Origin of the sequence: Klebsiella sp. GG_Kp173, assembly GCF_040062415.1 — a bacterium.
GTDB lineage: Bacteria > Pseudomonadota > Gammaproteobacteria > Enterobacterales > Enterobacteriaceae > Klebsiella > Klebsiella quasipneumoniae.
On sequence record NZ_JBEAFZ010000006.1, the window covers coordinates 55,605 to 109,395 of the forward strand.

Here is a 53,791-nt window from a genome sequence, read left to right on the forward strand (position 1 = left end):
GTCTGCGCCAGCGAGGAGGCCATGCGCAACATGCAGGAGCAGGGCTATATCCGCCAGCCCTGAGCGCGGATACCTGGCAACGCCTGGCTTAAGCGGTTAAACCAGGCGCAGGCGCCGTCAGAGGGGCCGTTCAAGCACAAACAGATACGCTTCCCGCGACCAGAACAGGGCGGTACGGCGTCGCTCCACCGACATGGTTTTTACCTCCCAGCCTTCGCGGGTATAGCTACTGAGAAACTGGCTCATTTTGTCAGGGTCGGCTTTGGCTTCGCCAAAAAACAGGCTGCCCAGCAGGCCCTCTTTATAGATTACTACCCGACACTCTTTCTTCATCATCGACCATCCTGGCGACCGGTTTACTGTGGCCGTCTATTGTCCGTGGCTGGGACGATTTTGCAATCGGAGAAGTTGCAAACTGTTTACGGTACTGCAGTGGGCTTAGCGCGAAGCGCTGGCGAAAATGGTGGCGCAGGGTGCCAGCGCTGGCAAAGCCGCAGCGCTCAGCGATCTGGTCGATGCCCATCGTGCTCTCCGTCAGGTGCTGACGGGCGCGCAGCAGACGCTCCTCCAGCAGCCAGCGGGCGGGGGTTTTACCAGTGGCCTCTTCAAAGCGGCGCAAAAAGGTGCGCGTCCCCATGCCGGCGCGCTGTGCTAGGGAGGCGACGGTGTGGCTGGCGGCGAGATGCTGGTGCAGATAATCAAACAGCTGGCCAAGGCGCAGACTCTCCCGGCTGCGGGCTACCGGACGCAAGACCTGCTGCGCCTGACCGCCGTCGCGATGGGGAGAGACCACCAGGCGGCGGGCGACCACATTCGCTGCCTCGCTGCCGAAATCCTCGCGCACCAGATGCAGACAGAGGTCGATCCCCGCCGCGCTGCCGGCGGAGGTCATCAGCAAATCATCGCCCACGTACAGGACATCCTCCACCACCTGGATCTGCGGAAAACGGGACTGCAGCGCGGCGGTGTAGCGCCAGTGGGTTGTCGCCTGGCGGCCATTGAGCAACCCGGCGGCGGCGAGAACGAACACCCCGGAACAGATGGAAATAATCCGGCACCCGCGGGCGTGAGCGGCGGCCAGGGCGGCGCACAGCGCCTCGGGGACCGGGGCGTCGATGCCGCGCCAGCCGGGGACCACGATGGTCTGCGCCTGGGCGAGAAGCTCAGGGCCGCCGTCGGTCATCAGCCGGACTCCGCCGGTGGCTCTCAGAGGCCCTTCATCGACGGCGGCGACGGCGAACTGGTACCAGCGCTCGCCCATTTCCGGGCGCGGCAGGCCGAAGATCTCCACGGCCACGCCAAACTCAAACGTGCACAGGCCATCGTAGGCGAGGGCCACCACGCGGTGAGGTGACAGTGTCACCGAAGGGGTTGTCAGGATGTTAGCGTTTTCTGTCATGGTTGCCGGCAGATAAGGGTGATGGGCGTCAGTAAAGTAGTGTTATCACAGACAAGGAGAAGACGCCATGAGTGTAGTAACCCAATTTACCCCCGCCACCTCCGCCGAGGCTATCCGCTGGTTCCGCCATAAGCTGCATCTCGAGACCGACTGCGCCGATGTGCACAGCGCCCAGCGTGCCGGCGAGGTCGACTTTGTCCTGCTGCACGTGGTCGGCAGCGAGGAGGCCTTCGCCAGGCGCCACCTGCCCGGCGCGCTGCATCTCCCGCACAGCCAGATCAGCGCCGAGAGAATGGCGGCCTGGCCGGCGGAGACCCTGTTTGTGGTCTATTGCGCCGGGCCGCACTGCAACGGTGCCGACGTTGCCGCGCTAAAGCTGGCCGAACTGGGGCGGCCGGTGAAAATGATGCTCGGCGGGATCACCGGCTGGGAAGATGAGGGCTATGCGTTTGTCGCCGGTAAATGAATATTTTTCATGTCCCATGAAATATTCTCGTTTGCGGCCCGCCGGCCTGCATGCCAGTATCTGGACATATAGCCATCCAGAAGTCTAAAAATTCAAATAATGAACTATCACGGTGGGCAACTAACGCGCCCACCGCTAAGGAGACAGCATGCAACGTCAACAGGCCCCGTTCCGCGCAGACATCGTCGGCAGTTTTTTGCGCCCGGACAGCATCAAACAGGCGCGTCAGCAGCTGGCTGAGGGGCTCATCGACGCCGGTCAGCTGCGCGACATTGAGAATAACGCTATCCGTCACCTGGTCCAGCAGCAGTGCGACTGCGGCCTGCACGTGGTTACCGACGGCGAGTTTCGTCGCGCATGGTGGCATTTTGATTTCTTCGACGGCCTGCAAGGCGTTGAGCGTTACGATGCCGAGCAGGGGATCCAGTTCAACGGCGTGCAGACCAAAGCGCACGGCGTGCGCGTTACCGGCAAGCTGGCGTTTGGCGACCACCCAATGCTGGAGGATTTCCGCTATCTGAAAAGCATCAGCGGCGACGCGCAGCCGAAGATGACCATTCCCAGCCCGAGCGTGCTCCACTTCCGCGGCGGTCGGAAAGATATTGATGCCACCGTTTACCCGGATCTCAGCGACTACTTCGACGACCTGGCCACCACCTGGCGCGACGCGATCCGTGCGTTTTATGACGCCGGCTGCCGCTATCTGCAGCTGGACGATACCGTCTGGGCCTATCTGTGCTCCGATGCCCAGCGTCAGCAGGTGCGCGAGCGCGGCGACGATCCGGATGCGCTGGCGCGCATTTATGCCCGGGTGCTGAACCAGGCGCTGGAGGGCAAGCCGGCCGATCTGACGGTGGGCCTGCACGTCTGCCGAGGCAACTTCCGCTCAACCTGGATCTCGGAGGGCGGTTACGAGCCGGTGGCTGAGGTGCTGTTTGGCGGCGTCAATGTCGATGCCTTCTTCCTCGAGTATGACAACGACCGCTCCGGGGATTTCGCGCCGCTGCGCTTTATTCGTCCCGGCCATCAGCAGGTGGTCCTCGGGCTTATCACCACCAAAAACGGCGAGCTGGAGAACCCGCAGGGGGTAAAAGCGCGCCTCGCCGAGGCGGCGCAATATGTTCCGCTCGAGCAGATCTGCCTGAGTCCGCAGTGCGGTTTCGCCTCGACGGAAGAGGGTAACGCCCTCAGCGAAGACCAGCAGTGGCAAAAAGTCCGTCTGGTGACGTCTATCGCCGCCAACGTCTGGTAATTGCTTTCTTAGCGCAGCGTTGCACCGTGATGAGGCAACGCTGCCATCTCCTTCGCCTCCGCCGTCCGCCTGCGCCGCATCCCACTGTTCTCACAACCTGGCACCGTTTTTGCCTTATCACCTCTGGTTAGCTGTTAATTCTTTATTTTTGCGCTACTCAGGAGTGAATCATGCAACGAAGAACGTTATTAAAAGCTTTTGCACTCTCCGCCTCTGTTATGGCTATGGGTCTCTCATTCCATGCCTATGCCGCCGACACTATTAAAGTCGGGATCATGCATTCGCTCTCCGGGACGATGGCGATTTCCGAAACGCCGCTGAAGGACGTCGCCCTGATGGCCATCGACGACATCAACGCCAAAGGCGGGGTGTTGGGCAAGAAGCTGGAGCCGGTGGTGGTCGACCCGGCCTCCAACTGGCCGCTGTTCGCCGAGAAGGCACGCCAGCTGCTGGCCCAGGACAAGGTGGCGGTGGTGTTTGGCTGCTGGACCTCGGTCTCGCGTAAATCGGTGCTACCGGTGTTTGAGGAGCTGAACGGCCTGCTGTTCTACCCGGTACAGTACGAAGGGGAAGAGATGTCCCCCAACGTCTTCTATACCGGCGCGGCGCCTAACCAGCAGGCCATCCCGGCGGTGGAATACCTGCTGAGCGAGGACGGCGGCGGCGCCAAACGCTTCTTCCTGCTGGGAACCGACTACGTTTATCCGCGCACCACCAACAAGATCCTTCGCGCCTTCCTGCATGCCAAAGGGATCCAGGACAAAGATATCGAAGAAGTCTACACCCCGTTCGGCTATAGCGATTACCAGACCATCGTCGCCAATATCAAAAAATTCTCCGCCGGCGGCAAAACGGCGGTGGTCTCTACCATCAACGGCGATTCCAACGTGCCGTTCTACAAAGAGCTGGCTAACCAGGGGCTGAAAGCGACCGATGTGCCGGTGGTGGCCTTCTCGGTGGGGGAAGAGGAGCTGCGCGGCATCGATACCAAACCGCTGGTCGGCAACCTCGCGGCATGGAACTACTTTGAGTCGGTCGATAACCCGACCAACAAAGCCTTTGTCGCCGATTATCGCGCTTACGCCAAAGCGCACAAGCTGCCGAATGCCGATACGGTGGTGACCAACGATCCGATGGAAGCGACCTGGGTGGGTCTGCATATGTGGGCGCAGGCGGTGACCAAAGCCGGCACCACCGACGTGGACAAAGTGCGCGACGCTATGGCCGGACAAACCTTCAAAGCGCCGTCCGGTTTCACCCTGACGATGGATGCCACCAACCACCATCTGCATAAGCCGGTGATGATCGGTGAAATTGAAGGCAACGGCCAGTTCAACGTGGTCTGGCAGACCGATGAGCCCGTCCGCGCGCAGCCATGGAGCCCGTGGATCCCCGGTAATGATAAGAAACCTGACCATCCGGTGAAAACCGTCAGCCAGTAAGCGCCAGGGCCGACGGAGCGGGAACGTCGCGTCCGTCGGCCGCTGACCAGAGGAGAACGACATGAACGCATTGCGTCTCATGAGTGTGTTGACGCTACTGCTGATCCTGCTGCCATGGCGGGCACAGGCCGCGGAGGCGGACGACTTCGTTGCCGCCAGCCGCAGCCAGCAGGCGCAGCTGTTGACCCAGTGGGCGGCAGCGCCGCAGGCGGATCGTCTGCCGCTGCTGCGGGCGTTGACCACGGAGAGCCTGGTGATGGACGACGGAAAACATGCTTTCCGCACCCGACAGGGCGGATTACAGCCATTGGGTGCCGTCGCCGCGCCCCAGGGCGAAACCCGACCGGTGCGTCTGACCAACCGGCTGCGCAATCTGGCTGCCGGCGCGCTGGCCAGCCATCTTATTTTAAGTGACAACGTCACGGAGAGAGCTTCCGCCGCACGAACGCTACAGCGGGAAGCGACCCCGGCCATGGCCGCGCTGCTGCAGCAGCGGCTGAAGGCGGAAAGCGATGATAATGTGCGGGGCCTGCTGGAGGTGGCGCTGGCGCGGCTGCAGTTGACTCGGCCTGAGGCCAGCGCGCGGCTGGCCGCCGTGACGCTGCTCGGCCATTCCGCGGACCCGGAAACCCAGGCGCTGCTGATCCCCTTTACCGATGCCCAGCATGAGTCGGATGCGGCGGTGCGCGAGGCGGCCAGCGACAGCCTGCAAAAGATCAAACATCGTCTGCTGCTCGGCGATCTGCTGGGCCAGGCCTTTATGGGACTGTCGCTGGGATCGGTGCTGCTGCTGGCCGCGCTGGGGCTGGCGATCACCTACGGCCTGCTGGGGGTGATTAACATGGCCCATGGCGAGATGCTGATGATTGGCGCCTACAGCTGCTGGCTGGTTCAGCAGGCGCTGGCGCAGCTCGCGCCGCAGTGGCTGGCCTTTTATCCGCTGGTTGCGCTGCCGGTGGCGTTTCTGGTGACCGCCGGGATCGGCATGGCGCTGGAGCGCACCATTATTCGTCATCTGTATGGTCGGCCGCTTGAGACGCTGCTCGCCACCTGGGGGATCAGCCTGATGCTTATCCAGCTGGTGCGCATGCTGTTTGGCGCACAGAACGTCGAGGTGGCGAACCCCGCCTGGCTCTCCGGCGGCGTGCAGGTCCTGCCGAACCTGATCCTGCCGTGGAACCGGCTGGCGGTGCTGGCGTTCGTCCTGCTGGTTCTGTGCTTTACCTGGCTCATCCTGAACCGCACCCGTCTGGGGATGAACGTCCGCGCCGTGACGCAGAACCGGGCGATGGCCGCCTGCTGCGGCGTGCCTACCGGGCGGGTGGATATGCTGGCCTTTGGCCTCGGCTCCGGTATTGCCGGGCTGGGCGGCGTGGCGCTGTCGCAGCTTGGCAACGTCGGGCCTGAACTGGGTCAGGGATACATCATCGACTCGTTTCTGGTGGTGGTCCTGGGCGGCGTCGGCCAGCTGGCCGGCAGCGTGGCGGCGGCCTTTGGGCTGGGCATTTTCAACAAAATTCTCGAACCACAAATGGGCGCTGTGCTGGGCAAAATCCTGATCCTGGTGATGATTATTCTGTTTATTCAGAAACGCCCGCAGGGTCTGTTCGCGCTGAAAGGGAGGGTGATTGACTGATGAGCCAACCTGTTACCTTAACGCTGGCGCAGCGCGCGCCGCGGCCTCTGCGCTGGCTGGGGATCCTGCTGGTGCTGGGGCTGCTGAGCATGCCATTTCTGGCGCTGCTGCCGGCCTCCCATCCGCTGGCGGTGCCGAGCTGGCTGCTGACCCTGAGCGGTAAAATCCTCTGCTACGCCATTGTGGCGGTGGCGCTGGATCTGGTTTGGGGCTACGCGGGTATGCTGTCGCTGGGGCACGGGATTTTCTTTGCCCTCGGCGGGTACGCTATGGGCATGTACCTGATGCGCCAGGCGGCGGGCGACGGTCTGCCGGCGTTTATGTCTTTTCTCTCCTGGAGCGAACTGCCCTGGTTCTGGTGGGGCACGCAGCATTTCGCCTGGGCGATGGCGCTGGTGGTGCTGGTTCCCGGTCTACTGGCCCTGGTTTTCGGCTGGTTTGCCTTTCGCTCGAAGATCAAAGGGGTCTATTTCTCGATCATGACCCAGGCCCTGACCTATGCCGGTATGCTGCTGTTCTTTCGCAACGAGACCGGGTTTGGCGGCAATAACGGTTTCACCGGTTTTACCACGCTGCTGGGTTTTCCGGTCACCGCCACCGGCACCCGCGCCACCCTGTTTATGGCCACGGTTTTGCTGCTGTTGCTGACCCTGTGGCTGGGCTCGGCGCTGGCGCAGAGTAAGTTTGGCCGGATCCTCACCGCGGTGCGGGATGCCGAGAACCGCCTGATGTTCTGCGGGTACGACCCGCGCGGCTTCAAGCTGCTGGTGTGGACGCTGTCGGCGGTACTCTGCGGCCTGGCGGGGGCGTTATATGTCCCGCAGGTGGGGATCATCAACCCCAGCGAGATGTCGCCGACCAACTCCATCGAGGCCGCCATCTGGGTGGCGCTCGGCGGGCGCGGCACCCTGATTGGCCCGGTGCTTGGCGCCGGGCTGGTCAACGGCGCGAAGAGCATTTTCACCGTGGCGATGCCGGAGTACTGGCAGCTGTTTCTCGGCCTCATCTTTATCATCGTGACCCTGTTTTTACCCCGCGGGGTGATGGGCCTGCTGCGTCGAGGAGACCGCTAATGCAACCGGATGAAGGACTGTTTACCCGCCAGCTGCCCGGCGATCGCTTTCGTGCGCAAACCGACCCGGTACTGCAGCTGGAGAACATTAACGTTAGCTTTGACGGTTTCCGGGCGCTGACGGACCTGTCGCTGGCGATTGGCGTCGGCGAGCTGCGCTGTGTGATCGGCCCCAACGGCGCGGGCAAGACCACCCTGATGGACGTGATCACCGGCAAAACCCGGCCGCAGAGCGGCAAAGCGATCTATGACCAGTCGGTGGATCTGACCACCCTCGAACCGGTGGCCATCGCCCGCCAGGGCATCGGGCGCAAGTTTCAGAAGCCGACGGTCTTCGAAGCGCTGACGGTGGCGGAAAATCTCGCCCTGGCGATGAAGGGAGATAAATCGGTGTGGGCCAGCCTGCGCGCCCGGCTGAGCAGCGAACAGGACGATCGGCTGAATGAGGTGCTGCGCCTGCTGCGTCTTGACGGCGAACGCTACCGCCAGGCGGGGCTGCTTTCCCATGGCCAGAAACAGTTCCTTGAGATCGGCATGCTGCTGGTGCAGGAGCCGCATCTGCTGCTGCTTGATGAGCCAGCGGCCGGCATGACCGATGCGGAAACCGAATATACAGCGGAGCTGTTTCGTACGCTGGCCGGACAGCACTCCCTGATGGTGGTGGAGCACGACATGGGATTTGTCGAGACTATCGCCGACCGGGTGACGGTCCTGCATCAGGGCCAGGTGCTGGCGGAGGGATCGCTGCGGGAGGTGCAGGCCAATGAGCAGGTCATTGAAGTTTATCTGGGACGTTAAGGAGCGCCAATGTTACAGGTGAGTCAGCTACATCAATACTACGGCGGCAGCCATATTTTGCGTGGGGTGGATTTTTCCGCCCGCCAGGGCGAAGTCACCTGCCTGCTGGGGCGCAACGGCGTCGGCAAGACCACCCTGCTGAAATGTCTGATGGGGCTGATCCCGGCGCGCAGCGGTGAGGTACGCTGGCAGGATCAGAACATTACCCACCGTAAACCGCACCAGCGGGTACAGGCCGGGGTGGCCTACGTCCCTCAGGGACGCGAGATTTTTCCGCGCCTGACGGTGGAGGAAAACCTGCTGATGGGGCTATCGCGCTTTCCCGCCCGCGAGGCGCAGCAGGTGCCGGAGGAGATTTACCAGCTTTTCCCGGTGCTCAAGACCATGAAGCAGCGGCGGGGCGGTGACTTATCCGGCGGCCAGCAGCAGCAGCTGGCGATCGGCCGGGCGCTGGCCAGCCGTCCGCAGCTGCTGATCCTCGATGAGCCCACCGAGGGGATCCAGCCCTCGGTCATCAAAGAGATTGGCGAGGTGATCCGTCAGCTGGCGAGCCGCGGGGATATGGCCATCCTGCTGGTGGAACAATTCTATGACTTTGCCGCCGGGCTGGCGGACCACTACCTGGTGATGTCGCGCGGCGCCATCGTCCAGCAGGGCAAGGGCGGAGATATGGAAACCGACGGCGTACGCGCCCTGGTGACTATCTGAACGGACCGGCGGCGTTCGAGTCGCCGGTTTCCTTGCTATTTACGCAGCAGCCGCTGCAGGCGCGCCTGGCGCCAGTTTTTGATCCATTCGCCGAACACGAACAGGCGTAATCCTCTCACCGCCAGCAGAGCGCCCCAGATCAGGGCGACCCAGCCGGACCAGGTGTACTGCGGGTTAGTGTACCGGTTGAGCAGCGCCAGCAGCACGCAGACCACCAGCGCCACCGACAGCGAACGAAAAAAGCGGCTCTCCTGTTGCACCCGCGCTTTCGCTTCCTCTATACGCAGATCCAGCGAGGCTTCCGGGCCCGGCGCGCCCTCCCGCGAGGCTTCGCCGCCGATCTCGGCCACCGTGACTTCAAAGACCGCGGCGAGGGCGCTGAGGGTCTCCAGTCCCGGGCGTTCGCCATTCTCAATGCGCTGGATCGTGCGGACGCTGAGCCCCGCCATTTCGGCCAGCTGTTCCTGGGACCAGGCGCGCTGCAGCCGTAATTGTTTGACCTGATTGTTGCTGTTCATATTTGTATGCTCCATAACGTTCTGCGGATGTAAACCTGTGATGGAGTATGGAAAAGCGGGCCGCCAGCCACCACGACAGCGACCCGACAACGGCCCGACAGCAACCTGACAGCCGCATGCCAGCTGGCGTCAGGCGTTGGCCAGCGGAGAATCCGGTTGCCAGGGGCGGGCATTGATCCCGCGGAAAATCATCAGCCAGGCGGCGACAATGGCCCCGATAAGAATGACAAAAAGCGACCAGTGCGGCAGATGGGTGAGGATCAACCCCGTCAGCATCGGGTTGAATGCCGCGCCCAGCCATCCCAGCGATTGAGCGGAGAAGTAGCTGGCCTTCATCCCTGGCGGGGCGATATGGTCAATCAGCATATACTCGCCGGGGGCATAAATCACCTCGCCAAGGGTGAAGACTGCCGCCGAGATCCCCCATGCCCACAGGCTGGCGCCGGAGAACATAAAGCCCACGAGGCCGATCACAAAGCAGACGGTGCCGAAGGTCATCAGCGGGCGGATATTTCTGGCGCTCAGTCGCCGGCCAACCGCGTACTGCAGAGCGACGACCACCGCGGCGTTAACCGGCAGCACCACGGCCACCACTTTTTCGGCGAAGTCGCTGCTGGCGACCACCAGTACGTACTGCGAGATACAGGAGGCGAAAGCGCCGCCGACGAAGGAGGCCAGCAGCCCTGAACAGGTAAACCACAGCAGTGCGCGGTCGCGCAACAGCACCGAAGGCGTCCAGACGGCAGCCCCTGGCTGGGCGGCGGCGGCGCCATCTCGCTGCAGAAACAGCTGAATAAACACTAACGGGAAGGCGGCGCAGGCTGCCGCCAGCCAGAATGGCAGATTAATGCTGTGCATCACCAGCAGCGTGCCGATGGGCGGTCCGACGGTCCAGCCGATGTTGAGGATGGTATAGTTCAGCGAGAAAATGCGCGCTTTTTTCTCCGCCGTCAGCCGGTCGGCGAACCAGGCTTTCAGCACGGTGGAAAAGACCGAGTAGGCGCAGTTGATCAGCGCAAAGAAGATCACCACCAGGATAGCGTTATTGACCAGCGGTATCGCGCTGAAACCAAGGATAAACACCAGCACTGACCACACCATATAGCGCTTTTTGTCGAACTTGTCCGCGAGGATGCCAAAGCCCATGCTAAACAGCACGCCCACCACGAGGGCCAGCGACAGGGCGTAGCCAATCACATCCACCTCCAGCTGATAGCGTCGGGTGAGGTAGATGGTCATAAACGGCAGTGTGGCCCCGCGGCCGATAGTCAACAGTAGCGACGATGCCAGCAGCGCGATGGTGGAGCGCCGGAGTGTGGTGATCATGATTTCCTTGCCTGTCATGTTGTTATAATTTTATGTCTTCGATCACAAATAACACGGCCATCACGCCTTGTACAGGTCGCCCCGGTGGCGATAGGCACTTCCGAACCTGCCAAAAATAATGATCTATCCTGGCGACCGCTTTTTCGCTACTTTGATTTTGTTCACAAAAATTCTAATAACGACAGAGGCAGGGTATGACGAGGAAAGATGGACTGCTGGCGCTGCTGGTAGTGGTGGTGTGGGGGCTTAACTTCGTGGTGATTAAGCTGGGATTGCACAATATGCCGCCGCTGATGCTGGCGGGCCTGCGCTTTATGCTGGTCGCCTTCCCGGCGCTGCTGTTTGTCGCCCGGCCGGCCATTCCGCTGCGCCTGCTGCTGGGCTATGGCCTGACCATTAGCTTTGGCCAGTTTGCCTTTTTGTTCTGCGCTATCGGCCTGGGCATGCCGGCGGGGCTGGCGTCGCTGGTGCTGCAGGCGCAAGCCTTTTTTACCATCATTCTTGGCGCCTTCGTCTTTGGCGAACGCTTACAGGGCAAGCAGCTGGCGGGGATCGCGCTGGCGATCTTCGGCGTGCTGGTGCTGGTGGAGGGGAGCCTCGGCGGGGAGCATGTCCCGCTGGTGGGCTTTATGCTGACCCTGGCGGCGGCGCTCAGCTGGGCCTGCGGCAATATTTTCAACAAAAAAATCATGTCCCAGGCGACCCGCCCGCCAATCATGTCGCTGGTGGTGTGGAGCGCATTGATCCCGGTGCTGCCGTTTATGTTTGCCTCGTGGCTGATCGATGGCCCGCAGCTCATGCTGGCGAGTCTACGCCAGATCGATATGCTGACGGTTCTCTCGCTGCTTTACCTGGCGTTTATCGCCACCCTCGTCGGCTATGGTATCTGGGGCTCGCTGCTGGGGCGCTATGAAACCTGGCGGGTGGCGCCGCTGTCGCTGCTGGTGCCGGTAGTGGGGATGGCCAGCGCCGCGCTGCTGCTGGGGGAGACGCTGAGCGGACTGCAGCTCGCCGGGGCGGCGCTGATCATGGCCGGGCTCTATATCAACGTTTTCGGTCTGCGTCTGGTGCGGCCGGGCATGGCGCGCGGGTAAAAAAAAGCCCCGGAGACGGGGCTATACACAAGTATGCGTGTAATGGCATCACAGGTCGTGCTGCTGGTAGTACGGCACGCCTAGTTCGTCAGATTTATCATTGCCGGCCGCCATATGATTGAAATCAAACGGCGAGTCGTTATGGTCCGAAGGGAGAATCATTGTGTCACGCTGGTTTTGCCGCACCGGCGTGGTGGTTTGCTCCGCAAAGCTGAAGCTGGATGCCAGCGACAGAAGGACGATAGCTGCGGCAGCGAATAGTTTCATGATTTCCTCAATACGTCTTTGATATTACAGGCGATTAACATCAGTTATTTAGCGGATGCAGATAGCGGGATTCGCCAGGTACATTCGTTATGCGATATTTGTGGGGCGGAACATCAAAATAGTTTTTAAATGTTCGCGTCAAGGTCTGCTGCGATTCGAAACCGTAGCGTTCCGCCAGGTACAGGATTGGCTCATTGCTCTGCTTGAGCTTTTGCGCAATCTCCGTCAGCTTACGGCTGCGGATGTACTGGCCGAGGGAATGGCCAGTCTCTTTCTTAAACATACGTTGCAGGTGCCACTTGGAGTAACCTGAGCGCTCAGACACTTTTTCCAGCGACAGGGGCGATTCCAGGTTATCCTCGATCCACGACAAAATACTATGGATAGTGATGGCGTCATTATTACGTCTGGACATCATCTTACCTCTTCTTATTTTTACGGCAGGACCTTCTTGAGGAGTTGCTCAAGCATGGCGACTTCGTCCGCCGACAGATTTTTTGTTAACTCCTGGTGTAACTTCTGACCCACAACCTGATGACACTGCTCGCAAAGGGCTGCGCCGTCTGGCGTCAACTGCACCAGCACACCGCGCTTGTCAGCGGGGTTGGGTAACCGTTCAATCCAGCCTTTACACGCCAGGCGGTCGAGCATACGCGTCATCGCGCCCGGGTCGACGGAAAGCACGGTTTTCAGCTCAACGGGGGTAATACATACCTCGCAACGAATGGAACAGAGCACCCGAAACTGGGTCGCGGTAATATCCATCGGTGAGAGGTAGTCGTTGAGCAGGCGATCTTTTTTCTGGTTAACCATCTGGATCAAGCGGCCCAGCGGGATCATCTCGTTGAACAGGTCGCTGGTATTTTTCATGATGGTTGCCCAGGCAATGATTTAGTTGCGAGTGATACTATTGCCCAGGCAATCATAAGTCAACATTATGAATTAGCCGATGCCACGATTTGCTAAAACAAAAAAATTCGACGCGTGTCACTGTTTGTGAATTTTCTAACGCTTGTTAATTTTTGGCGAAAGTGATTTATCAGCTGGCTGGCGTTGGAATTGTTGAAGCCGGTATACTCACGGACTGAAACCATCTTTAAAAAATGAATATTTACGGGACTTTATTTAACTATGTTCGATTTGTTTAAAGCGATAGGGCTCGGCCTGGCGGTGCTTTTACCGCTGGCGAATCCGCTGACTACCGTGGCGCTGTTCCTCGGCCTCGCGGGCAATATGAACAACGCCGAGCGTAACAAGCAGGCGTTGATGGCCTCGGTGTATGTCTTCGCCATCCTGATGGTGTCATGGTATGCCGGCCAGGTGGTGATGAATACATTCGGCATATCAATACCTGGGCTGCGAATCGCCGGGGGGTTGATTGTGGCCTTTATCGGTTTCCGTATGCTGTTCCCCCAGCAAAAAGCCCACGATTCGATGGAAGCGAAGATCAAATCGGAAGAACTACAGGATGAGCCGACCGCCAATATCGCCTTTGTGCCGCTGGCGATGCCAAGCACCGCCGGTCCGGGCACCATCGCGATGATCATTAGTTCCGCCTCGACCGTTAAGCACGGGGTGGACTTTCCGGAGTGGGTGGTACTGGCGGCGCCGCCGATTATCTTTGCCCTGTTGGCGATTATTCTCTGGGGTTGCCTGCGCAGTTCGGGGGCGATTATGCGTCTGGTAGGCAAAGGCGGCATTGAGGCCATCTCACGACTGATGGGTTTCCTGCTGGTCTGCATGGGCGTGCAATTTATTATTAATGGCGTGCTGGAGATCATTTCGACCTGGCATCCCTGACCGCGGTGATGCGCAGATAGACAACAGCCCGCAGGAGCGATACCGGCGGGCTTTTTTTGCGGCTAAATTAAGAGTGGTGCGGCTGGTGTTCTTCCAGCGATACCGGCCAGCGGCGGAAGATCAATAGGGCCCAGATGAGGCCTGCCAGCGCCGGGATAGCGCCGATATAGCCGATGGAGGCCATAGAGAGATGCAGACTCACCTGGCTGCCCACCAGCGCGCCGGCGCCAATGCCGATATTAAAGATGCCCGAGAACAGCGACATGGCGACGTCGGTGGCGTCCGGGGCGGAGGCCAGCACTTTCACCTGCATGCCGAGACCGATAATCATAATCGCCACCCCCCAGAAGATGCTGAGCAGCATCAGGTGGTGCGGGTTATGCGAGGCCGGCAGAAGCAGCAGCAGACAGGCCAGCAGCAGGCCGATGGCGAGGCTTATCAGCCCCGAAGCGTGCTGGTTACCGAGCTTGCCGAACAGAATGCTGCCGATAATCCCGGCCCCGCCGAGGATTAGCAGCAGCACGGTGGCAAAATTGCCGCTCAGACCCGCCACCGTCTGGACGAAGGGTTCGATATAGCTGTAGGCGGTATAATGTGCGGTCACCACCACCACGGTCAGAATGTATACGCTGACCAGCGCCGGGCGACGGAACAGCACCGGCAGGCTCTTCAGCGAGCCTGAGTGTTCGCTCGGCAGAGTCGGCAGCAGTTTCACCAGGCAGACCAGGGTGGCTAACGCGCCCAGGCCGATCGCCAGGAAGGTCATTCGCCAGCCAAAATACTGGCCGATGATGCGGCCGATCGGAATCCCAAACACCATCGCCAGCGCGGTACCGGTGGCGATCAGACTGAGCGCCTGCGCCCGTTTGCCCGGGGGCGCCATGCGGATGGCTAGCGCCGACGTTATCGACCAGAACACCGCATGGGCGAAGGCGATGCCGATGCGGCTGATGACCAGCACGTCAAAATTCCATGCAAAGAACGACAGCACATGGCTGGCGATAAACAGAATAAACAGGCCGATGAGCAACCGCCGGCGCTCCACTTTGCTGGTCAGCAGCATAAACGGCAGCGACATTAACGCCACCACCCATGCGTAGATGGTCAGCATCATGCCCACCTGGGCAGTTTCCATGCCGAAGCTGTCGGCAATATCCGACAGCAGACCGACCGGGGCGAATTCTGTGGTGTTAAAAATAAACGCGGCGATGGCCAACGTCACGACACGTAGCCACGCTACCTTGCGTGAGACCGTATTCGTAGTCATAAGCTCTGGACTGGTGATTCAGGGGAAGATGTGACGCCGATCATAAAACGTTTGCTGGCGAAAAGACAATCATTATGTGATCTGCCTCTCATTTCACTGCAAGCAGCCAGGCGCGGTTAAGCAATTAATTTTGCTATGGATAGTGTCAGAGGGGCGCTTTTATGTCATGTTGAAGGAAAGTAAAAAAAGTAAGGACAGTGTATGCAGGAAATTCAATTTTATCTGGTCGATGCTTTCAGCGATAAAAACTTCGGTGGCAATGCCGCGGCCGTCTGCCCCCTCAGCGAGTGGTTAGCCGACGATGTGCTGCTGAAAATGGCCCAACAGCATAATCAGTCCGAAACGGCGTTCTTCGTCCGCACCGACGAAGGCTATGAGCTGCGCTGGTTTACCACGCTGCACGAGATCAACCTCTGCGGTCATGCCACCCTGGCCGCGGCGCACGTTATTTTTGAATATCTCGACCATCCCTCGGCGACCATCACCTTCAGCACCCGCTTCGTTGGCGACCTGCGAGTCACCCGCAGCGGCGACTGGCTGACGCTCGACTTCCCGGCGTGGACGACCACCCCGGTGGCCAACCCGCCGGCGGACCTGCTGGCCGGACTAGGCCTCGAGGCGGCCGTCGAGGTACGTGAAGGGCGCGATTATCTGGTGCTGCTGGCGGATCGTCAGCAGGTTGAAGCGGTGCGGCCGGACATGGCGCGCCTGCAGACGCTTGGCAAAATGATCTGCGTCAGCGCGCCGGATGAGGAGTATGACTTTGTCAGCCGCTTCTTCTGCCCGGGTGAAGGGGTGCCGGAGGATCCGGTGACCGGCTCCGCCCATAGCATGCTGATCCCCTGGTGGGGCGAAAAACTGGGGAAAACCACCATGATGGCGCGCCAGGGCTCCGCCCGCGGCGGCGACCTGCGCTGCCAGTGGCAGGGCGACAGGGTGCTGATCGGCGGCCAGGCCACCATCTATCTGCGCGGGACTGTCTATTTGCGTTAATCATCACCGCCGCGTCGTTCCGCTGTCCGGGGACGGCGCGGCGTGCGTCATCAGGCGAGGGAGGCGCCACCGCACATCACCAGCTCCTGTCCGGTCATCGCCGATGCGCCCTCACTCAATAACCAGCTTATCAGCGAGACCACCTCTTGCGGGGTAATGAGCCGCCCCAGCGGCGGCAGCTGCGGCGGGGAGCTTTCCCTGCCGGGCTGACGGAGCATCGGCGTATCGGTTGCCCCGGGCGCCACCACGTTGACCGTCACCCCAGCGGGCGCCAGCTCTGCCGCCCAGCTTCTGGCAAGGGCGACCAGCGCGGCTTTGGTGGCCGTATACTGTGAACGACCCGCTGCGCCACGTGATGTACGGCTTCCCAGCAGAACAATCCGCCCACCCGGCCTCATGGCCGGGGCGAAGTGATTGACCAGCGTCTGGGCCGCGTCGACATGTAAACGCCACAGCGACTCGCCGTGCAGTGGATCCAGATTGCCCAGGGTTGCGGCGGTCATCGAGCCCGCGGCGTGGATGATGGCCTGAGGAGGCTCAATCTGCTCCAGCGCCGCCAGCAGCGCGCTGCGTTGGCTGACGTCGACCGTCAGATGGCGAAAGTTCGGCTGTGAGAAGGGCGGCAGCGAACGGCTCATGCCGACCACCTGCCAGCCGTCCTCCAGCAACTGCCTCACCACCGCGGCGCCGATCCCGGAACTGGCCCCGGTTACAATTGCCTGCTTCATCGCGCCTCCAGCATCGCCGCCGGGATCTTGAATACCGCCTTTCTGACCGGCGCTGGCGTCGAAACCGCACACAGCGCCTGGTGCGGTTCGCCGGGGTAAAAGACCGCGAAGTCGCCGGGACGCAGCAGAATAGAGACACTCTCCGGGGCCGGCTGACAGATATAGAGGTCGGGCTTAATCTCATTATCTTCCGGGCGCATCGCGGGAGCCATGCCCGCCTGGATCCGCTCCTCGCCGGCCAGGATGACCTGAATATCCGCCCACTGGCGATGATATTCCGTATGCCGCTCGGCCGCGGGCTGGGTTTGCACCACGCTGAGGGTGCAGAACCACGGCGCGCCGTCGGGCTGGAACCGGCCATCCTCTCTGGCGCTCAGGGCGGCCAGCGAGCAGACCTCGCTGCTCAAAAGCTGGTTTAACGCCGGCGGCAGGCCAGCCTGCTGCAGCGCCTGCAGATTACCGATAATCATGCGCTTTCTCCTTTCACCCACTGTGGCGAAACGCGAACATACTTGATCGCCTGGCGGTACCAGGTGTAGGCGATATGCAAATTACCGTCTGCTCCCTGTTTGATGCTGGGGTAGGAGAACTCCCGGTTCAGCTTCTGCTCCGAATTATTGGTCATGCAGTAGCCGTCACCCTCGTCAAGATTGCGCAACCACGGCCAGCTTTTGCCGCCATCGGGTGAAATCGCCACCGTCATCGGCGCGCGTGGCGCGCCCCAGAAGGCGCTTTTCCCGGTTGTTTCCGGCTCCTTACGGCCATCGTCATCCGCAATTTCATCGTACAGCGAGGCACGACGTTCAGTGGCTCCGGCGGCGCTCATATTATTGAACACCAGCACCAGTTCGCCATTGTCGAGAGTTGTCGCCTGAATGGACGAGTTATTGTTCGGCAGCGTCGTGGGCGCCGGCGCAGACCAGCTTTCACCCTGGTCGCTGGAGTGGCTGAACCAGATATGATCCGCCCAGCGACTGCGAAAGAAGGCCGCCAGTCCGCCGTCGGGATGCGGGGTGATGCTCATATGGACGCAGCCAAGGCTCTCCGGGACTGCCACGTCACGCCAGCTTATGCCGCCGTCTGAGGAGATTTTCACCGCGCTGACGTCATTGTTACCCACCCATTTCTCGCCTGGTTCGGTGCGGCAGTAAAACACTGGCAACAGCCAGCTGCCGTCAGGCATGACGCTAATCGGCTGGCGAATAAAGGTACCGGGCTGATCCAACAGGGTGTCGATGGGACCCCAGCTTTGCCCGCCGTCATGTGACTGGCGGTAGCGGACAATGGCGGTATCCTGGTTGCCGGCGTATTGCGCCGTCCATAACAGCCACACTACCTGGTCAGGCGCCTGAAACAGCACCGGATTTTGTTCCGAGCGGTCAGGATCGTCAGAGAGCTTAACCGCTTCGCTCCAGCGATCGCTGTCGGTGGCTAACCGCGATCCCCAGATCGAAATGTCGGCTTTCCCTTCCTGCGAGCCGCCGAACCAGACGCACATCAGGCTGCCATCTTTCAGCTGAAGCAGGTTGGCGGCATGATTTTGCGGGCAGGCGCAGGGGAGCATCGCCCATGCGATATGTTCATCTTGTGGGTGCTGGCGAATGACGCCGTCGAAAGAAGGTATTGCGGTCATGTTTTAGACTCCACGTTGCTCAACAGGGGCAGGAGATGATTGTGATTTATTCGGGATCAAGCGATCGAGGACCATAATGATCGCCGGGGTCGCCAGGGCGACATACATGTTATTGATGCCGAACGGATCGCCAAGTAAATACCAAACGGAGGTCACCACGCAGGCGCCGATCAGACCGGCATTGGCGCCGCGGGTGCTCCGGAAAAACGGTGCGTAGAAGGCGATAACCGCCACCACGGTAATGGACAGGCGTATGGCGCGGGTGAAGAAGGAGAGTTTCAGCACTTCCGGCACCAGCAGCACAAAGACCAGCGGCAGGAAGCCGATAATTAACGATGCCCAGCGCGTGGCTCTGAACTCCTGGTCCGGGGTCGGGTTACGCCATGGCACGTAGAAATCTTTCACCACCAGCTAGGCAATGGCTAGGGCAACGGTACTAACGCTGACGAATATCGAGGCCACAAGTGACGTTGTCACGAGTCCCGCCAGCCACGGGTTCATGTCCTGCAGAAATACCGGCAGGGCGTACAGGCTGTTGATTTCCGGATGCAGATATTTCGCCGCCACGCCGATGATAGCGATGGCAAGGGCGATGGGCAGGCAGAAAAAGAAGGCGATCCAGGTGGAACGCTTTGCTGACCGGACATCTTTGGTGGAGCTGATCGCCTGGATAACAAACTGGGTGCAGAAGATGGAGCCGATGGTGCCGATAAGCCAGGCGAAGATGGTGCCAGCGCCAATGTTGCCATCCCACGTCCAGTAGTAATCCGGCATATTCTCAATCATCGGCGTGAAGCCGCCGGTTTTGGACAGAGCAAAACCCAGAATGATCAGCAGTCCGGCGTATTTTAACGCGCTGTGTAACATGGTGACCCAGGCGACGCCTTTCATGCCGCCGAAAGCGAAATAGAAGGTACTGACGATGGCGGTAATAAAGGCGGCCACGGGTAAGTTGACTTTTAAGACGGTGGAGATAGCCGCGGCGCCGCTGACGTAGTTGCCCACGTTAACCAGCAACAGCGCATAAATCATGATCAGGGAGATGATATTTTTGGTACTGGTGCCATATTTCTCAGCGATAGCGCCGGAGATGGTGATTTTCCCGGTGTTATAGATGCGTTTTACCAGAATCAAACCGAACAGCGGGAAACCGATGGCTGCCCCCAGCACGGACCATGAAGCGGCAATGCCGCTCTCAAAGGCGGCCTGAGCGGTACCGATGGTTGATTTGGCGCCAATATATTCCGACATCAGTAATATACCGACAATTAAGGCCGGCATGGCGCGCGAGCCTTCCATAAAATCCCCGGAATTTTTACTACGAATACGGAATGTCAGCCAGGTGGTAAACAGAATATAGGCAATGACAATGCCGACAATAATAAAGGTATCTTCAGCGGTAAAATGATTCATCTTAGCCTCTCTCTGGGCGTACGAATCCTGGGTACGACGGTACCCGGTCTGTTTTATTTACGAAACGCAGCGGGTATCACGCTAAATAACGGGCAATGATGCCGCGAATTTCCTGCAGCTGCTGGTCACTGAACTGCACCGCGTAGCGGCTGTCGCCCACCTCATGACCCATTAGCTGCAGAGCTTTCTTCACCGCCGCAGGCGAGAACGCCACTTTATACAGATCGGTGCGCAGGCCCGTTACCTGCTCCTGGGCCTGGCGCGATCCGACGATATCCCCGGCGTGAAAGCGCGACCAGATGGCGTTAATTTCCGCGGGCGCGACGTTGGCAAGCCCCGAGATGCACGCCGAACAGCCGTCGACAAATCCCTGATGGATAAGCGAGTCCGGTCCGTTGAGAACGTCGAAACCGTCGATATCGCGCACCGCGTCGAGAAAACCTTTCAGGCTGTCGTAGCTGCCGGCGCTATCCTTAATGCCGACAATATTCTCGTGCCTGGCCAGCTGACGCGCGGTCTCCGGGGCAATGGTGTTCCCGGTGCGGGCGGGAATGTTGTAAAGAAAAAGCGGGACATTCAGCGCGTCGGCGATCGCCGTATAGTGGTTAATCAGTTCTTCCTGCTTCAAGGGCACGAACCACGGGGTAATGGCCGATACCGCATCAACCCCGAGGCGGGCGATCTGCTGGCCCAGCCGGAGAGTCTCGCGGGTAGAAACCTCCCCGATATGGGCCACCACCGGGACGCGACCGGCCGCTTCTTCCACACAGGTTCTGGCGACGGCGATCTTCTCTTCCTCATTGAGGACAAAAAACTCGCCGTTGGTGCCGCCGCAGAAAATACCGTTGCCCGCGGCGATCTGGCGCTGCACCTGCTGGCGTAGCGCTGGCAGGTTAAGCGCGCCCTCGACGGTAAAGGGGGTGACGATGGCGGTCAGTACGCCGCTGATAGCTTTCCTCATTTTACTTTCTCCTGTTAGGCATGTTCTGGAAACAGCGTCTGGTAGATGGCCGCGATCTCTTCGCGGCTGACGCTGCAGGGGGCATTGTTCATCAGGCGTTTAACGTTTTGCGCCGCCGCGCTGAGGGCGGGGATGCTGTCTGCGGGAACGCCGAGCGCGGCGAGGTTATCGGGCAGCGGTAAGCGTTTGACCAGCGCCGCCAGCCACGCCACCAGCGCATGAGATTTCTCTTCCTCACTGAGGCTGAGATCCGCGTCGGGGATCAGATTCCAGACCTGAGCGAACTTCGCCACCGCGTGGGGGCGGACCACCCGCATGCAGGGTGCCAGCAGAATGGCGTTGGCCACCCCGTGCGGCAGGTGCCAGGTGCCGCCGAGCGGATAGGAGAGCGCATGCACCAGGTGGGTGCCGGCATGGTTGATCGCCGCGCCGCCGTACCACGACGCCCAGAGCATCTCCAGCTTCGCCGTCAGATCCTGCGGCTGATTCACCGAGCGTTCGATATGGCGCACCAGCTTGTGTAAACCGATTAACGCCGCGTTGTCGCTCACCGGATTGGCCACGGTGGAGGTAAAGCACTCCAGCAGATGACACAGGGCATCGATGCCGGTCGACGCCGCGATGCTGGCCGGCATGCTGGTGGTCAGCTCCGGTAGCAGGGCGACATAGTCCGGCAGGAGCACCGGGGAGATGATCCCCACTTTGGTCTGCTGCTCGGGGATTGCCAGAATGGCGTTCGGCGTCGCTTCGGAGCCGGTCCCGGCGGTGGCCGGGATTAACAATGAGCCGATCCGTCGTTGCGGCTGCTCGCCTGCCAGCAGGGCCGTCAGAGCGGGCGCCTCAGGGTGCAGAAGTACGGACAGCAATTTTGCTACATCCAGCACGCTTCCCCCGCCGATGCCAACAACTAACTGTGGCTGGCTGGCGTCGAGCTGGCTGACGATCTGCGCCACATCGTGATGGCTGGGCTCGGCCGGTACCGTGTCAATGACCTCAACTACACGCCCCTTAGCCGCCAGCAGACGATGGATCGCCTGGGTTGCTTCCAGCGCCCCGACGTTCTTGTCGGTCACCAGCAGGATAGAGGTTTTACCGGCCAATAACGGGAGCAGAGCCGATGAGGCACCCGCCCCGCTGATAATCGTGCTGTGTATCGTCGCCACGCGTTTCTCCTTGGTAGCAATTGATTATTTTCAATCATTCGTGAGTTATGGAACTCGTCTGATGGGGAAAAGTTATAATTTATACGGCGGGTTAATAACTTGAGCTTGCTCACATTTAATCAATTATGATTGAATATAATCAATTCATAATTTCATCGACCACAAGGCAGGACAATGAACGACGGCAATAACAACGTGCTGGTGTTGGCGGATGACTTTACCGGGGCCAATGACGCCGGGGTCAGCCTCGCAGAGGCGGGAATGGCGGTGGAAGTGGCATTCACCGCCGGGCAGACGTCCTCCGTGCGGTCATTAATTCTCAACAGCGACAGCCGGGCGATGACCGCCGCCGAGGCGGCGGATAAGGTCACCGCTCTGCTGCGCGACGCAGCGACATTCGTCCCACACTGGCAGGTAAAGAAGATCGACTCCACGCTGCGCGGGAACCCCGGTGCCGAGCTGGAGGCCATGATGGCGGTGCAGAACTGCCGGGTGGCGGTGGTGGCGCCGGCGTATCCGGCGGCCGGGCGGCATACCCGTGACGGACGCTGCTATGTGTATGGGGTGGCCCTCGATCAGACCGAATTTGCCAGCGACCCGAAAACGCCGGTGAGCCGGGCGGAGATTAGCGAAATTATCGCCATGCAGAGCCGTCTTCCCTGTCTGACCTTGAACGCTAGCCAGCTCCCGGCGGCATTAGCGATGGCGGGCGAGGAGAAGCGAGTATTGATTGTCGACGCCTGGGAAGACAGCCAACTGGATCAGGTGATCGACGCCGTCGCGCCCCATGCGCGAGAGACGCTGCTGGTCGGCTCGGCGGGACTTTGCGAGGCGCTGGCCCGCCGCCTTCGCCGCAGCGAGCAGGGGCCTCTGCTGGCGGTGGTTGGTTCGATGAGCGAGATGGCGCAGCGCCAGGTCGCTGCGCTGCAGGCTCACTCCCGAGTGAGGAAGATTGAAATTGATGTCGAACAGGCCTTTAGCGGATCACCGAAGGAGGAAGCCTCGCGGATCGCCGAGGTGCTGCGTGAGGGGCAGCACTGCGTGGTGACCACCCGCCCGAATCACGCCGCCCGGCACGGGATTGAAGCCCAGTGTCGCGAACATGGCCTCAGCCGCGCGGCCTACGGGGAGCGCATCTGCGCCTGGCTTGCCGACGTCACGGCGCAGGCGGTGGCGCAGTGCCCTCCGGGCGCGCTGTATCTTTCCGGTGGTGATGTAGCCATCGCCGTCGCGCACGCGCTGGGTGCCAGCGGTTTCCAGATCCGTGGCCGGGTGGCGGCCTGCGTTCCTTACGGACATTTTCTCGGTGGCCGCTGGTCGCGGCCGGTGATGACCAAAGCCGGAGGATTCGGCACCGACACCACGCTGTTACATGTTGTGAATTTTATTGAGGAGAAACTGAGTGTCTAAAATGATTGCAGTCACAATGGGCGACCCGGCAGGTATTGGTCCGGAGATTATTATTAAATCCCTCGCCGAGGGGGCGCTGAGCGGCGCGCCGGTGGTGGTGGTAGGCTGCGCGCAGACGCTGCGGCGGATCCTGGCGCTGAATATCACGCCGCGGGTGGAGCTGCGCATCATCGACAATCCCGCCGAAGCAGTATTTACCCCGGCGACGATTAACGTTATCGATGAACCGCTCAGCGATCCGCAGGGGCTGCGTCCTGGCGAAGTCCAGGCTCAGGCGGGCGATCTGGCATTTCGTTGCATCAGACGGGCGACCGCCCTCGCACTGGAGGGCGCGGTCGCGGCCATCGCTACCGCACCGCTAAATAAAGAGGCGCTGCATCTCGCCGGGCACGCTTATCCCGGCCATACCGAACTGCTGGCCCACCTGACGCAGACTACAGATTACGCCATGGTGCTGTATACCGAGAAACTTAAAGTTATCCATATCACTACCCATATTTCCTTGCGCCAGTTCCTCGATACCCTCAACCAGCCGCGGATTGAGACGGTGATTGGCGTGGCGGATCGGTTTTTGCGCCGCGTCGGCTATCCGCGTCCGCGTATTGCGGTCGCAGGCGTCAACCCGCACGCCGGGGAGAACGGCCTGTTTGGCGATGAAGAGATCCGCATCGTCGCCCCCGCAGTGGCCGCCATGCGGGCGCAGGGCGTGGAGGTGACCGGCCCCTGTCCGCCGGATACGGTGTTTATGCAGTGTCATGAGGGGATGTACGACATGGTGGTGGCGATGTATCACGACCAGGGGCACATCCCGCTGAAGCTGCTGGGATTCTATGATGGGGTGAATATCACCGCCGGGCTGCCGTTTATCCGCACCTCTGCGGATCATGGCACCGCGTTTGATATTGCCTGGACAGGTAAAGCGAAGTCTGAGAGCATGGCAACCTCCATTGAGCTCGCCATGCACATCGCGCAGGAATAACATGAAGGGATATAACCGGTTAGAGCAGATTATGGACTTCCTGAAAAGCCATAATCTGGTGACAGTCGACCAGCTGGTGGCGGCGACCAACGCCTCGCCGGCCACCATTCGCCGTGACCTGATCAAACTCGATCAGGAAGGGGTGATCAGCCGCACGCATGGCGGGGTGACGTTAAACCGGTTTATTCCTGCCCAGCCGACGACGCTGGAGAAAGCCCAGCGCAGCCCGCTGGAAAAGCAGGCGATCGCCAGCGCGGCGGCAGCGCTGGTGAAAGCCGGCGACGCCATTGTGCTTGATGCCGGCACCACCATGATTGAACTGGCGCGGCAGATCACCCATCTGCCGCTGCGGGTGATCACCAGCGATTTACATATCGCCCTGTTTTTGTCGGAGTTTAAGCAGATTGAAGTGACGATTATCGGCGGCCGCATCGATGACAGCAGCCAGTCGTGCATTGGCGATCACGGCCGCCGCCTGCTGCAGGCCATCTGGCCCGATCTCGCCTTCGTCAGTTGCAACGGCTGGGACCTTGAGAAAGGGATCACCGCCCCGACGGAAGAGAAGGCCGCCCTGAAGCGCGATCTGATGGCCAATGCTCGCCGGCGCATCCTGCTGGCGGACAGCTCGAAATACGGTGCCTGGTCACTGTTCAATATTGCCCCGCTGGAGTCGTTGACCGATATCGTTACCGACAGCCACCTGCCGGAAGCGACCCGCGAGGCGCTGGTGACCCTTTCCCCACAGCTGATCATTGCCGACTGAACCAGACGTCGCCGTCTGCCATCAGGGCAGACGCGCGATATTGGCTTTGATTACCGCAATCGACTGGCTGAACTTCGCCTGCTCTTCGTCGGCCAGCCGCAGTTCGATAATCTGCTCCACGCCCCCCTGGGCCAGCACCGCCGGCACCCCAGCCGCCGCGCCGCAGACCCCGTACTCACCGTCAAGAATGCAGGAGACCGCCAGCGCGCGGTGGCTGCCGGTAAAAATATTACGGCAGATCTCGGCGATGGTGCCTGCCACACCATATTCCGTACAGCCTTTACCGGCGTAGATCTCAAACCCCAGCTTACGCACTTTGTCGGCCATCGCCTCGCGGTCGAGCGGCCGGCCGGTGCGCTGCTGGTAGAGGTCGGCTATCGGCGAGCCATATACCGAGGAGTGCGACCAAACCGGAAACTGAGTGTCGCCGTGCTCGCCGAGGATAAAAGCGTCGATGCTCTGGGCGCCAATGTTCAGCTCCTGCGCCAGCAGACGGCGCAGGCGGGTGGTATCCAGCCAGACGCCGGTGCCCAGCACCTGGCTGCGCGGCAGGCCGGATAGCTGCCATACCTGCCAGGTGATGATGTCGCAGGGGTTCGTGGCCACCAGAAAGATGCCGTTAAACCCATTGGCCATCATCGTTGGCACGATGCGCTTCACTATCTTCGCGGTGGTGGTCAGTTCATCCAGTCGGCTCTGGCCTGGACGCAGCGCGCCGCCGGAGACGGTGATCACCGCGATGTCGACATCAGCGCAGTCGCTGGCCTCGCGGGTAGAGATGGTCATCATCCCCGGCCGATAGGCCGCGGCATCGCTCAGGTCCTGAGCGTGGGCCTCGGCGCGCTGTTGGTTAATGTCGACGAGGATCAGCTCCTCGCAGATACTCTGATTGAGCAGCGCGTAGGCCGCCGACGCGCCGACGTTGCCGGCGCCAATAATCATCACTTTACGGGCTTTGGTGTGCATATTCAGCTCTCAAAAACGAACGGCAGGGGATAAAATTACTGTGTTTCAGTGAGTTAGCGCAAGTGGTTAGCGGCAATATAAGTTAATGCTATGGCGGAAACCGTCCTGAAGCGCGCTACAGTGGCGTAAAAAAAGGAGCTCACCTATGTATACCGTTACCGACATCGCCCCCACCGACGCCGAATTTACCGCCCTGATTGCCGCCCTCGACGCCTGGCAGGAGACACTCTACCCGGCAGAGAGCAACCATCTGCTGGACCTCGGCCAGCTGCCGCCAGAGACAGTGATCGCCCTGGCGATTCGCAGTCCGCAGGGCGAAGCCGTTGGCTGCGGGGCTATCGTCCTCAGCGCTGAAGGTTTTGGCGAGATGAAGCGGGTCTATATCGATCCGCAGCACCGCGGACAGCAGCTGGGAGAAAAGCTGCTGGCGGCCCTGGAGGAGAAAGCGCGGCAGCGCGACTGCCATACTCTGCGCCTGGAGACCGGCATCCATCAGCATGCGGCCATCACCCTCTATACGCGCAACGGCTATCAGACCCGCTGCGCGTTTGCCCCTTACCAGCCCGATCCGCTCAGCGTGTTTATGGAGAAACCGCTGTTCGCCGATCTTCGTTCAGCAGCGCTATAAACGCCTCCAGCTGGCGGGTTTTGGCGCCCCGGCGCCACACCAGCCAGGTGGTGAGCCAGCGCCACTCTTCCGCCAGCGGCCAGGCGGATACCTGCTGATGGCCGGGCATACTTTCCAGCATACTGCGCGGGATCAACGCCAGGCCCGCGCCGGCGATCACGCAGGCCAGCATCCCGTGGTAAGACTCCATCTCGTGGATCCTGCCCGGGGTCGCTCTGTCGGCATGGAACCAGCTCTCAAAATGCCGGCGGTAGGAACAGTTGGCGCGAAAAGCGTAGACATTTGCCCCGTTCACTTCGCTGGCGCGGGCGATGGGCGCGTGGCCGTAGGGGGCGACGATCATCATCTCTTCAGGGAACACCGGCAGCCCCTCCAGGCCTGGATGCACCAGCGGTCCATCAACGAACGCGGCGCTCAGGGCTCCCTCCAGCACGCCGTCGATCATCGTCCCGGAGGGGCCGGTGGAGAGGGCGAGATGAATTTTCGGGTAACGCTGATTAAAGTGGGCCAGGGTGGTGGGGATCCGCACCGCCGCGGTGCTCTCCAGCGAACCGAGAGAGAACAGCCCCTGGGGTTCGTCGCCCGCCACCACCATTCGCGCCTCGTCAACCAGGGCGAGGATCTGCTGGCTGTAGCGTAAAAAGCTGTGGCCTGCGGGGGAGAGGCGCAGCCGCTGGTTCTCGCGAATAAACAGCTCAACGCCAAGATCAGCCTCCAGCTGACGGATGCGGGTGGTGAGGTTGGACGGCACACGATGCACTTTTTGCGCCGCCTGGGTGATGCTGCCGGTGCTGGCGACAGCGTTAAACATCTCAAGTTGAGTCAGGTCCATACCATTCTTCTTTTGTGAATGCGTTGCTTAATATTATTCATTTTCAATGAATGGAAAGGTAAGCCAGAATACGCTCACTTCGCAAGCAACGAGAGAGAGAATAACGATGAATTTATCTGCAACGCACGCCGTCTCCGTCAACCCGACTACCGGTGAGGTGGTCTCCTCGCTGCCGTGGGCCAGCGAACGCGAGGTCGACGCGGCTATCGCTCTCGCCGCGGCGGGTTATCGCCAGTGGCGTCAGACGCCGCTCGCCGCACGCGCCGACGCGCTGCGCCGCATCGGGGCCGAGCTGCGCGCTCGCGGTGAAGAGGTGGCCCAGACGATCACTCTCGAGATGGGCAAACCGATTGCTCAGGCTCGCGGCGAGGTGGCGAAATCCGCCAACCTCTGCGACTGGTATGCCGAACATGGCCCGGCGATGCTGGCGACCGAAGCCACCCTGGTGGAAAATAACCAGGCGGTGATCGAATATCGTCCGCTGGGAGCTATTCTGGCGGTGATGCCGTGGAATTTCCCGGTCTGGCAGGTGCTGCGCGGCGCGGTGCCGATCCTGCTGGCCGGCAACAGCTACCTGCTGAAGCATGCCCCTAACGTAATGGGCAGCGCCCGTCTGCTGGGCGAAATTTTTGCCGCCGCCGGCCTGCCGGAGGGGGTTTTTGGCTGGGTCAATGCCACCAATGACGGCGTTTCGCAGATTATCAATGACGACCGCATCGCGGCGGTGACCGTCACCGGCAGCGTCCGCGCCGGAAAAGCGATTGGCGCTCAGGCGGGCGCAGCGCTGAAGAAATGCGTGCTCGAGCTTGGGGGATCCGATCCCTTTATCGTCCTGAACGACGCCGATCTGGATGAAGCGGTAAAGGCCGCCGTCACCGGCCGGTATCAGAACAGCGGCCAGGTGTGCGCCGCGTCGAAACGCTTTATCCTCGAAGCCGGCATAGCCGAAGCCTTCACCCGCAAATTTGTCGACGCCGTCGCGGCGCTGAAGATGGGCGATCCGCGCGACGAGCAGAATTACGTCGGGCCGATGGCGCGATTCGATCTGCGCGATGAACTGCACCAGCAGGTCACGGCGACCCTCGATGAAGGCGCGACCCTGCTGCTGGGGGCGGAGAAAATCGAAGGGGCGGGCAATTACTACGCGCCCACGGTCCTGGGCAACGTCACCGCCGGAATGACCGGCTTCCGCCAGGAACTGTTTGGTCCGGTGGCGACCCTGACCACCGCCCGAGATGCGGACCACGCGCTGGCCCTCGCCAACGACAGCGAATTTGGCCTGTCAGCAACGGTCTACACCACCGACGAGGCGCAGGCTCAGCGCTTTGCCCGCGAGCTGGAGTGTGGCGGCGTCTTCCTTAACGGCTACTGCGCCAGCGACGCCCGGGTGGCTTTCGGCGGCGTGAAGAAGAGCGGTTTTGGTCGTGAACTGTCGCATTTTGGTCTGCACGAGTTCTGCAATGCGCAGACCGTCTGGAAAGACCGTCGCTAATCTGCGTTTGTCCCTGACGACCGTCGTTCTCGTCTGCTATACTCGCCCACCAAAATTCGACGGTGGGCAAGGAGCCGCGTGTGGCGACGGTGATCAATAACGCAATGCTGGAAGCCATTCTGGCAGAAATCAGGCCGCTGATTGGCCGCGGTAAAGTGGCGGATTATATTCCGGCGCTGGCCAGCGTCAGCGGCGACAAGCTTGGCATCGCTATCAGTACAGTGGACGGGCAACATTTTGCCGCCGGCGATGCGCATGAACGATTCTCCATCCAGTCGATCTCCAAAGTATTGAGTCTGGTGGTGGCCATGAACCACTATCAGGAAGAAGAGATCTGGCAGCGGGTGGGGAAAGATCCCTCTGGCCAGCCGTTTAACTCGCTGCTGCAGCTGGAGATCGAGCAGGGTAAACCGCGCAACCCGTTTATCAACGCCGGGGCGCTGGTGGTTTGCGACATGCTGCAGAGCCGGCTCAGCGCGCCGCGTCAGCGGATGCTGGAGATAGTCCGCCGCCTCAGCGGCGTGGCCGATATCGCCTACGATCCACTGGTGGCCCGCTCTGAGTTTGAACATTCGGCACGCAACGCCGCTATCGCCTGGCTGATGAAATCCTTCGGCAACTTCCATAACGACGTCACCACCGTGCTGCAGAACTATTTTCATTACTGTTCGCTGGAGATGAGCTGCGTCGAGCTGGCGCGAACCTTTCTCTTCCTCGCCGACCGCGGCATCGCCCCGCACCTGGAAAAGCCGGTTATCGCGCCTATTCAGTCCCGTCAGGTGAATGCCCTGATGATGACCAGCGGCATGTACCAGAACGCCGGCGAGTTCGCCTGGCGCGTGGGGCTGCCGGCGAAATCGGGCGTCGGCGGCGGAATTGTGGCGATCGTGCCGCAGGAGATGGCGATCGCGGTGTGGAGCCCGGAGCTTGACGAGGCGGGTAACTCGCTGGCCGGGGTGGCGCTGCTGGAGAAACTGACTCAGCGGCTGGGGAGGTCGGTGTTCTGATGGTCGATCAGGATCGGTTGTTTGCTCGTCTGGCGCGCTCGACGTTTCGTTCGCGCTTCCGGCTGGGGATGAAAGAGCGGCAATATTGTCTCGATAAGGGACCGGAGGTCATCGACCAGCACGCCGCCGATTTCATTCGCCAGCGGCTGGCATCCGCCGCGCCGGCCAATGATGGCAAGCAGACGCCGATGCGCGGTCACCCGGTGTTTATCGCCCAGCACGCGACCGCCACCTGCTGTCGCGGCTGCCTGGAAAAATGGCACGCCATTCCCCACGGCCGCGCGCTGAGCGAGCAGGAACAGCGCTATATTGTGCAGGTGATCCACCGCTGGCTGGTGCTGCAGATGAACGCGCCGTCTGTGCGCTAATTTGCATTTGATCGGCGCCGGAGTATGCCTGATAAATATTCTCATGTTATGATAATCCGCTAACTAACTATTAACATAATAATTGCCTGAAACAATTAGACGGATAATTACTGAATGTCTTCACTGTCGATTCGGTCATTTACACTGTTTCGTGAAGAACAACCCGTGCGCGATGCACTGGTCTTATTTACGTTAACGCTACTGCTGCATTTTCTGGGCGCCATGCTGCGTCTGGTGCAGGAGCTCTCTTTCTTCTGGCCGCTCAACGCCGTGATGGCCGGGATTTTTGCGCGCTACGTATGGCTTAATCGCAGCTATTTTTATGCCGTCTGCTTTGCGGCAATGCTGGTCTATGACGGATTAACCTCGCGCTGGGGAATGGGCTTTGCCTCATTGCTGATTAACTTCTCCAATATTGTCTTTATTGTGACCCTGGCACAGCTGGTGCTGTGGGATAAACGACGCGCCGATTCCATGCCAGGCCCGATTAACGCGCTTAATTTATTCTGTTTCTGTCTGTTAGCCGCGTTGCTGTGCGCAGCGGTCGGCGCGCTGGGGTCGGTGGACGTCGAGCGCGCCACCTTTATCCCCCAGCTGGCGGACTGGTTTAGCGAGCAGTTCTCGACGGCGGTGCTTATCCTGCCGTTTATTCTGACCCTGACGCTGCCATCCGCGTTAAGCGGTTTTCGCTTTCGCCAGCTGCTGCCAGCGCTGGCGCTGGTGCTGTCGATTGCTCTCGGCGTGGCGGTGGGCGGCGCCGGCAGCATTACCTTCCCGTTACCGGCCCTGATCTGGTGCGCCGTGCGCTATCCGCTGCCGCTGACCTGCCTGTTGACCTTTCTCACCGGCATCGGCGAGATACTGCTGGTGGCCAACTCGTTAATTCACTTTTCGCCGGATACGCGAATGCAGCCGTGGCAGCTGTTCTCCACCCGCCTGGGGATCGCGGCTATGCTGATAAGCCCGGTGATCGTCGCCTCCAGCGTCGAGGCGATTAACATGCTGGTGAAGCAGCTGGCCCTGCGCGCTGATTTTGATTTCCAGACCCGCGTCTATTCCCGTTCCGGGCTGAGCGAGGCGCTGAAGCGCCAGGCGCTGCCGGCGGATAAGCTGCTGACGGTGATGGTGCTGGATATCGATGGCTTCAAGCGAGTGAATGATGCTCTGGGCCATGAAGGCGGCGATTGCGTGCTGACCCAGTTTGCCCAGCAGGTTCGACACCTGGTGGGCGAGCAGGGGATGGTTGCCCGTATCGGCGGCGAGGAGTTTGCGGTGGCCGCCGTCGTCGACAGCGCTCAGCAGGGCTATGTGCTGGCGGAGAAGATCCGCCACGGTGTGGAGTCGCAACCCTTCGGCCTCGGTCAGAACCCGATCCATCTGACCATCAGTATGGGACTGGAGACCCGCGAGGTGGGCCAAGCCCGCATTACCGAACTGTTTAACCAGCTGCTGCTGGCGGCGGATGATGAAATGGTCAAAGCCAAACAGACCGGCCGTAACCGCATCTGTATGCCGGCGCTCACCGAAAGCGCGCCATAAGAAAATCCTATCAGGATCTCTCTTGTGTTAATTTTTGGTTAAAAACATAGTGATGTGGTCGATAACAGGGAGCTCTTATGACCACATCCTTTTCACTGCGCACGCTGTCGCGTGACGATATTTTTCATCATCTTCCGGCATTAAGCGATATCCTGGCCAGCTGCGTTAACGGCGGCGCCTCGGTGAGCTTTATGCTGCCTTTCAGTCTGCAAACCGCGACGACCTTCTGGCAACGTACCGCTGACAGTGTGGCGGCCGGGGAGCGCATCGTGCTGGCCGCCCTTGACGCTGACGCGCGCCCCGTCGGCACCGTGCAGCTGATTATCAGCCAGCCGGAAAATCAGCCGCATCGTGCGGATGTCGCCAAACTTTTGGTTCACCAAAATGCCCGCCGCCAGGGTATTGCCAACGCGCTGATGGCGGAGCTGGAGCAAACCGCTCGCCGGGAAGGGAAGACAGTGCTGGTGCTGGACACGGCGACCGGCAGCGGGGCGGAGCAGTTCTATGTTCGCTGCGGCTGGGAAAAAGTGGGGGAAATTCCGCGCTATGCGCTGATGCCAGACGGCAAGATGACTGCCACCTCGCTGTTCTATAAGTTTCTGCCCTGACGGCCGCTATTGCAGAATGCTTTGATCAAAACAGGGTTTCAGTGGTCGTAAAACCTGATAACTTATTGGACCAATTACTCAGGTTGTATGACTACTATTAGAGGGAACCCATTGTGAAAACATTAAACCGTCGTGATTTCCCCGGCGCGCAGTACCCTGACCGTATCGTCCAGTTTGGTGAAGGCAACTTTCTGCGCGCATTCGTTGACTGGCAGCTCGACCTGCTCAACGAGCATACCGACCTGAATGCGGGCATCGTGGTCGTTCGCCCCATTGACACGGATTTTCCACCGTCGCTGAACACCCAGGACGGCCTCTATACCACCATTATCCGTGGTCTCAACGAGCAGGGCGAAGCGGTTAGCGACGCGCGGTTGATCCGATCGGTCAACCGCGAAATCAGCGCTTACGCTGACTACGACGCTTTTTTACGACTGGCGCATAACCCGGAGATACGGTTTGTCTTCTCCAATACCACCGAGGCAGGCATCAGCTACCATGCCGGGGATCGGTTTGACGACGCGCCGCCGGTCAGCTATCCGGCGAAACTAACCCGCCTGCTGTTTGAGCGTTACCAGCATTTCGCCGGCGCAGCCGATAAGGGATGGGTGATTATCCCCTGCGAATTGATCGATTATAACGGTGAGGCGCTGCAGGCCCTGGTCCTGCGCTATGCCGCCGAGTGGCAGCTGCCGCAGGACTTTATCAACTGGCTCACCTCGGCGAACACCTTCTGTTCCACCCTGGTGGATCGCATTGTGACCGGCTATCCGCGCGATGAAGTGGCGGCTCTGGAGGCGCAAACCGGCTATCAAGACGCTTTCCTCGATACCGCTGAGCACTTCTATCTGTTTGTTATCCAGGGGCCCGCTTCGCTGGCCAGCGAGCTGCGTCTCGATAAGCTGCCGCTGAATGTGCGTATCGTCGACGATATCAAGCCCTATAAAGAGCGCAAAGTGGCGATCCTTAACGGGGCGCACACCGCCCTGGTGCCGGTGGCCTTCCAGGCTGGAATCGACACCGTCGGCGAAGCGATGAACGACGCGGAGATTTGCGCGTTTGTCGAAAAAGCGATTTATGACGAGATTATTCCGGTGCTGGACCTGCCGCGCGATGAGCTGGTGTCATTCGCCAGCGCCGTGACCGGGCGCTTCCGCAATCCCTATATCAAACATCAGCTGCTCTCGATCGCCCTCAACGGCATGACCAAGTACCGCACCCGTATTCTGCCGCAGCTGCTGGCAGGGCAGAAGGCGCATGGCACGCTGCCGCCGCGCCTGACCTTCGCGCTGGCGGCGCTGATCGCCTTCTACCGAGGAGAGCGGGAGGGGACAAGCTATCCGGTACAGGATGATGCTGACTGGCTGACGCGCTACCAGACGCTCTGGGCCCGCCATCGCGACGGTCAGATAAGCACCCGCGAGCTGGTTTCCGCTGTGCTCAGCGTGGAGTCCCACTGGGAGCAGGATCTAAGCCAGATCCCCGGACTGGTGGATCAGGTCGCCGCTGACCTTGACGCTATTCTGACCCGCGGAATGCGCGACGCCGTCAGGCCTCTCTGCTGATAGCGGAGTCTCTTCACCCGGCTGCGGCCGGGTTTATTGGCACTCAAATTAGTTACAACATACTTTTTTATTGTCCCGATAGAGCCGGTCAGCAGCCCCGCTGCAAAAGGCTTTTTAGTGCCAAATCGCCCTGCGCAGGCGGGAATTATGGTTAAGCCGCTTGAACAAATATCTGCGCAGGAAAATAATGGCCTTAATACCTGGTTCCTGCCAATGTTCGCAGGCTAATTCATTCATCTGTAAGGAAACTCGCATGGTCATCGATATCCGGGAAGTACGGCCGCATGACAAAGCCGAATGGCTTCAGCTCTGGGAAGGCTATACCCACTTCTACGGCAGTCCGCAGCCGGAAGAGGTGACCGAATGCACCTGGCAGCGGATGCTGGACGTGAACTCACCCGTGCTGGGCAGGGTCGCAGTGGTGAATGATACGGTGGTGGGATTCGCTATCTGCATTCTGCACGAAGGCACCTGGGTCACCACGCCAATCTGCTATCTGGAGGATCTGTTCGTCGATCCAGCTTTCCGCGGACAAGGCATTGCCAGAACGCTGATTAAGTCGCTGCAAACCGAAGGGGCTGATCAAGGCTGGTCACGTCTGTACTGGCATACTCGCCGTGATAATCCCGCCCGCCACCTGTATGATGAATTCACCCCAGCTGACGATTATGTACGCTACAGGATCACCCTTGACTCCTGAAGCGATAAGATGCTGTTAAGCTTTTCCCGCTATAACAGGGGAAACAGGCTCAGGAGAAGCAACGATGGAAAAACGTCTCGAAACAGTGGTCAATCTGATAATGTTTCTTTCGCTATTGGCGACGGCCTGGGATCTGTCACTGGTGCATCATCTCGCCTGGTAGCAACTAAATAGCCTGAATCGCGGCGCCCTTGCAGGCGCCGCCTGACTTATTCACCCGCCATTTTGCCGGCGCTAAAACTCCAGTCCTCCAGCTGGTTAAACTGGATCACCACCATCACGTCCTGCGGGCTGACCGCCATCTCATCGGCTAACCGCGCGCAGAGCCGACGATAGAGCCCCTGTTTTTGCGCCCGGCGGCGCGGTTTTCCGGCGAAAATATGAAACAGCACGAAGCGGTCGCTGCGACCGCCGCTAAGATAATGCGGGTCGTAAATGCGCTGCCCGTCGGCGGTCTGCTCGATAAACTGAAATTTGTCCGCCGGCGGCACGGCAAACTCCGCCACCAGACACTCATGGAATAGCGCCGACAGCTGAGCAAACTCCGCGGGACGCCATGCCGTACCAAGCGAAATTCGGGTCAGAGGCATGGCGCCTCCTGCGCGTTCAGGCAGGTCAGGGCGCTGGCCGCCGCCGGCCAGCCGGCGTAGAACGCCAGGTGGGTAAATAATTCGACAATTTCCTCCTGGCTCAGGCCATTTTGATAGCCGTAGGCGATATGCCAGGGCAGTTGCTCGGTTTTGCCCAGCGCCGTCAGGGCGGAGAGGGTGATTAAGCTGCGTTCCCGGGGCGACAGCTCGCTGCGCGCCCAGATATCGCCAAACAGCACCGTTTCGGTCAGTTCTGCCAGTTTTGGCGCAATGGCAGCCAGCGTGTGGCGATCGACAGGGGTGGTATCCATGGTGACTCCCGTTACAGGTTGAAGTGGTCGTCACTGTCGCACGCTGAGGAATGTGTTGAATATCGCAATGTTCAGGATAATTGATCCTGAAAAACAGGAATGTTTGCTGGCTCGACTTGCTTATGTATTGGTTATGTTTTACTCCACGCTCAAGGCAACCCTCAGGCGGCTATTTTTCGCGCCACGATAAACAGACGTGGAAAGCGCAGAAGCACCATTCCGTTACACTGTAACGGATAGTGGTCGGCCAACAATGCCAAATAGCGGGTCAGAAAGGCGCTTTTGGCCTGCTCATCGAGGTCCGTCAGATAAGGTCGCAATCCGGTGCCCTGCAGCCAGTCGACTATCGCCTGATGAGAAGCGAGCGGATGAAGATAGGTGGTGCGCCAGATATCAACTTCACAGCCCTGACGGGTGAGCAGATCGTACCAGGCGTCCGGCGGAAGCAGGGGCTGGCGGCCGCGGTCCGGCAATCCCAGCTCGCCGGCGACCTGACGCATCAGAGTATGGGAGGGCTCCTGCCAGTTATCCGGCATCTGCACCGCCAGCGTACCGTTATCCGCCAGCTGATTCACCAGATGCGGAAACAGCGTCTCATGATCCGCCAGCCACTGCAGCGAGGCGTTGGCATAGATCACGTCTGGCGGTTGCGCAGGCCGCCAGCTGGCGATATCGGCCTCGATGAACTCACAGTCGGGTAAGGCCCGCGCCGCCTGGTCCAGCATGGCCGGGGAGTTATCGATACCGACGATCGCCGCCAGCGGCCAGGCGGCACGCAGCAGGCGGGTACTGTTGCCCGGCCCGCAGCCGAGGTCAACGACGCTCTCAACCTGCAGGTGAGCGATACGGGAAAGCAGGTCAGCCGCCGGGCGGGTGCGCTCAGCGTCAAACTGCAGATACAGCGAAGGATTCCAGTCAGCCATCGGGCGTTGTCCTGTGTGAGGGAGACAGGGCAAAGCATAGAACGCCCAGGGCCGCCTGTCAGGGGAAATGATCCCCTGCAGCACCTGGCAGCGTGACACTGTCACAGATAAAATGGCATCAGCAGGCTATCGCGTGCGGTATGGGCACATTGTGAGGGGAAGCGGATTGGTCAGCATCTGCGCCCGCAGCGGGCGCAGTGGCTTATTCGGCGTTCTTCAGCGCTTCGGCGCGGCTGGCGGTGGCGTAAACAAAATCCAGCATCGGCTCGAGATCGGTATCGTAGCCGGCCTGAATAATCTTCCCGCGCAGCCATTCGATTTCACTGGTGATATCGGGATGGAAAATGTTGTTATCCTGCGCCCGGCGCAGCCATTTCAGTAGAAAGTTGTTCTTTCCACGGATACCGCCCGACTTTTTCGACTTTCCGTGCATCTTCAGCGCGACCAGGACGCAGTAATAGAAATGAACGCGCTGATTAAAACTTTGGTGCATGTCTGTGTTTCCCGCCAGAATCAGGAATTCACCGTGTGGGTCAGTGATTCGGATTGGACTACGGCGGCGGGCTGGATCGTTGCGCGATCTCTGTTGTTTTCCGCCACCGTCCTTGCATCTGTCGCCAGACGCTGAGGGGGATGTTGGCACGGAAGCCGAATCGTCGTCAATTGCCGATTCGTTTTTTGCCGGTGTCGGCAGCCCGCGGCGATCCGCGAGCCGGGCCTGGCTACGTCCTGACCGCTGCCCGCTGTTGCAGATGTACGCGTAAAATCAGCAGGAAAGCGAACACGACGACGATCGCCGCCAGCAGATACAGGGTGGCGAGATCGTAGTAGCCGGCGACCCAGCCGGCCAGCGGCCCGGTCAGCCCCAGCGCGAGGTCAAGGAACGCCGAGTAGGTGCCGAGGGCGGTCCCCTGGTTTTGCTCTTCCACCTGTTTTACCGCCTCAACCCCCAACGCCGGGAAGACCAGCGAAAAACCCGAGCCGGTGAGGAAGGCGCCGATGCCCGCCACCCAGGCTGACGGCGCCAGCCAGATAAGCAGCAGACCGAGACATTCGATGACGAAGCAGGCCAGGGAGACCGGGACTCCGCCGTAGCGGGTGATGGTATTCCCCAGCACCAGGCGAACACAGATAAAACCGACGCTGAACAGCGAGAGGGTAAACGCGGCGCCCTGCCAGCTGTGCGCGGCAAAGTAAAGGGTGATAAAGGTGGCGATAACGCCGAAACCGACGGTGCCAAAGGCCAGCCCCAGGCCATAAGGCCAGATTTTGCGCACCACCGCGTGAAAGGGCGCTCTGACACCGGCGGTCACGCTGACGTCTTGCCGCGTGCGGGCGAACAGCAGGCCGATGGCGGCGACCATCACCACCACCGTGGCAAAGCCGCTGATGCCGAAATAGTGGTTAAGAGTGACCCCCAGCGGCGCGCCCACCGCCATCGCCACATAGGTCGCCACGCCGTTCCACGAGATCACCCGCGACGTATGGATCGCGCCGACGGTTTTGATCCCCCAGAGGGTGGCTCCGGTGGCGGTAAAGCTCTCGCCGACGCCAAGAAATACCCGGCCCGCCAACAGCGCGGCAATCGCCAGCATGGGCATCGTCTGCAACATTACCGCCAGCAGCGTGAAGGCGCCGCTAAGCAGACAGCAGACGATCCCGAGGCTAACCACTCTTTTCGGCCCCCAGATATCGGTATAGCGCCCGGCGTGCGGCCGGCTTATTAGCGTGGAGATGTACTGCAGACTGATCACAATACCGGCGACAAAGGTGCTGTAGCCCAGCTGATAGTGAATATAACCCGGTAGAACGGCCAGTGGCAGACCAATCGAGAGATAGCAGATACAGGTAAAAACAACGATCGAAATGATGCGCAAATTAAGCTGTGTGGTGCTGACGGAAGTGCTCATAGGGATAAAGGGTTAATACATAGGGATGTTTAGCATAGCGCGCCGCGAGAAGGCTGGCGAGTCGGGAAGGCGTTTTATCGGTAACCGACGGGAACGTTGTCTGTCCGAAGGTAAATAATTGCTTTTGCAGCGGTTGACGCCAGCCCCGATCATCGTCAGCTCGCCGCCACATGCGACTCATCGCCCACCACGCCCCAGGCGCGGTTTTGCAGCACGGTGCGATAGCCGTCGCGGTCGACGAAAGTGACGCCGTTGACCTCCCAGTAGGGGTTGAACGCCGTGACGCGCAGAAACCCGGCGGCGTCCATGGCGCTGCATTGTGCCTCCCAGGCCTGACGCTGCGGATAGTACAGCACCAGCAGATCTTCATCTCCTGGCGAGGGGGTAACGGGATGGTGGCGGCAGTGGGTGAATTCCAGATGCCAGCTGGCATCCGCGGAGCCGATCATAATCCCGCTAAATCCTTCATGATCGGTAAAGCTGCCAAGTTCCTGCAGCCCCAGCCCGGCACAATACATGCTGGCGCTGGTCTCCAGTTCGCTGACCGGTCTGGCGATGCGCATGTGGCAGAACGACATATTGACTCCCATAAGGCGTAGGCCGGATCAGGCGCAGCCGCCACCCGGCAAAAAAGCGGTGTCACAGCCGCGACCTGTGGCGAAAAGCGATTCTGTCGCTGTTGTCGCTCGGGTTGATACTGTAGCGGCAAAACGCCTCTGCGTTTGTCGGCAAGAGCTCTGGTTCGCCCTCTGCGCGTGTGTCACTGAATCCTCTTCTAGCTTAGCCGTTCGCAGCGCTTTGCAACAGGATGCGCCACTCGCTGAGGGCGGAGGTGCTGAACCCCTGACGCCAGATAAGCTGGGTGGTCGCCTCGCACAGCGGTTCGCTAAGGCAGTTTTCGGGAAGCGTCATCAGCGACAGCACGCTCTGCGGCAGCAGGCAGACGTAGCGCCCGGAGGCCACGCAGGCCAGCATGCTGTGATAGGAACTAACCTCATGCACCTCGACGGCCGCCTGTTGCTCCGCCAGCCAGCGCTCTCCTAACGCCCGATAGCTGCAGCCGCTGGTAAATGCCGCGAACCGCAGCGGGCCCGCGCCCTGCGGCCGGACCAGCATCAGGGTTTCCTGAAACACCGGGACAGATTCCAGCCCGGGCGGGCATGTCGGTTGGCCATCCGGCCCTGGCGGCAGGCAGACCAGCGCGGCATCGAGGGCGGCGGTGAATACCCCCTCGGCTAACTGGCGGGTCGGCCGGGTGCTGAGGGTGACATCTACCTGCGGGCATTGCTGTTGGAAGCGGGTAAGCAGCGGCGGCAGACGGCTGGCGGCGGTCGCCTCCATCGCGCCCAGCCGCAGGCTGCCGCCGGGTGTGGTCGGATGCAGAGCCTGCTTTGCCTCCTCCGCCAGGCTCAGGATCCGCCGGGCATAGCTGAGAAACTGAACGCCTGCCGGCGACAGCACCATTTTTTTGTTGCCGCGGACGAAAAGCTCCACGGCAAGCTCCTCTTCCAGCTGCTGAATACGGGTGGTGATATTAGACTGGGCGCGGCCAAGCCGTTTTGCTGCCAGGGTGACGCTTTGCGTGTCGGCCACCTGGATAAAAATCTGCAGTGTGCTGTGGTTCATATTTTTATTCTCAATATGATAATGATGTTGATCTTATCATCTTTAAAAGAGATGGTAAGCCTCCGGCATCACTCATCTACGAGGAACTCATGCAAAATTCACCGCGTTCGCTTCTTGATATTGACTACCCCCTGATCCAGGCCCCGATGGCGGGCGTCTCCACCCCCGCGCTGGCTGCTGCGGTGAGTAATGCCGGGGCGCTGGGTTCGCTGGGGCTGGGCGCTGCAACCGTTGCCCAGGCGGAAGCGATGATCGTCGCCACCCGCCAGCTGACGGACCGGCCGTTCAATGTCAATTTATTTTGCCATGCGCCGCCGCGGCGCGACGCCCCACGTGAAGCGGACTGGGCAGAGACGCTGCGCCCCCATTTTACCCGCTTTGGCAGTACGCCTCCGGCATCGCTTAGGGAGATATACCAGACGTTTATCGGCCACACCGCCATGCTGGAGCTGCTTCTCGACCACTCGCCGGCGGTGGTGAGCTTTCATTTCGGCCTTCCTGAAGGTGAGACGATCCAGCGTCTGCGACAGCAGGGGATTGTCACCCTGGCGACGGCAACCTCGCTCCAGGAGGCGCTGCTGATTGAACAGCAGGGGATCGACGTGGTGGTCGCTCAGGGCTATGAGGCGGGCGGACACCGGGGGAGCTTTGCTCCGCAGGAGCCTGACGCGCAGCTGAGCACCTTCACCCTGGTGCAACTTCTGCGGCGTCGACTAACCATCCCGGTGGTGGCCGCCGGGGGCATCATGGACGGAGCGGGGATCGCTAGCGTGATGCAGTTGGGGGCGCAGGGCGTACAGCTCGGTACGGCGTTTTTACTGTGTCCGGAATCGGCCGCCGACGCCGGCTATCGCGCGGCGATCCACAACAGCCTTGACGGGCGTACGGTGCTGACCTCCGCGATATCCGGGCGTCCGGCACGCTGTCTGGCTAATGCCTTCTGCGCGCTGGGGGAAGCCTGTCCGACGAGCGCCGTGCCGGATTATCCGCTGGCGTATGATATCGGCAAAGCGCTGGCCGCCGCCGCGAAAGCCCAGGGCGTCCATGAGTATGGCGCCCACTGGGCCGGGCAGGGGGTGGGGTTGATCCGCGAGTGTGACGCCGCCAGTCTGGTCCGCCAGCTGGCGGCAGAGAGCGGCTGGAACTAATGACTGACGACTAACGGCGGTGGGCCAGGCTGCGCACCAGCCGATCGCCGGCCATCTGCACGCCCTGAACCATCGCCACCAGGATCAGCACTGTGCCAAACATCACCTCATTATTGAATCGCTGATAGCCGTAGCGGATGGCGAGGTCGCCGAGTCCGCCGCCGCCGATCACCCCGGCCATCGACGAAAAGCCAATCAGCATCACGATGGTCAGCGTGATCCCGGCCAGCAGCGTCGGCAGGGCTTCTGGCAGCAGGGATTTAAAAATCACGTGCCAGACGTTGCCGCCCATCGACAGAATGGCTTCGATTCTTCCGTAATCCACCTCGTCGAGCGCGTTTTCCGTCAGGCGGGCAAAGAACGGAAAGGCGCCGATGGTCACCGGCACGATGGCGGCGGTGCTGCCCAGCGTGGTGCCGACGATCAGCCGGGTAAAAGGGATCAGGGCGATCAGCAGTACGATAAACGGTAGCGACCTGCCGATGTTGATCACCGCGCCTAACAGCGCGTTCAGTTTCGGCATCGGCGCTAGCCCGTTGGCGCGGGAAATAAATAACAACACACCGGTGGGCAGCCCGATCAGCACGGTAAACAGGGCCGCCAGGCCCACCATATAGAGCGTATCCAGCGTACCGTCGAGTAATAACGGCCACAAATCTTCCCAGCTCATGCTACTCCGCATAATGGCCTCCCCTGAACGCCGTGACGGGTAAGAAAATCCTGTTCAGCCTGCGGGTCGTGCAGCAACGACTGGCGCAGCCGCGACCATGGGGTCACCAGCAGGTCGGCGAGTTTGCCGCTCTCGACAATCTTGCCCTGTTCCAGCAGCGCTGCGTGGTCACAAATGGTTTTCACCACCTCCAGCTGGTGCGTTATCAGCACAATGGTCAGATTGAGCCGCTGGTTAATATCCGCCAGCAGAGCCAGCACCGAGGCGGTGGTCTCGGGATCCAGAGCGCTGGTCGCCTCGTCGCACAGCAGCACCTCCGGTCGGGCGGCCAGCGCCCGGGCGATGCCGACGCGCTGTTTTTGCCCGCCGGAAAGCTGCGACGGGAAAGCGGCGGCCTTTTCGCTGAGATCCACCAGCTCCAGCAGTTCGCGCACCCGCGCTTCGCGAGCGGCCCGCGGCACCCCGGCAATCTCCAGCGGCACCGCGATGTTATCGGCGACAGTACGGGCATGCAGCAGATTGAAGTGCTGGAAAATCATCCCGGTGCGCAGGCGATAATCCCGCAGCGCCGCCTTGTTCAGCTGAGTAATATCCTGTCCGTTCACCAGAATGCGGCCCGAGGTGGGCCGCTCCAGCAAATTGAGACAGCGGATGAGCGTACTTTTGCCGGCGCCGCTGCGCCCGAGAATGCCGTATATCGCCCCTTTCGGGATCTGTAACGCGATATCGTTCAGCGCCGGTCGGCCGGTTCCGGCGTAGGTTTTGCTCAGCCCTTCGATGGTGATCATGACTGAGGGGCCACCGGGATCACCGAGCCGTTGTAGTTTTTACGGATAAACTCCGCCACCTGCGGCGACGTCAGGTCTTTCGCCAGCGCCTTAATACGCGGGTCATTCGCCAGGGCCGGGGTGGTCACCAGGATATTGGCGTAGGGGTTATGCTCGGCGCTTTCCAGCCCCAGGGCATCTTTCGCTGGCACCAGACCGGCTTCCAGCGCGTAGTTACCGTTAATCACCGCCAGGTCGACATCGTCGAGGGAGCGCGGGATCTGCGGCGATTCAATCTCCAGGATCTTCAGGTGTTTCGGGTTCTCAACAATATCCTTCGGCGTCGCCAGGGTGGTGGCCGGGTCGGTAAATTTGGGGTCCAGCTTAATAAGCTTCTGCGCCTGCAGCAGGAACAGCGCCCGGCTCAGGTTGGTGGTGTTATTCGGCACCGCCACCGTGGCGTTTTCCGGCAGCGACGAGAAATCTTTATGCTTATGCGAATAGATCCCCAGCGGCTCAATATGAACCGTGGCCGCCACGGCAAAGGTTTTACCCAGCGCTTTCTCCTGATCCTTCAGGTAGGGGACATGCTGGAAGTAGTTGGCATCCACATCGCCACTGGCCAGCAGTTCATTGGCGTTGACCCCGCTGGTCAGCTCCACCACCTTAAGATCGAGACTGGGATCGATTTTTTTGATGTAGTTGAGGATCTCCGCGTGGGGAACCGGGTCCGCGGCGACGCGCAGCGCGGCGGCCTGGGCAGACGTCCATGCCAGAGAAAGAGACAGTGCGACCCCTGCTAGTTTAAAAGCAGCATATTTCATGGTGTGTTCCTTTTTAGTTATGGTTAAACGATCAATTGCTCGGCGCGTTCGCGAAAAACGTCCTGATAGTAGCGTTCCGCCACGTCCGGATGGGAACGCAGACGGCCCTTGAGATAATTCCAGCCGACATCGCGCAGCAGCGGATTGTGCGGGTCGCTGTCCGGACCGCGCGCTTCACGCGCCAGCTCGGGCGGCAGGGTATAAACCGGCACCACCGCGTCAAGCTGGGCGCCAAGGAAGAAAGCGATGGAGAGGCGCTGCTGCTGAGCCGGCGGTGACACCACCCGGTGAACGGTAGCGCGCAGATAGCCGTTGGTGGCCAGCTCCAGCAGTTCGCCAATATTGACCACAAAGCTGCCGGCCAGCGGTACGGCGTCGATCCACTGCCCGGGCGCCACCTCAACCTGCAGCCCTTTCTGCTCGTCCTGCAGCAGGAAGCTGAGAAAACCGGAATCTTTATGGGCGCCAACGCCCTGGCTGCTCTGGGTCTCCTGCTGGCCGGGATAACGGATCAGCTTGATATGCTCGTTGGGTTGGTCGCCGTAAAGCCGGTCAAAGGCATTCTCCGGGAGCTGCAGCGCTTCGGCAAAGGCGCGCAGCAGGCGGATCCCCACCTGAGTCATCTGCTGTTGCCAGTGAAGTAATACCGGTTTTAGCGATGGCAGCGCGGCAGGCCACAGATTCGGACCCTGCAGGCGCTGCCAGCGCGGCGCGTCGTCGCTGAGGGTCAGCGCCGGACGTTCGGCGCCGATATCAAACTGCTCTCGCCAGTCAGGCTGGCCGCGCGTCAGCTCAGAGGCCGCGCGGTTATAGCCGCGAAAATGGGGGGAGTGGATCATCGCTACCTGCTGTTTTTGCGCATCATCGAGCGCAAAAAAGCGCTGGGACTGGCGCTGAACTTCATATTGAAGCGCATCGTCGACACCGTGGTTGATCAGATAAAAGAAGCCGATGTCGCGGGCGGCGTGACGCAGGTCGGCCAGGAAGGCCGCTTTATCCGCGGGGTCCGCGTAGCGGGCCAGATCGAGAATCGGCAGGGTGGTCGCGTTCATTGTGTTCTCCGAAAACGGGATAATAAGTTATGGGTCGATTCAGGTTCAGGGTTCTGGCACAACAGCAGCGCATGGTGATTTCCTCTGTCCGGGGCTGAGCACAGCTTGCCTCAGGGCCAGATAAGCAACCAATAACGTTATTTTCTAATTTATGTCCGCGCGGGGTTCAGTGCTTTTGCGTTAAATAGATAAAGGCGTAAGGGCGAACTGAAGCCGTTGCGCCCGTCACCGAGAGTCAGTAAGGTGGGCGCACTTTTTCAATGCGGAACGGATGTATCCTCATGCACAGCTCAAAAGATCCCCTGCACGGCGTGACGCTGGAAGCGCTGCTCAATGCCCTGGTGGCGCGCTACGGCTGGGCGGAAATGGCCCGCCAGGTCAACATTAACTGCTTTAAAAGCGATCCCAGCATCAAGTCCAGCCTGAAATTTCTCCGCCGGACGCCGTGGGCGCGTAAAGAGGTGGAGGCGATGTATCTGGCTTCGCTCGACGACGATGCGCCGGCGGAGAAAGCGGATCCCTGGGCAAACTGGCAGAAAAAATAACCCTTACCACAGGACAACATCATGCAGAGCTGGAGCAGTAAAGATTTCACCGCCGACCGCGCGTGGGGCGCGCTGGACATTGCCAATTTTTCCGGCACCACCGTGCGCCTGCACTGGACCGACCAACCCTATATCTGGCACATCAACGACGGTCAGGAGGTGTTTGCCGTGATGGATGGTCAGGTGGCGATGCATGTGAAGGTCGACGGCGAGGAACAGGTGATCATGCTGAACGCCGGAGATATCTTTTACGCCGAGGTGGGATGCGAGCATGTCGCCCATCCCGAGGGGGCGGCGCGTATTCTGGTGATTGAGAAAGAAGGGTCGGTCTGATCTCGCCGGCGGGCAATTCGTTAGCCCGCCGTTTCATAGCCTGTCACACTCAACATACCGCGTTGATATAAATCACTTATCCAGCTTTCGATATATTTAATTCTTGTTTGCCATTCCCTTCCCCCCGGCACTATCTTTTGCCGCAGACGCCTGAACAGGCACAACCGCGGGAGAGATCATGGCCACCTTGCAGTGGGATCACGCAGTACAGTTTGTGAATCAGCCGGAAGCGGCGATTGAAATCTTTGCCGGGCAGCAGCTGCGGGCGGCGGTCGGCGGGCGCCATCCGGGGTGGGGAACCCGCAATGCGCTGAGCTATTTTGGTCTGACCTATATCGAATTCCTCGCCATTTCCGACCCGGACGAACTGCGCGCCGCGACGGACAGATTTCTGCTCTCGCGGGATGCCGCGCGGTTGCTGCCGGAGAACGAAGCGCTGTTTCGCGTCGCGCTGCGCAGCGACGACATCGAGGCCACCCATGACCACTTGCGTCGCAACGGGCTGGCGGTGTCACCGATTGTCGATGGCCAGCGCCACGATCCGCAGGGCAATGTCATCCGCTGGCGGATCTTCACCATCGATGGCGACACCGACGGGCTGGTCTTTCCTTTTGTGCTGCAGTGGGGAGAAGACGACGAGACCCGGCTGGCGCGGCTGCGCGCCCAGGGGCTGGACGTGCCTCATCCGCTGGGCGACATTGTGCTCGAGCAGGCGGTGTTCGAGGTGGACAATCCGCAGGCGGTGCGCGACCGCTGGCAGGCACTGCTGGGCTTCCCGTCACAGGGAGAGCAGGGGCTGGACGCGGGCGGCCAGTGGTTTACTTTCCGCCAGGGACCCGCCAACCAGCTGACCGAGCTGGTGTTTCGCGTCGCCAACCCGGCGCTTAAGGGGCAACGCTTTCGCGTCGGCAACGGCGTGTATCGCTTTATATAACGGCTGACGCTAGCGTACCGTCGCTCGCAGGGCCCCCGGCGGCTGGCCGGTGATGCGTTTGAACGCCCGGCTGAAGGCCGCCAGCGACTGATACCCGAGGCTGAAGGCGACTTTTTCCAGCGCCTGGCCTTCGTGGGTGATGTACTGCACCGCCAGCCGCATACGTAGCTCGGTGAGATAGCGGGCGGGGGTGGTGCCGGTGGCGGCAAGAAAACGCTCGGCGAAGAGAGAGCGCGACAGCCCCGCCTCCCGCGCCAGATCTTCCACTTTCCAGTTAACGCCCGGACGTTGATGCATGGCGTAGATCGCTTTCGCCAGCCGGGGATCGCGCAGGACCTGCACCCAGCCGGTGGCGTTACCGCACCCGCAGGCCACCCAGCCGCGGACAATCAGCGCGGCCACTACGTCCGCCAGTCGGGCGAGGATCCCGGCATAGCCCGCCTGGCGGGTGAGCGATTCCCGCTCCATCGCCGCCAGCAGCGGCTGGATCTCCGGCCAGGTGTTGAGCAGGCAGCTCACCCGCATCACTTCGGGCATGGCCTTCACCAGCGGCTGCATGCCGCCGAGTTCAAAGTCCATACAACCGCTGAAAATCACGGCGCGCTCCGGGCAGTCAGGCTGGCCGCCAGCGTTGATGCAACTTACCGTGCTGCACACCGTTTCGCTGTTCAGCTGCGCCACATTCACCACCGCGGCCTGCGGATCGGAGAGCAGGGCGTGCCCGTCGCCGTTGGGAATAAACAGCGCGTCGCCGCTCTCCAGGGTGAACTGTTCCCCGCTGGCCATGCGCAGCAGCACCGGCCCGCGGCTGATGAAATGGAACTGGGCTTTGCCCGCCACGGCGCTAAAACCGACGCCAAACGGGCGGGAGGTCTCGATGCGCCGGTAATTCACGCCGGAGAGGCGCATACCGCGCAGCAGTTCGCTGGTTAGATCGATAGTGGGCTGGCTCATGGTAATTCCGGACGAATAATCAATAACTGAAGAGTATGCATCATATATCGTCCAGTGGTAAGCCCCTAAGATGACCAGGATGTTAATAAACCTGGAGAGATGTATATGACTTCCTGCATAGCTGCTGACGCGAGCCTGTCACCCGTCAGGCCTGCCTGGCGCGCCGTCTATGCCCTGGCCCTCGGGGTGTTCGGCCTGATCGTGGCTGAGTTTCTGCCCGCCAGCCTGTTAACGCCGATGGCCAGCAGCCTCGGCGTCAGCGAAGGGATGGCCGGGCAGGCGGTGACCGCCACGGCGTTAGTGGCGTTAGTCACCGGCCTGCTGATCGCCACCGCCACCCGCAATATCGACCGCCGCTGGGTGCTGATGTTCTTTTCCGTGCTGCAGATTGTCTCCAGCCTGATGGTCGCTTTTGCCGGTTCGCTGGCGTTTCTCCTGCTCGGTCGTCTGCTATTGGGGATCGCCATCGGCGGTTTCTGGGCGATGTCCACCGCCACGGCGATGCGTCTGGTGCCGGCGGCCCATGTGCCGAAAGCGCTGGCGATCATTTTTTCCGCGGTGTCTGTCGCCACGGTGGTGGCCGCGCCGCTCGGCAGCTACCTCGGAGAGCTGATCGGCTGGCGCAACGTGTTTATTCTCTGCGCGATACCCAGCCTGCTGGCGCTGCTCTGGCAGCTGTGGGTGCTGCCCTCCATGCGGCCGGAAAGCGTTGGCACCTTCTCCACGCTGTTCAGGGTGCTGCGCCGTCCCGGTATGCTGGGGGGCATGCTGGCGTCGATCCTGATTTTCAGCGGCCATTTTGCCTTCTTCACCTACCTGCGACCGTTCCTTGAGACCGTCGCGCAGGCCAGCGTTGAAGGCGTTTCGCTGATTTTGCTCGGCTTCGGTGTCGCTAACTTTATCGGCACCTCGGTCGCGAGCTATCTGCTGAACCGCAGCCTGCGTCTGACCCTGGCGCTGGTGCCGCTGATGATGAGCGTCCTGGCGCTGCTGATGGTGACGTTTGGCCATCTGTCCGTGCTCGACGGGGTGCTGGTCGCCCTGTGGGGATTTGCCTTCGGTCTGGTGCCGGTGGCCTGGTCCACCTGGCTGGCCACCACCGTGCCGGATGAGGCGGAAAGCGCAGGCGGTCTGCTGGTGGCCTCTATTCAGCTGGCCATCAGCGCCGGCGCCGCCGGCGGCGGGGCGGTGTTCGATCTGCATGGCGCCAGCGGCGTCTTCACCGGCAGCGGTTTGCTACTGTTGACCGCGATGGTCGTGGTCTTCACCGCCGTGCGGGTGAAACCGGTCGCCAGCGCCGAGCAGCCGGAGACCGGCCGCTTATCCCGCGAGATCGATAACTAAATTGGCCGACAGACTGCGGGAGCAGCACAGCGCGATATGCTGCTCCGCGGCCTGTTTTTCCGCCTCCGACTGCACGGTATCCCGGTGGTCTACCGTTCCCTCCCGCACCGGCGTCAGGCAGGCGCCGCAGATCCCCATCTCGCAGGAGAGCGGCACCTCAACGCCATGCTCCTGCAGCACCCGGGCGATGGTTTTGTCCCCCGGGACCGGCCAGCGCTCCCCGGTGGAGGCGAGGGTGATGGTGAAGGTGCCGTCCTCCGCCGACGCCGCCGTCGGGACGGTCGGCTGGAACGCTTCGCTGTGCAGTTGCGTTTCCGCCCAGCCGGCCGCCAGCGCTGTGTCGCGCACCTGGGCCATAAACCCCGGCGGTCCGCAGAAATAGACTCGGGTGTCGGCGTCCGGCGCGCCCAGATCCTGCGCCAGCCGCAGGCGCGGACTCTGCCCGTCGGCAGAGCTGTGGATCAGGCAGGTTCCGCCGGTGAGCTGGCTGGCGATCTCGGTGGCGAAGGCGGCCTCCTGCGCGCGGCTGACGTAATAGTGCAGCGTAAAGCTGGCGCCGGACGCCGCCCGCGCATGGGCCATCGCCAGCAGCGGCGTAATGCCGATCCCGGCGGCGAGGAGCACCACGTGGCCACCCCCGTGCAGGGGAAAGTGGTTGCGCGGAGCAGAGATCAGCAAGGGCTGCCCCGGACGCAGGGTGTCATGAATATAACGGGAGCCGCCTCGCGACTGCGCCTCGCGGGCGACGCAGAGCAGATAGTGATCCCGTCTGGCCGGGCTGCCGGTCAGCGAATACTGACGGATCAGCCCGCAGGGGAGATGGAGGTCGATATGGGCGCCGGGCGCCCACGCCGGAAGCGGTTGCCCATCGGCGCTCACCAGACGAATGGCCAGATTTTTCGCGCCCTGGCGCCACAGGCCATCGACCACCACCGGGAGTATGTCGCGCATAAGACCTCCACTCATACCAGAAAGAAATCGCCAAAGCCCATCTTCTTCAGCCCGCGCCGGTAGGCGATAGAGCTGCGGTCTGCCGGAATATGCGCCTCCAGGGTCAGATCCAGCGGCAGCCGCTCCGGGCGCTGGGTCTCAACCATCAGGCGGTCCTCCTCAAACACCCGCAGGTTGAACGCATGAACGTCTTCCACCGGCACATGCAGGTCAAAATTGCGGGCGATAGGGGCAAACATTCGTGTCACGCGCGACGACACCGGCGAGGCGGCGTTCATGATCACCAGCTTCGCATCGGCAGGGAAATGGATGGTCAGCGTGGCGGTGAACGGCAGATGCATTTCAAAGTGACGCAGCCACTGGAACCCTTCCGGCGCGCGGAAATCGGAGCTGGCCGGGTAATTGCCTACCGAGCTCCAGTAGTCGGCAACAAAGCCGAACGGCGTCTCCTGCGGGGTGTAGTCCGGCACCTGTTGGTTGTCCGGATCGGCGAAGGTCTCGGTGTGGATCCACGCGAAGTGGGCGACATCGAGAAAGCCTTCGACCTGGCGGCCGGCAAAGCCCTTCACTTCAAAGGCCGGACAGTTGATTCGCTGAAAGCCGGCGTCGTCCCAGTGCGGCATGGTCGGTAACGGAGGCGGATTGTCCGGATCGCAGGCCAGGCAGGTCCAGATCAGCCCGTAACGCTCCTCCACGGCGAAGCTGGTGAGATGCAGTTTGGCCGGAATGGGTTGCCCCGGACTGGAGGGGATGCGGTTGCAGCGGCCATCCTCGCCAAAGCGCAGGCCATGATAGGGGCAGACGATGCCTTCTTCTTCATGAAACCCCAGGGTCAGCGGGACGCCGCGGTGCGGGCAGACGTCGCGGGCGACCACCACCCGGCCTTTAATGCGATAGATAACCAGCTGTTCGTCCAGCAGGGTGGCTTTCACCGGAGCGCCGTCAATATCGCAGGCGCGGGCCACCGGGTGCCAGCAACGGGCCAGCCGCAGCCAGTCTTCCGGATCGAAGGTGCAATGGGCGGGGGGCGTGGGGGTGGTTGTCTTCATGATTTCTCTTCCTGCTCACATCGGTGATTGTTTTATTGTTGTGAGATTATTGTTGTCATATTAGGGTGTTCACATCCATCACCATTAATTCACTCTGCTGTTGCAAAAAAGAGTACGGGGGCACCATGAGTCCATTTTCCCGTTTTGCACACTATTTCATCGCCGTGGCTCGCTGCGGCAGCCTGCGCCGGGCCGCCGAGCAGCTGCATATCTCGGCCTCGGCGATTAACCGCCAGATCCTGCAGGCCGAGGAGGCCTTCGGGACGCCGCTGTTCGAGCGGCTGCCGGAGGGACTGCGGATGACCACTGCGGGTGAACTGCTGTATGACAATCTGTTGCGCTGGCAGAAGGAGTTTCGTCAGACCCGGCAAAAATTTGATGAGCTGCAGGGGATGAAGCGAGGGAGCGTCAGCGTCGGCATGGTGCAGGCGCTGGCGGAAGGCGGCTTCGCCGCCGCGCTGGCGGAGATCATCGCCAGCTGGCCGTGGCTGGAGCTGGATCTGCAGGTGGCCGACAGCCACACCGTCAGCCAGAAAGTGCGTCAGGCGGATCTGGACGTCGGTCTGATCCTCGATCCGCAGGGGCAGGCCGGACTCAGCGTACTGGCCTTTGCCGAACTGGAGGTGGGGATTGTGATGCGCCCGGACCACCCCCTGGCGGGGGCGAAGGCTCTGTCTCTGGGCGAGCTCAGCCTGGAGCGGCACATCGTGCCCGGCGCGCCGCTGATCGTGCATGAGCGGGTGGCGCTCCTCTATCGCCACCATGACTTTGCGCCGGAGAATACCATCAGCTGCAATGATATTCGACTCATTAAGTCGCTGGTGCTGCGCGGCAGCGGCGTGACGCTCCTCAGCCTGCTCGACGTGCTGGACGAGGTTCAGCGCGGACAGCTGGCCTTTATCCCGCTGCGCAGTACGCTGCTGCGGCCGCTGACCCTGGCGCTGTGCACCGCGCCCTCGCGTCAGCTATCGCGTCCCGCGCAGATGGCCATTCAGACGCTGAGCGCCGTGATTGAGTCCATGGCGACCGTCAGCCCAGTGGCCCGCTGAGGATGGTGTCGCACATGCCGTTGATAATCCGTTCGCCGGTCTCCTCCCGCAGCTCCTGGTACCAGGCTTCGGTGAGCTGCATATCCTTACCGTGGGTGATATCGCAGCGCTTGCGCGCCTTCAACACCAGATCGCGAACCCGATCGCAGCGCTGGGCTTCATACTCGCGCAGGGCGGCGTCAATATCGCGGGTCTGGCGGAAAACGGCGCCCAGCACCACCGCATCTTCCATCGCCGCACATCCCCCCTGGCCAATATCCGGGGTGGTGCTGTGTCCGGCGTCGCCCAGCAGCGCGACGCGACCGCGCACCAGGCGGCTGAACGGTTCGATATCGTGGATTTCAATACGGTTGGTGGTCTGCGGGTCAAGGGCGGCGATCAGCTTCTGCACCGGCGGCGCCCAGCCGGCAAAGTAGCGGCTGAGGTCAGCGCGCAGGGTGTCACGATCCTCCGCCAGACCCGCCGGCAGCGGCACATCAAAGAAAAAGTAGAACCGGCCAGCGGAGACCGGCATCAGCGAGACGCGCTTGCCTTCGCCGACAAAGGTGGTCCACTGATCGCCGGGCGCCAGCGCTTCATCTATTTCCACCAGACCGTTCCAGTTGACGTAGCCGGCGTAGCGGCGCTGCGGGGTAAAGCCGAGCACCCACGGACGCAGCGCGGAATGGCTGCCGTCGGCGGCAATCAGCAGATCGCCGCTGGCGCTGCTGCCGTCGGTAAACCACACCGTCACGCCGTCGGCGTTTTCTTCACAGCGGGTGACGCGTTTGCCGAACTGCACGCGCTCCCGTCCCCAGAAATCCAGCATTTCCCGCTGCAGCTCTGCGCGGGATACCGGGCAGGGGCGGCTGCCGGTGCGTTCGATCAGCGGCGCGAGGCTGAACTGGGTCATGTTCTCGCCGCTGCGGAAATCGCGATACGCCATGCGGCGCAGCGGTCCGCCGAAGGTTTCCATGATATCGCCCATGCCGAGGTGGGCCATGCATTTCACGCCGTTGGGCCATACGGAAATCGCCGCGCCGACCGGTTTGATCTCTTTCACCGCCTCATAGACGTCGCAGTCGATCCCCGACTGTTTGAGCGCCACTGCTGCGCTTAAGCCGCCGATGCCCGCGCCAATCACGATTGCTTTCATTTTTTTCTCCTTCTCCAGATGTAGGCACTGACTACAGCAATTTGCGTACCAGTTCGCCGAAGAGAGGAAAACCGCCCGCCAGAGGCACAGCGACAGGTCATGGCGCACCACCTCGGTGCAATGTGATGCATTGGTTGCCTTTTTATGAATCAAAAGTTTCTGTATGTTGCATTAAGAATTTATTGTTTCAGAAGTCTGGTTCAGCAGCGGAGGGAAGTGATGCATCATTCGAGTAATTTAAGCTTATGATTTTTAAGTGTTAATAAATTTATTCGTGCGCTTTTGTCGTCTCTGGCCTGCTTTGTGCAGTAGCCCATGCACTTCTCTTTGCTACGGGATAACACCATGTCTGACGAACATCACAGCGGCCTGCTTTACGGCCTTGAACAGCGGATCCCACCGCTTCCGGCCTTTTTTAGCGCCCTCCAGCATGTGCTGGCGGGTCTGGTGGGGATCATCACGCCGCCGCTGATCATCGGCGCCACCCTCGGACTTGGCGACTGGCTGCCGTATCTCATCAGTATGTCGCTGCTGGCTTCGGGTATCGGTACCTTTCTGCAGTCCAACCGGGTCTGGGGCATTGGCGCCGGGATGATCTGCATGCAGGGCACCAGCTTCGCCTTTCTGGGCGTGGCGGTAGCCGGAGGGATGTGGGTGAAAGCGCAGGGCGGCGGGCCGCAGGATATTATGGCGATGCTGTTTGGCGTTAACTTTGTCGCCGCCCTGGTGCCGGTGATTGTCAGCCGCTTTATCGAACCGCTGAAGAAAATCTTTACCCCTATCATTACCGGCAGCGTGATTGCGCTGATCGGCATCAGCCTGATCAAGGTCAGCGTCATTAACTGGTGCGGTGGGGAAAAGGCGCAGGATTTCGCCAGCATGA

General features: G+C 60.8%; 59 protein-coding genes and 1 pseudogene (2 of these 60 only partly in view). 29 read left to right on the plus strand and 31 right to left on the minus strand.

What is annotated here, in order from left to right:
- On the plus strand, positions 1 to 63 hold the final stretch of the coding sequence (locus ABLU50_RS05845) for a GNAT family N-acetyltransferase (RefSeq protein ID WP_087833276.1). Its footprint begins 378 nt before the window's first position; 63 of the gene's 441 nt are visible here — the last part of the coding sequence; its start codon lies off the left edge, out of view; it ends in the stop codon at positions 61 to 63.
- Positions 64 to 117: 54 nt separating this feature from the next.
- Here the strand turns inward: ABLU50_RS05845 and ABLU50_RS05850 are convergent, their stop codons facing one another.
- Entirely contained in the window at positions 118 to 333 is a 216-nt protein-coding gene (locus ABLU50_RS05850; protein WP_004205985.1) for a DUF4177 domain-containing protein, read from the minus strand.
- The gene (gene ftrA, locus ABLU50_RS05855; RefSeq protein WP_043519534.1) at positions 302 to 1,399 is read right to left on the minus strand and encodes a transcriptional regulator FtrA; all 1,098 of its coding nucleotides are present in this window, start codon (positions 1,397 to 1,399) and stop codon (positions 302 to 304) included. Before ftrA ends, ABLU50_RS05850 begins: the two co-directional genes overlap by 32 nt.
- 67 nt (positions 1,400 to 1,466) lie before the next feature.
- On the opposite strand from ftrA, the gene ABLU50_RS05860 reads away from it, so the two are divergent.
- The 7 genes from ABLU50_RS05860 (at position 1,467) to urtE (ending at position 8,773) form a co-directional block, all read left to right on the plus strand.
- Positions 1,467 to 1,865, plus strand: coding sequence for a rhodanese-like domain-containing protein (locus ABLU50_RS05860; protein ID WP_017900351.1), 399 nt, complete (start codon positions 1,467 to 1,469; stop codon positions 1,863 to 1,865).
- A gap of 148 nt (positions 1,866 to 2,013) precedes the next feature.
- Positions 2,014 to 3,117, plus strand: coding sequence for a cobalamin-independent methionine synthase II family protein (locus ABLU50_RS05865; RefSeq protein ID WP_087833277.1), 1,104 nt, complete (start codon positions 2,014 to 2,016; stop codon positions 3,115 to 3,117).
- Positions 3,118 to 3,287: 170 nt separating this feature from the next.
- The gene (gene urtA, locus ABLU50_RS05870) at positions 3,288 to 4,559 is read left to right on the plus strand and encodes an urea ABC transporter substrate-binding protein (protein ID WP_087833278.1); all 1,272 of its coding nucleotides are present in this window, start codon (positions 3,288 to 3,290) and stop codon (positions 4,557 to 4,559) included.
- Between the two features lie 61 nt (positions 4,560 to 4,620).
- Entirely contained in the window at positions 4,621 to 6,195 is a 1,575-nt protein-coding gene (gene urtB / locus ABLU50_RS05875; protein ID WP_087833279.1) for an urea ABC transporter permease subunit UrtB, read from the plus strand.
- On the plus strand, positions 6,195 to 7,268 hold the full coding sequence (urtC, locus tag ABLU50_RS05880) for an urea ABC transporter permease subunit UrtC (RefSeq protein ID WP_017900354.1): 1,074 nt from the start codon (positions 6,195 to 6,197) through the stop codon (positions 7,266 to 7,268). Before urtB ends, urtC begins: the two co-directional genes overlap by 1 nt.
- Entirely contained in the window at positions 7,268 to 8,065 is a 798-nt protein-coding gene (gene urtD, locus ABLU50_RS05885) for an urea ABC transporter ATP-binding protein UrtD (RefSeq protein WP_004205978.1), read from the plus strand. The genes urtC and urtD overlap by 1 nt, the downstream gene beginning before the upstream one ends.
- Before the next feature lie 9 nt (positions 8,066 to 8,074).
- Positions 8,075 to 8,773, plus strand: coding sequence for an urea ABC transporter ATP-binding subunit UrtE (gene urtE / locus ABLU50_RS05890; protein ID WP_004205977.1), 699 nt, complete (start codon positions 8,075 to 8,077; stop codon positions 8,771 to 8,773).
- A 35-nt stretch (positions 8,774 to 8,808) separates the two neighbouring features.
- Here urtE and ABLU50_RS05895 read toward each other — a convergent pair whose 3' ends face one another.
- Together ABLU50_RS05895 and ydeE are read right to left on the minus strand one after the other, a co-directional pair.
- Positions 8,809 to 9,291: a helix-turn-helix domain-containing protein gene (locus ABLU50_RS05895; RefSeq protein WP_004205976.1), complete on the minus strand. Its 483-nt coding sequence runs from the start codon at positions 9,289 to 9,291 to the stop codon at positions 8,809 to 8,811.
- A 129-nt stretch (positions 9,292 to 9,420) separates the two neighbouring features.
- Positions 9,421 to 10,617: an efflux MFS transporter YdeE gene (gene ydeE, locus ABLU50_RS05900; RefSeq protein WP_004205975.1), complete on the minus strand. Its 1,197-nt coding sequence runs from the start codon at positions 10,615 to 10,617 to the stop codon at positions 9,421 to 9,423.
- A 194-nt stretch (positions 10,618 to 10,811) separates the two neighbouring features.
- Here ydeE and eamA point away from each other — a divergent pair, with 194 nt between their 5' ends.
- Positions 10,812 to 11,711 (plus strand): O-acetylserine/cysteine exporter, encoded by a 900-nt coding sequence (gene eamA / locus ABLU50_RS05905; protein WP_065697120.1) that lies wholly within the window; start codon positions 10,812 to 10,814, stop codon positions 11,709 to 11,711.
- 48 nt (positions 11,712 to 11,759) lie between these two features.
- On the opposite strand, the gene marB is transcribed toward eamA, so the two are convergent.
- The 3 genes from marB to marR are packed head-to-tail and all read right to left on the minus strand — an operon-like array spanning position 11,760 to position 12,848.
- Positions 11,760 to 11,978: a multiple antibiotic resistance protein MarB gene (marB, locus tag ABLU50_RS05910; protein WP_043519537.1), complete on the minus strand. Its 219-nt coding sequence runs from the start codon at positions 11,976 to 11,978 to the stop codon at positions 11,760 to 11,762.
- 40 nt (positions 11,979 to 12,018) lie between these two features.
- Positions 12,019 to 12,393 carry an MDR efflux pump AcrAB transcriptional activator MarA gene (marA, locus tag ABLU50_RS05915; protein WP_002904397.1) on the minus strand — a complete coding sequence of 125 codons (375 nt, stop codon included), beginning with the start codon at positions 12,391 to 12,393 and terminating at the stop codon, positions 12,019 to 12,021.
- Positions 12,394 to 12,413: 20 nt separating this feature from the next.
- Positions 12,414 to 12,848: a multiple antibiotic resistance transcriptional regulator MarR gene (marR, locus tag ABLU50_RS05920; RefSeq protein ID WP_017900358.1), complete on the minus strand. Its 435-nt coding sequence runs from the start codon at positions 12,846 to 12,848 to the stop codon at positions 12,414 to 12,416.
- Positions 12,849 to 13,109: 261 nt separating this feature from the next.
- Here marR and ABLU50_RS05925 point away from each other — a divergent pair, with 261 nt between their 5' ends.
- A complete protein-coding gene (locus ABLU50_RS05925; RefSeq protein WP_004205969.1) occupies positions 13,110 to 13,778 on the plus strand; it encodes a MarC family NAAT transporter in 669 nt (222 codons plus the stop codon).
- Positions 13,779 to 13,845: 67 nt separating this feature from the next.
- Here ABLU50_RS05925 and ABLU50_RS05930 read toward each other — a convergent pair whose 3' ends face one another.
- On the minus strand, positions 13,846 to 15,045 hold the full coding sequence (locus ABLU50_RS05930) for a sugar transporter (protein WP_004205967.1): 1,200 nt from the start codon (positions 15,043 to 15,045) through the stop codon (positions 13,846 to 13,848).
- Positions 15,046 to 15,246: 201 nt separating this feature from the next.
- Between ABLU50_RS05930 and ABLU50_RS05935 the strand changes: the two genes are divergently transcribed.
- Complete coding sequence (locus ABLU50_RS05935; protein ID WP_087833280.1) at positions 15,247 to 16,038, plus strand: PhzF family phenazine biosynthesis protein; 792 nt, start codon at positions 15,247 to 15,249, stop codon at positions 16,036 to 16,038.
- A gap of 50 nt (positions 16,039 to 16,088) precedes the next feature.
- On the opposite strand, the gene ABLU50_RS05940 is transcribed toward ABLU50_RS05935, so the two are convergent.
- The 6 genes and pseudogenes from ABLU50_RS05940 to ABLU50_RS05965 form a co-directional block, all read right to left on the minus strand.
- Positions 16,089 to 16,766 (minus strand): SDR family oxidoreductase, encoded by a 678-nt coding sequence (locus ABLU50_RS05940; RefSeq protein WP_057215131.1) that lies wholly within the window; start codon positions 16,764 to 16,766, stop codon positions 16,089 to 16,091.
- Positions 16,763 to 17,236: a YhcH/YjgK/YiaL family protein gene (locus ABLU50_RS05945; protein ID WP_048324142.1), complete on the minus strand. Its 474-nt coding sequence runs from the start codon at positions 17,234 to 17,236 to the stop codon at positions 16,763 to 16,765. Before ABLU50_RS05945 ends, ABLU50_RS05940 begins: the two co-directional genes overlap by 4 nt.
- On the minus strand, positions 17,233 to 18,399 hold the full coding sequence (locus ABLU50_RS05950; protein ID WP_087833281.1) for an exo-alpha-sialidase: 1,167 nt from the start codon (positions 18,397 to 18,399) through the stop codon (positions 17,233 to 17,235). The genes ABLU50_RS05945 and ABLU50_RS05950 overlap by 4 nt, the downstream gene beginning before the upstream one ends.
- A 3-nt stretch (positions 18,400 to 18,402) precedes the next feature.
- Positions 18,403 to 19,812 (minus strand): annotated as a pseudogene (locus ABLU50_RS05955) (sodium:solute symporter family protein).
- 76 nt (positions 19,813 to 19,888) lie between these two features.
- Positions 19,889 to 20,773, minus strand: a complete 885-nt coding sequence (locus tag ABLU50_RS05960; RefSeq protein WP_087833282.1) for a dihydrodipicolinate synthase family protein — start codon at positions 20,771 to 20,773, stop codon at positions 19,889 to 19,891.
- A gap of 14 nt (positions 20,774 to 20,787) precedes the next feature.
- Positions 20,788 to 21,936, minus strand: coding sequence for an iron-containing alcohol dehydrogenase (locus tag ABLU50_RS05965; RefSeq protein WP_087833283.1), 1,149 nt, complete (start codon positions 21,934 to 21,936; stop codon positions 20,788 to 20,790).
- Between the two features lie 174 nt (positions 21,937 to 22,110).
- Between ABLU50_RS05965 and ABLU50_RS05970 the strand changes: the two genes are divergently transcribed.
- The 3 genes from ABLU50_RS05970 to ABLU50_RS05980 are packed head-to-tail and all read left to right on the plus strand — an operon-like array spanning position 22,111 to position 25,088.
- Complete coding sequence (locus ABLU50_RS05970; protein ID WP_087833284.1) at positions 22,111 to 23,346, plus strand: four-carbon acid sugar kinase family protein; 1,236 nt, start codon at positions 22,111 to 22,113, stop codon at positions 23,344 to 23,346.
- Positions 23,339 to 24,325, plus strand: a complete 987-nt coding sequence (locus ABLU50_RS05975) for a D-threonate 4-phosphate dehydrogenase (protein ID WP_087833285.1) — start codon at positions 23,339 to 23,341, stop codon at positions 24,323 to 24,325. The genes ABLU50_RS05970 and ABLU50_RS05975 overlap by 8 nt, the downstream gene beginning before the upstream one ends.
- A gap of 1 nt (position 24,326) precedes the next feature.
- Entirely contained in the window at positions 24,327 to 25,088 is a 762-nt protein-coding gene (locus ABLU50_RS05980; protein ID WP_048324158.1) for a DeoR/GlpR family DNA-binding transcription regulator, read from the plus strand.
- Between the two features lie 21 nt (positions 25,089 to 25,109).
- Here ABLU50_RS05980 and ABLU50_RS05985 read toward each other — a convergent pair whose 3' ends face one another.
- Positions 25,110 to 26,054: an L-lactate dehydrogenase gene (locus ABLU50_RS05985; protein WP_017900360.1), complete on the minus strand. Its 945-nt coding sequence runs from the start codon at positions 26,052 to 26,054 to the stop codon at positions 25,110 to 25,112.
- A gap of 145 nt (positions 26,055 to 26,199) precedes the next feature.
- On the opposite strand from ABLU50_RS05985, the gene ABLU50_RS05990 reads away from it, so the two are divergent.
- Positions 26,200 to 26,682, plus strand: coding sequence for a GNAT family N-acetyltransferase (locus ABLU50_RS05990; protein WP_017900361.1), 483 nt, complete (start codon positions 26,200 to 26,202; stop codon positions 26,680 to 26,682).
- On the opposite strand, the gene ABLU50_RS05995 is transcribed toward ABLU50_RS05990, so the two are convergent.
- The gene (locus ABLU50_RS05995; protein WP_032456014.1) at positions 26,636 to 27,514 is read right to left on the minus strand and encodes a LysR family transcriptional regulator; all 879 of its coding nucleotides are present in this window, start codon (positions 27,512 to 27,514) and stop codon (positions 26,636 to 26,638) included. The two genes, ABLU50_RS05990 and ABLU50_RS05995, sit on opposite strands and share 47 nt — an antisense overlap.
- Positions 27,515 to 27,620: 106 nt before the next feature.
- On the opposite strand from ABLU50_RS05995, the gene sad reads away from it, so the two are divergent.
- The 7 genes from sad to ABLU50_RS06030 all read left to right on the plus strand — a co-directional run bounded on the left by sad (position 27,621) and on the right by ABLU50_RS06030 (position 34,793).
- On the plus strand, positions 27,621 to 29,006 hold the full coding sequence (gene sad, locus ABLU50_RS06000; protein WP_004205961.1) for a succinate-semialdehyde dehydrogenase: 1,386 nt from the start codon (positions 27,621 to 27,623) through the stop codon (positions 29,004 to 29,006).
- A gap of 80 nt (positions 29,007 to 29,086) precedes the next feature.
- Positions 29,087 to 30,013, plus strand: a complete 927-nt coding sequence (gene glsB, locus ABLU50_RS06005) for a glutaminase B (protein WP_004205960.1) — start codon at positions 29,087 to 29,089, stop codon at positions 30,011 to 30,013.
- A complete protein-coding gene (locus ABLU50_RS06010) occupies positions 30,013 to 30,381 on the plus strand; it encodes a DUF4186 domain-containing protein (RefSeq protein ID WP_004205959.1) in 369 nt (122 codons plus the stop codon). The genes glsB and ABLU50_RS06010 overlap by 1 nt, the downstream gene beginning before the upstream one ends.
- 114 nt (positions 30,382 to 30,495) lie before the next feature.
- Positions 30,496 to 31,920: a GGDEF domain-containing protein gene (locus ABLU50_RS06015; RefSeq protein WP_057215154.1), complete on the plus strand. Its 1,425-nt coding sequence runs from the start codon at positions 30,496 to 30,498 to the stop codon at positions 31,918 to 31,920.
- 77 nt (positions 31,921 to 31,997) lie between these two features.
- Complete coding sequence (locus tag ABLU50_RS06020) at positions 31,998 to 32,528, plus strand: GNAT family N-acetyltransferase (RefSeq protein ID WP_087833287.1); 531 nt, start codon at positions 31,998 to 32,000, stop codon at positions 32,526 to 32,528.
- 113 nt (positions 32,529 to 32,641) lie between these two features.
- The gene (locus ABLU50_RS06025; RefSeq protein WP_087833288.1) at positions 32,642 to 34,093 is read left to right on the plus strand and encodes a tagaturonate reductase; all 1,452 of its coding nucleotides are present in this window, start codon (positions 32,642 to 32,644) and stop codon (positions 34,091 to 34,093) included.
- Positions 34,094 to 34,346: 253 nt separating this feature from the next.
- Positions 34,347 to 34,793, plus strand: coding sequence for a GNAT family N-acetyltransferase (locus ABLU50_RS06030; protein ID WP_004205953.1), 447 nt, complete (start codon positions 34,347 to 34,349; stop codon positions 34,791 to 34,793).
- 209 nt (positions 34,794 to 35,002) lie between these two features.
- Here the strand turns inward: ABLU50_RS06030 and ABLU50_RS06035 are convergent, their stop codons facing one another.
- The 7 genes from ABLU50_RS06035 to ABLU50_RS06065 all read right to left on the minus strand — a co-directional run bounded on the left by ABLU50_RS06035 (position 35,003) and on the right by ABLU50_RS06065 (position 40,153).
- Positions 35,003 to 35,383: a tautomerase family protein gene (locus tag ABLU50_RS06035; protein ID WP_004205951.1), complete on the minus strand. Its 381-nt coding sequence runs from the start codon at positions 35,381 to 35,383 to the stop codon at positions 35,003 to 35,005.
- Positions 35,374 to 35,694 (minus strand): carboxymuconolactone decarboxylase family protein, encoded by a 321-nt coding sequence (locus ABLU50_RS06040; RefSeq protein WP_049115607.1) that lies wholly within the window; start codon positions 35,692 to 35,694, stop codon positions 35,374 to 35,376. The genes ABLU50_RS06035 and ABLU50_RS06040 overlap by 10 nt, the downstream gene beginning before the upstream one ends.
- A 161-nt stretch (positions 35,695 to 35,855) precedes the next feature.
- Complete coding sequence (tam, locus tag ABLU50_RS06045; protein WP_060655803.1) at positions 35,856 to 36,617, minus strand: trans-aconitate 2-methyltransferase; 762 nt, start codon at positions 36,615 to 36,617, stop codon at positions 35,856 to 35,858.
- A gap of 202 nt (positions 36,618 to 36,819) precedes the next feature.
- Positions 36,820 to 37,110 carry a hypothetical protein gene (locus ABLU50_RS06050; protein WP_004205945.1) on the minus strand — a complete coding sequence of 97 codons (291 nt, stop codon included), beginning with the start codon at positions 37,108 to 37,110 and terminating at the stop codon, positions 36,820 to 36,822.
- Between the two features lie 229 nt (positions 37,111 to 37,339).
- Positions 37,340 to 38,527, minus strand: coding sequence for an MFS transporter (locus ABLU50_RS06055; protein ID WP_004205944.1), 1,188 nt, complete (start codon positions 38,525 to 38,527; stop codon positions 37,340 to 37,342).
- A 155-nt stretch (positions 38,528 to 38,682) separates the two neighbouring features.
- Positions 38,683 to 39,105, minus strand: coding sequence for a VOC family protein (locus tag ABLU50_RS06060; RefSeq protein ID WP_004205943.1), 423 nt, complete (start codon positions 39,103 to 39,105; stop codon positions 38,683 to 38,685).
- A 202-nt stretch (positions 39,106 to 39,307) separates the two neighbouring features.
- Entirely contained in the window at positions 39,308 to 40,153 is an 846-nt protein-coding gene (locus ABLU50_RS06065; RefSeq protein ID WP_017900370.1) for a LysR substrate-binding domain-containing protein, read from the minus strand.
- 89 nt (positions 40,154 to 40,242) lie between these two features.
- Between ABLU50_RS06065 and ABLU50_RS06070 the strand changes: the two genes are divergently transcribed.
- Positions 40,243 to 41,301 carry a nitronate monooxygenase gene (locus tag ABLU50_RS06070; protein WP_176391554.1) on the plus strand — a complete coding sequence of 353 codons (1,059 nt, stop codon included), beginning with the start codon at positions 40,243 to 40,245 and terminating at the stop codon, positions 41,299 to 41,301.
- A 10-nt stretch (positions 41,302 to 41,311) separates the two neighbouring features.
- On the opposite strand, the gene ABLU50_RS06075 is transcribed toward ABLU50_RS06070, so the two are convergent.
- The 4 genes from ABLU50_RS06075 to ABLU50_RS06090 are packed head-to-tail and all read right to left on the minus strand — an operon-like array spanning position 41,312 to position 44,614.
- Positions 41,312 to 41,971, minus strand: a complete 660-nt coding sequence (locus tag ABLU50_RS06075) for a methionine ABC transporter permease (protein ID WP_004217626.1) — start codon at positions 41,969 to 41,971, stop codon at positions 41,312 to 41,314.
- Positions 41,968 to 42,759 (minus strand): ATP-binding cassette domain-containing protein, encoded by a 792-nt coding sequence (locus tag ABLU50_RS06080; RefSeq protein ID WP_004205940.1) that lies wholly within the window; start codon positions 42,757 to 42,759, stop codon positions 41,968 to 41,970. Before ABLU50_RS06080 ends, ABLU50_RS06075 begins: the two co-directional genes overlap by 4 nt.
- A complete protein-coding gene (locus ABLU50_RS06085; RefSeq protein ID WP_004205939.1) occupies positions 42,756 to 43,562 on the minus strand; it encodes a MetQ/NlpA family ABC transporter substrate-binding protein in 807 nt (268 codons plus the stop codon). The genes ABLU50_RS06080 and ABLU50_RS06085 overlap by 4 nt, the downstream gene beginning before the upstream one ends.
- Positions 43,563 to 43,585: 23 nt before the next feature.
- Entirely contained in the window at positions 43,586 to 44,614 is a 1,029-nt protein-coding gene (locus ABLU50_RS06090) for an isopenicillin N synthase family oxygenase (RefSeq protein WP_043519549.1), read from the minus strand.
- A 281-nt stretch (positions 44,615 to 44,895) separates the two neighbouring features.
- Here ABLU50_RS06090 and ABLU50_RS06095 point away from each other — a divergent pair, with 281 nt between their 5' ends.
- From ABLU50_RS06095 to ABLU50_RS06105, 3 genes are all read left to right on the plus strand, one after another.
- Positions 44,896 to 45,159 (plus strand): VF530 family protein, encoded by a 264-nt coding sequence (locus ABLU50_RS06095; RefSeq protein WP_004205937.1) that lies wholly within the window; start codon positions 44,896 to 44,898, stop codon positions 45,157 to 45,159.
- A 21-nt stretch (positions 45,160 to 45,180) separates the two neighbouring features.
- Positions 45,181 to 45,492 (plus strand): cupin domain-containing protein, encoded by a 312-nt coding sequence (locus ABLU50_RS06100; RefSeq protein WP_077139220.1) that lies wholly within the window; start codon positions 45,181 to 45,183, stop codon positions 45,490 to 45,492.
- A 178-nt stretch (positions 45,493 to 45,670) separates the two neighbouring features.
- Positions 45,671 to 46,426, plus strand: coding sequence for a VOC family protein (locus ABLU50_RS06105; RefSeq protein ID WP_057215165.1), 756 nt, complete (start codon positions 45,671 to 45,673; stop codon positions 46,424 to 46,426).
- Positions 46,427 to 46,435: 9 nt separating this feature from the next.
- Here the strand turns inward: ABLU50_RS06105 and ABLU50_RS06110 are convergent, their stop codons facing one another.
- Positions 46,436 to 47,380, minus strand: a complete 945-nt coding sequence (locus ABLU50_RS06110; protein WP_004205934.1) for an AraC family transcriptional regulator — start codon at positions 47,378 to 47,380, stop codon at positions 46,436 to 46,438.
- Positions 47,381 to 47,485: 105 nt separating this feature from the next.
- Between ABLU50_RS06110 and ABLU50_RS06115 the strand changes: the two genes are divergently transcribed.
- Positions 47,486 to 48,724 carry an MFS transporter gene (locus ABLU50_RS06115; RefSeq protein ID WP_087833328.1) on the plus strand — a complete coding sequence of 413 codons (1,239 nt, stop codon included), beginning with the start codon at positions 47,486 to 47,488 and terminating at the stop codon, positions 48,722 to 48,724.
- Here the strand turns inward: ABLU50_RS06115 and hpxE are convergent.
- Complete coding sequence (gene hpxE / locus ABLU50_RS06120; protein ID WP_087833289.1) at positions 48,701 to 49,675, minus strand: molybdenum cofactor-independent xanthine hydroxylase subunit HpxE; 975 nt, start codon at positions 49,673 to 49,675, stop codon at positions 48,701 to 48,703. The genes ABLU50_RS06115 and hpxE overlap by 24 nt on opposite strands.
- A gap of 11 nt (positions 49,676 to 49,686) precedes the next feature.
- Positions 49,687 to 50,724, minus strand: a complete 1,038-nt coding sequence (gene hpxD, locus ABLU50_RS06125) for a molybdenum cofactor-independent xanthine hydroxylase subunit HpxD (RefSeq protein WP_106479183.1) — start codon at positions 50,722 to 50,724, stop codon at positions 49,687 to 49,689.
- A 125-nt stretch (positions 50,725 to 50,849) separates the two neighbouring features.
- Here hpxD and hpxR point away from each other — a divergent pair, with 125 nt between their 5' ends.
- Positions 50,850 to 51,773, plus strand: a complete 924-nt coding sequence (gene hpxR / locus ABLU50_RS06130) for a LysR family hpxDE operon transcriptional regulator HpxR (protein WP_087833291.1) — start codon at positions 50,850 to 50,852, stop codon at positions 51,771 to 51,773.
- Here hpxR and hpxO read toward each other — a convergent pair.
- Complete coding sequence (hpxO, locus tag ABLU50_RS06135) at positions 51,754 to 52,908, minus strand: FAD-dependent urate hydroxylase HpxO (RefSeq protein WP_004205928.1); 1,155 nt, start codon at positions 52,906 to 52,908, stop codon at positions 51,754 to 51,756. The genes hpxR and hpxO overlap by 20 nt on opposite strands.
- A gap of 345 nt (positions 52,909 to 53,253) precedes the next feature.
- Between hpxO and ABLU50_RS06140 the strand changes: the two genes are divergently transcribed.
- Positions 53,254 to 53,791: the start of a nucleobase:cation symporter-2 family protein gene (locus ABLU50_RS06140; protein ID WP_017900377.1), read on the plus strand. The gene runs 842 nt beyond the window's last position; 538 of the gene's 1,380 nt are visible here — the first part of the coding sequence; it begins with the start codon at positions 53,254 to 53,256; the stop codon falls past the right edge of the window.

Excerpts from the sequence above, each read along its gene's own strand:
- ABLU50_RS05935 (WP_087833280.1), top strand. The coding sequence starts at position 15,247 with ATGCAGGAAATTCAATTTTATCTGGTCGATGCTTTCAGCGATAAAAAC.
- ABLU50_RS06075 (WP_004217626.1), bottom strand. The coding sequence starts at position 41,971 with ATGAGCTGGGAAGATTTGTGGCCGTTATTACTCGACGGTACGCTGGAT.
- hpxO (WP_004205928.1), bottom strand. The coding sequence starts at position 52,908 with ATGAAAGCAATCGTGATTGGCGCGGGCATCGGCGGCTTAAGCGCAGCA.
- marR (WP_017900358.1), bottom strand. The coding sequence starts at position 12,848 with ATGAAAAATACCAGCGACCTGTTCAACGAGATGATCCCGCTGGGCCGC.
- ABLU50_RS06035 (WP_004205951.1), bottom strand. The coding sequence starts at position 35,383 with ATGCCTCTGACCCGAATTTCGCTTGGTACGGCATGGCGTCCCGCGGAG.
- ABLU50_RS05865 (WP_087833277.1), top strand. The coding sequence starts at position 2,014 with ATGCAACGTCAACAGGCCCCGTTCCGCGCAGACATCGTCGGCAGTTTT.
- ABLU50_RS05970 (WP_087833284.1), top strand. The coding sequence starts at position 22,111 with ATGAACGACGGCAATAACAACGTGCTGGTGTTGGCGGATGACTTTACC.
- ABLU50_RS05930 (WP_004205967.1), bottom strand. The coding sequence starts at position 15,045 with ATGACTACGAATACGGTCTCACGCAAGGTAGCGTGGCTACGTGTCGTG.
- ABLU50_RS05985 (WP_017900360.1), bottom strand. The coding sequence starts at position 26,054 with ATGCACACCAAAGCCCGTAAAGTGATGATTATTGGCGCCGGCAACGTC.
- tam (WP_060655803.1), bottom strand. The coding sequence starts at position 36,617 with ATGGCTGACTGGAATCCTTCGCTGTATCTGCAGTTTGACGCTGAGCGC.
- ABLU50_RS06090 (WP_043519549.1), bottom strand. The coding sequence starts at position 44,614 with ATGAACGCGACCACCCTGCCGATTCTCGATCTGGCCCGCTACGCGGAC.
- urtC (WP_017900354.1), top strand. The coding sequence starts at position 6,195 with ATGAGCCAACCTGTTACCTTAACGCTGGCGCAGCGCGCGCCGCGGCCT.
- hpxE (WP_087833289.1), bottom strand. The coding sequence starts at position 49,675 with ATGCGCGACATACTCCCGGTGGTGGTCGATGGCCTGTGGCGCCAGGGC.
- ABLU50_RS05940 (WP_057215131.1), bottom strand. The coding sequence starts at position 16,766 with ATGAAGCAGGCAATTGTAACCGGGGCCAGTTCCGGGATCGGCGCCGCG.
- hpxD (WP_106479183.1), bottom strand. The coding sequence starts at position 50,724 with ATGAAGACAACCACCCCCACGCCCCCCGCCCATTGCACCTTCGATCCG.
- ABLU50_RS05960 (WP_087833282.1), bottom strand. The coding sequence starts at position 20,773 with ATGAGGAAAGCTATCAGCGGCGTACTGACCGCCATCGTCACCCCCTTT.
- ABLU50_RS05860 (WP_017900351.1), top strand. The coding sequence starts at position 1,467 with ATGAGTGTAGTAACCCAATTTACCCCCGCCACCTCCGCCGAGGCTATC.
- urtD (WP_004205978.1), top strand. The coding sequence starts at position 7,268 with ATGCAACCGGATGAAGGACTGTTTACCCGCCAGCTGCCCGGCGATCGC.
- ABLU50_RS06020 (WP_087833287.1), top strand. The coding sequence starts at position 31,998 with ATGACCACATCCTTTTCACTGCGCACGCTGTCGCGTGACGATATTTTT.
- ABLU50_RS06055 (WP_004205944.1), bottom strand. The coding sequence starts at position 38,527 with ATGAGCACTTCCGTCAGCACCACACAGCTTAATTTGCGCATCATTTCG.
- ABLU50_RS06100 (WP_077139220.1), top strand. The coding sequence starts at position 45,181 with ATGCAGAGCTGGAGCAGTAAAGATTTCACCGCCGACCGCGCGTGGGGC.
- ABLU50_RS05980 (WP_048324158.1), top strand. The coding sequence starts at position 24,327 with ATGAAGGGATATAACCGGTTAGAGCAGATTATGGACTTCCTGAAAAGC.
- ABLU50_RS05950 (WP_087833281.1), bottom strand. The coding sequence starts at position 18,399 with ATGACCGCAATACCTTCTTTCGACGGCGTCATTCGCCAGCACCCACAA.
- ABLU50_RS06070 (WP_176391554.1), top strand. The coding sequence starts at position 40,243 with ATGCAAAATTCACCGCGTTCGCTTCTTGATATTGACTACCCCCTGATC.
- ABLU50_RS05990 (WP_017900361.1), top strand. The coding sequence starts at position 26,200 with ATGTATACCGTTACCGACATCGCCCCCACCGACGCCGAATTTACCGCC.
- ABLU50_RS06095 (WP_004205937.1), top strand. The coding sequence starts at position 44,896 with ATGCACAGCTCAAAAGATCCCCTGCACGGCGTGACGCTGGAAGCGCTG.
- urtB (WP_087833279.1), top strand. The coding sequence starts at position 4,621 with ATGAACGCATTGCGTCTCATGAGTGTGTTGACGCTACTGCTGATCCTG.
- ftrA (WP_043519534.1), bottom strand. The coding sequence starts at position 1,399 with ATGACAGAAAACGCTAACATCCTGACAACCCCTTCGGTGACACTGTCA.
- ABLU50_RS05850 (WP_004205985.1), bottom strand. The coding sequence starts at position 333 with ATGAAGAAAGAGTGTCGGGTAGTAATCTATAAAGAGGGCCTGCTGGGC.
- ABLU50_RS06050 (WP_004205945.1), bottom strand. The coding sequence starts at position 37,110 with ATGCACCAAAGTTTTAATCAGCGCGTTCATTTCTATTACTGCGTCCTG.
- ydeE (WP_004205975.1), bottom strand. The coding sequence starts at position 10,617 with ATGATCACCACACTCCGGCGCTCCACCATCGCGCTGCTGGCATCGTCG.
- ABLU50_RS06010 (WP_004205959.1), top strand. The coding sequence starts at position 30,013 with ATGGTCGATCAGGATCGGTTGTTTGCTCGTCTGGCGCGCTCGACGTTT.
- ABLU50_RS06015 (WP_057215154.1), top strand. The coding sequence starts at position 30,496 with ATGTCTTCACTGTCGATTCGGTCATTTACACTGTTTCGTGAAGAACAA.
- ABLU50_RS06110 (WP_004205934.1), bottom strand. The coding sequence starts at position 47,380 with ATGAGCCAGCCCACTATCGATCTAACCAGCGAACTGCTGCGCGGTATG.
- ABLU50_RS06060 (WP_004205943.1), bottom strand. The coding sequence starts at position 39,105 with ATGTCGTTCTGCCACATGCGCATCGCCAGACCGGTCAGCGAACTGGAG.
- urtE (WP_004205977.1), top strand. The coding sequence starts at position 8,075 with ATGTTACAGGTGAGTCAGCTACATCAATACTACGGCGGCAGCCATATT.
- ABLU50_RS06085 (WP_004205939.1), bottom strand. The coding sequence starts at position 43,562 with ATGAAATATGCTGCTTTTAAACTAGCAGGGGTCGCACTGTCTCTTTCT.
- ABLU50_RS06115 (WP_087833328.1), top strand. The coding sequence starts at position 47,486 with ATGACTTCCTGCATAGCTGCTGACGCGAGCCTGTCACCCGTCAGGCCT.
- marB (WP_043519537.1), bottom strand. The coding sequence starts at position 11,978 with ATGAAACTATTCGCTGCCGCAGCTATCGTCCTTCTGTCGCTGGCATCC.
- urtA (WP_087833278.1), top strand. The coding sequence starts at position 3,288 with ATGCAACGAAGAACGTTATTAAAAGCTTTTGCACTCTCCGCCTCTGTT.
- ABLU50_RS05945 (WP_048324142.1), bottom strand. The coding sequence starts at position 17,236 with ATGATTATCGGTAATCTGCAGGCGCTGCAGCAGGCTGGCCTGCCGCCG.
- hpxR (WP_087833291.1), top strand. The coding sequence starts at position 50,850 with ATGAGTCCATTTTCCCGTTTTGCACACTATTTCATCGCCGTGGCTCGC.
- ABLU50_RS06040 (WP_049115607.1), bottom strand. The coding sequence starts at position 35,694 with ATGGATACCACCCCTGTCGATCGCCACACGCTGGCTGCCATTGCGCCA.
- ABLU50_RS06080 (WP_004205940.1), bottom strand. The coding sequence starts at position 42,759 with ATGATCACCATCGAAGGGCTGAGCAAAACCTACGCCGGAACCGGCCGA.
- sad (WP_004205961.1), top strand. The coding sequence starts at position 27,621 with ATGAATTTATCTGCAACGCACGCCGTCTCCGTCAACCCGACTACCGGT.
- ABLU50_RS06105 (WP_057215165.1), top strand. The coding sequence starts at position 45,671 with ATGGCCACCTTGCAGTGGGATCACGCAGTACAGTTTGTGAATCAGCCG.
- ABLU50_RS06030 (WP_004205953.1), top strand. The coding sequence starts at position 34,347 with ATGGTCATCGATATCCGGGAAGTACGGCCGCATGACAAAGCCGAATGG.
- ABLU50_RS06065 (WP_017900370.1), bottom strand. The coding sequence starts at position 40,153 with ATGAACCACAGCACACTGCAGATTTTTATCCAGGTGGCCGACACGCAA.
- eamA (WP_065697120.1), top strand. The coding sequence starts at position 10,812 with ATGACGAGGAAAGATGGACTGCTGGCGCTGCTGGTAGTGGTGGTGTGG.
- ABLU50_RS05995 (WP_032456014.1), bottom strand. The coding sequence starts at position 27,514 with ATGGACCTGACTCAACTTGAGATGTTTAACGCTGTCGCCAGCACCGGC.
- ABLU50_RS05895 (WP_004205976.1), bottom strand. The coding sequence starts at position 9,291 with ATGAACAGCAACAATCAGGTCAAACAATTACGGCTGCAGCGCGCCTGG.
- ABLU50_RS05925 (WP_004205969.1), top strand. The coding sequence starts at position 13,110 with ATGTTCGATTTGTTTAAAGCGATAGGGCTCGGCCTGGCGGTGCTTTTA.
- marA (WP_002904397.1), bottom strand. The coding sequence starts at position 12,393 with ATGTCCAGACGTAATAATGACGCCATCACTATCCATAGTATTTTGTCG.